The following is a 57671-nucleotide window of genomic DNA, read 5'->3' on the forward strand; positions in this document are numbered from 1 at the left end:
CGCGAACGTCTCTGTTCACGATCCACCGCGGTATTTACGTTTGGCTGGTCGCTGGCCTTGAAGATTAAGAAATCCATTCAACACCTTTCCGTAACCAGGCCAATGTTTCGGCTTCAGGAGAATTTTCTTTTGGTTCAAAATTATACTCCCAATTGGCTTGTGGAGGCAAACTCATCAGAATGGATTCGGTGCGGCCATTCGTTTCCAATCCGAATTTTGTTCCCCGGTCCCATACCAGATTAAATTCCACATAACGGCCACGACGCAAATACTGCCATTGCTTTTGTTCCTCCGTATATGTTTCATTGCGGTGCCTTTTCATAAAAGAAGTATAAACAGGAGCGAAACTTTCACCTATTTCCTTCACAAATTCAAATAACTGGTTTTTGGATAAATTCTGCCCGTTCCCAGTTTCATCCGGTTTCAGGTAATCGAAAAATATACCGCCGATGCCACGCGTTTCATTGCGGTGAGGAATATAAAAGTACTCATCTGCCCAGGTTTTGAAGTTGGGATAAAATTCTGAATGGTGTATATCACAGGCCGTTTTCAGGTGTTTGTGAAAAAGCTTTGCGTCTTCTTCATCCACATAATGCGGTGTAAGATCGATACCACCACCAAACCAGCAGGTTCCGTTGCTTAATTCAAAATAGCGCACATTCATGTGAACAATCGGAACGTGCGGATTAAACGGATGCATGACAAGAGAAACGCCTGTTGCCCTGAACTGAAAATCATCCGTATCATTCAGGTTCATTTGTGCCCGCAAGCGCGGATGAACTTCACCACGAACGCTCGAAAAATTAACACCGCCTTTTTCAATAACACTTCCGTTTTGTATTAACCTCGTCCTGCCACCACCGCCGGAATGATGTTCCCATACATCTTCCTTAAATATGCCTGTTCCGTCTTCCTCTTCAATAGCCCGGCAAATGTTATCCTGTAACGTTTTGAAAAATGCTTCAATGTCTTCAGCCTTCATTTTCTGTTTCTGATTGTGCCGGGCAAAAATACGATAAATCTTAAACCGGAAAGATTGTAAAATGAAAACTGAGGGAATACAGCATATTTATGAACTTTAATCTGACTGACCACTTTTTTATTAATGTAATCTTCAATAAATAGTTTGTCTGATTGTTAAACTGTTATGCTTTGAAACATACATGGTTCTTAAATAAAATATTTTCTTTGCGAACTTTTCGGACGTTAAGTTTGTCTCAATTGAGCAACAAAACTTTACCAAAATAAAGTGTCAGCTGCAAACAAAAATGGGGGTGACTGGTATTGACAGCGGGCTGAAAGTCTGTGTGTAAGCATGTCGGGAGTTGAGAGTACCTCCCGGAAATAATATTCTCAAACAATAACTGGCGAATATAACTACGCCATGGCTGCTTAATCCGGAGGATTAAACAAATGCCATCATCTCTCCAACCTACGTGCTGATGGTTGGGTTCCGGGGTGTCGCAAATCAGCGCTGGTTGAAATAGTGGTACGGAAATTCAACGAGACACCAGTATCTAAGGCTTTGACGCGGGTCCGCCGTGTACCTTGTCAGGCTCGAAAATCTAAACAAGGATAAGCATGTAGAAGGCGCAGGGTTTCCCTGTTCTGGACCAGGGTTCGAATCCCTGCATCTCCACGAAGGAGCTCATTTTAAAAAATGGGCTCTTTTTTTTATGCACAGGGTTTCCCTGTTCCGGACCAGGCGGGGCGGCCCGTGCCGTTCGAATCCCCGTCATCTCCACAAAACACCATTTCTAACAATGCGAACAGTGTTTTTCTTGTTTTCGGGACAATCTCCGGGACAACGGATACTTTTAATTTAATATACAGAATAAAAACGAAGAGTGTAACTAATTGATTTTTAAGGTTTTGACTTAAATGCAAATCAACATTTGCATCACAAAAAAATGAATTGACCCATCGTGGAATCTGGAACGAAGTCGCCGTTCTGGCAAAATGCTGAAAACCCGGCTGGGGCGGCGACATTGCAGTAATAGGATTATGTTTACCTTTGATGACAAGTCCATTTGTTATATACTGGATACACATTGCTGCTATTACCAGGAAAAATAAAAGGTAAACAATGTAAAAAACAGTAGAATTGATCATGCGGATATTTCTAACCCCGATGATCAGGTTGGATTGGAAGACGCCACATTCGAATAGTATTATGTTTCTGCAAAAAATTAAATCGGGAGAGTCCGGCGTTATGCTTTATGGCATCACGCCTCCAAAAGTTGGCACTGCAACTGAGCGTGTTTCTGAAATTGCCCAAAAAACATTGCTCCGGGTCTCAACACTGGACATTGATGGGCTTGTCGTGTACGATGTCCAGGATGAATCGGCCCGTACCAAAGAGGAGAGGCCGTTTCCATTCATCAATGCGATGGACCCCTTTATATTTGCGTCGGATTACCTGTCTGGTTTAAATGTGCCCAAGATCATATATCGTCCGGCTGGTAAATTTTCAACCGAAGAACTATCCGAATGGTTGGAAAAACTTCATGAGAGCGACTTCTATCCCGTTTTTGTTGGTATCCCGGCACCTGACTTCCCTGTAAAAACGAGTCTCGAACAGGCTTACAAAATCTGGGAAAAACACCAGAATACATCTGTGATAGGGGCAGTGACAATACCAGAACGGCACGAGGTGTTGCAGGATGAGGATGTCAGAATATTAAATAAGATGACGAGTGGCGTGTCGTACTTCATTTCCCAATGTGTTTTTAACAGCGATTATGCGAGGCGCGTGATAGAAGATTTGGCTGTAAGCTGTAGTAATAAACAAATAGCTCCTCCCACGATCATTTTTACAATTACGGCCTGCGGGTCTTCCACGACTTTAAATTTTATGGAATGGTTGGGAATTCATGTTCCTGATCAGGTAAAAGAAGAATTACTAGCGGCTGAGAATATGCTGGATAAGTCGGTGAGTATTTGTTTGGACATTGCTTCACAGCTTACAGAATGCTGTATTGAGAAGGGCATTCCATTCGGATTCAATATTGAAAGTGTGGCGATTAGAAAAGCTGAGATTGAAGCGTCGATAAACATGGCACAGGCGATCAGTCAGATGCTTACAGAGAAAGGTGTGAGAAAATCAATAATCGGAGAGAATGTAGAAATATTACCAATTCTCAGAAATCCAGCCAGTTTTTAATAATTGTTGCTTTTTCCCGGCTGACAATAATTTCCACTTCAGGATTTTTTCTCAGCTCAATTTTAAGCTTTCCGTTGAAATAATTGTGAATATGCTTAATGGAGTCTATGTGTATGATAAACTGGCGGTTCACGCGGAAAAACAATTTCGGGTCAAGCTGTTGTTCCAGTTCCTCCAGGGTTTGCGGTAATACTTCTTCAGTACCATTGGAAAGTTTCGCTTTTGTTATTTTCAATTCCGAATACAGGTATTCGATATCACTGACAAGCACGGTTTTGTAAACATCCCGAAACGGCAGAAGAAAGCGGCTGCGGTATTCTTTTTTATTGATCTGGCTTAAAATGCTTTCGATGGAAATGATCTGGTTTTTCTGTATCCTTTCTTCCGCCATGCGGAATGAATATTCGAGTTCGTCCTGCTCCACAGGTTTCAATAAATAATCGATGCTGTTCACTTTAAAGGCACGAACGGCATATTCGTCATAGGCGGTTGTGAAAATGACCGGGCAGGCTGGTTTTACTTTTTCAAAAATTTCAAAACTCAATCCGTCAGGCAATCGTACATCCATCATGATCAGGTCGGGTGCGCTATTGGCCAGCAGCCAGTCGATACTTTCCGAAACACTTTCAACAACGCCCAAAATATTTGCATCAGGCTTTACTGCCGCAATCAGCCTTTTCAGCCTGTCAGCATTCGGTTTTTCATCTTCAATGATCAGGATGTTTTTTATCATGATTTTATCAGCGGAATTGATACTGTGAAGAAGAGATCGTTGTTGGTAATCCTGGGCGTTCGGTCGGTTAGTAACAAATACCGCTGAACAATATTTTGAAGTCCAAGCCCCGGAGAATGCTCCTTTTTATGCAGGGGAATAATTGAATTTGAGACAATGAGATCCGAATTTTCTCCACTTCGGACCATTATTTGCAGCGGGTTGGATTTTAGAAATTGATTGTGCTTCATAGCATTTTCAATAAGCAACTGCAAGGTCATTGGTGGAAGGAGCAGGTTCAAATGAGCCTGGTCTATATTAATGTCAAAAGCGATACCGGTACCTGCGCGGTGTTTCAGAAGGAAAATGTAGGCCTTCAAAAATTTCATTTCCTGTTCGAGGGTAATCAGGTCTTTTTTAGAATTTAACAGCAAATACCTGTACACTTTGGAAAAATTTTCAGAATACTGATAACCAAGCTGCTGATCTTCCAGAATAAGTTCGGAAAGTACGCTGAGGTTGTTGAAAACAAAATGAGGGTCGAGCTGTAATTTTAATGCTTCAAGTTCCGCTTCGGTGGCTGCTTGTTTATGTTGTGCGGATTTTAATTTATGCTCTGTTGCTTCCAAAGCCGCGTTTTTCCAGTTCAGAATAAGGTAATCGCCCGTGTTTATAGCGCTGATAGTGAGGGCAATAAAGATACTTACCGTTAGCCATTGCCAGTACCAGAGATTTTCCTTGTTGTCGCCAAAAATTTCCGTACACTTTTCTTCCAGCAAATACATCACGATTAACTGACTGAAAATCAGCAAAACCACACTCCCAACATTGATTGACGTTTCCACTACCAACCGGCGGAGCGGCGTTTCTATCCATGGAAGTTTTTGATTTAATTGCTCATGAATCGAAATGCTCGAAACTGCTATTAACGTACAGGAAATCAAAGACAAACCCCACTCTGTGAGAATATCTGTTACAGGTCTGGCAAAATAATGAATCCACCAAACGTCGTATGGATTGAGCATGTACGTAAACACGTAAAACATAACAAATGAGAAACAAGCCAGGATGATCAGCTTGCTTTTTCTTGTTATGAATCGATTACGTGATTTTTCCATATTGGGTGGTGTCGTGCTGGCTCTCGGCAAAGTTAAGTCTTAATTACAGAACAGAATTCTGAACCAAAACTAGAAAGTAACAAGCGTACAGTGTCACAAAGATTTACTGAAACGTCGAAATGAGAGACTGAGTCGCGGACAATTGGATACCAAAACGTACTGGCGCCGCAAGGTCAATTTAGCATGAAGGCTTTTCCTACCTTATTTTAACCACAACTTTACCTTACGCGCGACCAATCTCGACACACGCAAGTACCTCTCTGGTCTGTGCGAATGGGAAGGCTTTGTCCACAACAGGTATGAGCACATCGTGGACCGGATTTGAATGGTTGGATCAGGTACAAAAAAAGACCAGTAATTCCGGTCTTTTTCATTCATATATGTTTTTGCGGTCTCCAATATCCAGCACGTCTACCAAAAGTATTTCGCCATCAATTTCATAAATGATCCGGTAATTACCGGCACGCTTGCGAAAGGTCTGATCGTAGGTTTTCATCTTTTTTACGTCCCCGGCATAGGGATCAACTGCGAGTCCTTCCAATGCATTTGCCACAAGCTTGTAATCTCGTACCGGTAGTTTTTTGATAAACTTCTGAACCTTGGCGGTAAGCGTTACCTTATACCTCATTTACCAATTTCGTGTTTTTTATCCAATTCAGCTTTCAGATCATCCCAGCTATATCGTTCGCCGGTATCGGTTTGCTTTGCTTCCTCGTATGCGATGATATCCAGCAAGTCTTCTACAAGTTCTGATTTTGTAGAGCCATCAATCACCACTCGTTTTACACGGCCTTTGGTTGTATATTCTGTTTTTATTCCCGGCAGGTTCATGTTTTCGGTGTTTATTGGTAGTAGTAAAATTAACACAAATAAATGTAAAATGATTACCGATACTCTGGAAGTAAAAACTTCATCAGCAATATAATGCAAAGACTCGTTTCAAGAAGTTTGTACAATACCATTCAACAGGTATTTTTCGCACAAAAACACTCCTTACCCACTCTCACAATACATACTGATTCAGTTTGAGACGTACTCCGTTTCAGTCGCCAAAAACTACGGTTCAGTAAAAAAATCGGTCAAATCGCATCTTTGCGGAGGTTTATTTGCATAGAATAATATAATCTATGTACAATGTTTAAGCATACTTCTAAGTCAAAACAAATCATTACCGGACTGTGGTTATTATCTGCAACGGCCATATTTACTTCCTATAGTACCCAGGCAGATCATGGCGGTTATGGCGAAACACCACCGCAGGAAACAGATTTTATAACACTGAACAGCGGTAATGCGCCCGTAAAAACTAGTTATCCCGGCGCAATAGAAGGAAGCGTAAATGTTGATGTAAAGGCGCAGGTAAGCGGATATCTTGAAACGATTTATGTAAAAGAAGGTGATTATGTACAAAAAGGACAATCGCTTTTTAAAATCAAAAGTGAGGTATTTAATGAGCAGGTCAACAACAGCGATGCGGGTTTGAAATCGGCTCTGGCGGCTCAGGCGAATGCCGGTCTGGAAGTTGAAAAAATCAAACCGTTGGTGGAAGGGAAAGTGGTATCGGACATGCAGCTTCGTGCCGCACAGGCGAGCTACGATGCGGCGACAGCGCAGGTTGCACAGGCGAAAGCAGCTTTGGGTTCTTCTAAAATCAACGCAGGTTTTGCGCTGATCAAAGCTCCTGTGAGCGGCTACATTGGCCGCATTCCCAATCGCATTGGAAATCTGGTAATGCCATCCGACGAAGCTCCGTTGACTACGCTTTCAGACATCAATACTGTATTTGTGTATTTCTCCATGAGCGAAGCCGATTTTATCACGTTCAAAAAAGCAACCACTGGTAAGGAAGAAACCGTGGAGCTGATCATGGCTGACGGTTCCGCGTATGCACACAAGGGTAAACTGGAAAGCGCAAGTGGGAATATTGATCGCACTACGGGCAGTATGAGTATGAAAGCGGTATTCCCGAATCCTGATAAATTGTTACGCTCAGGTGGTGCCGGAAGAATTGTTATTCATCGGGTGTTGGGCGATGTGTTGAATTTGCCGATGGCTGCCGTGAAAGATATTCAGAACAAATATTTTGTATTCAAACTGGCCGACAGCAACAAGGTGGCGATGACACCGATTGAAATTGCGGGTACATCGGGCGACAATTATCTGGTAAAATCGGGTGTTCAGAATGGTGATAAAATTGCTATAAACCGCATCGATGCACTCAATGAAGGAATGGTGGTAGCTCCCAAAACAGTAACAGCAGACTCGCTTTCCAAGTAATTCAACGACAAAAATTTATCATGTTAAAAAATATAATAGACAAGCCCGTAACCGCTACGGTGATCTCTGTCGTGTTGGTTATTTTGGGTATCATTGGCTTGACCAGGCTGCCCGTAACCCGTTTTCCGGATATTTCGCCGCCTACTGTAATGGTATCCGGAAGTTATCCGGGTGGGAACAGTGAAGCCGTAATCCGCTCGGTGGTGACGCCGCTCGAAGAGCAGATCAATGGTGTGGAGAACATGCAGTACATCAAATCTACTGCGAGTAACGACGGTTCGTTTTCGATTACCGTTATTTTCAAACAGGGCGTAAATCCTGATCAGGCGGCCGTGAACGTACAAAACCGTGTGCAGCAGGCAACGCCGATTTTGCCGCAGGAAGTGATCCAGATGGGATTGACAACTTCCAAGCAGCAGAACAGTATGATCATGATTTTTAACGTATTTACGACCGACAACAGTAAATATGACGAGCTGTTTTTGCAAAATTATACGAACATCAACCTCATTCCGCAGATTAAACGTGTACCCGGTGTTGGTCAGGCGCAGTCGTTTGGTGCAAAGGATTATTCGATGCGTGTCTGGCTCAATCCACAAAAAATGGCGAGTTACGGATTGATCCCCGCCGACGTAAACCAGGCCATTGCCGACCAGAGTCTTGAATCTGCTCCGGGTAAATTGGGGCAGGAATCGCATGCGGCACTGGAATATGTGATGCGTTACAAAGGCAAAAAGAACCAGACTACCGAGTACGAAAACATTGTCGTGAAAAGAAACGGCACGGATCTGGTGCGTTTGAAAGATGTGGCAAGAATTGAATTCGGCTCTTTGAATTACGGTGGAAATACAACCTCAAATGGTAAAAATGCCGTTACGATTGCCATCCTGCAAACGACTGGTTCTAATGCCAATGAGATTGAGATTGGTGTACAGAACGTGTTGAAGAAAGCTTCCAAATCTTTTCCTCCGGGGGTTGAATACACCAGTTTGTTGAGTACCAAAGAACGTCTGGATGAAGCAACGACTCAGGTGAAATCGACTTTGATCGAGGCATTTATCCTTGTATTTATTGTGGTCTTTGTTTTCTTGCAGGATTTCCGCTCTACCATCATCCCGGCCATTGCGGTTCCGGTTGCCATTATTGGTACCTTCTTTTTTCTGCTGGTTTTCGGCTTTACGATCAACGTACTCACACTTTTCGCTTTGGTACTCGCAATTGGTATTGTGGTCGATGATGCGATTGTCGTCGTCGAGGCCGTGCATAGTAAAATGGAAGGTTCGAATATGAGTGGGAGAGAAGCGACGCACAGTGCCATGAGTGAAATTACGGGTGCTGTTGTTTCCATCACGCTTGTTATGGCGGCGGTGTTTATTCCGATTGGTTTCATGACGGGCTCGTCCGGGATTTTCTACAAACAGTTTGCCTATACTCTGGCCATCGCCATTATCATTTCAGCGGTGAATGCCTTAACACTAACACCTGCCTTATGTGCTTTGCTTTTGAAAAATACGCATGCGGAAGGGCACGATGAAAAAACAACTAACGGTTTCGGAAAACGATTTTCTACCGCTTTCAACGCAGGATTTGACAATCTTACAGGAAAATATATCAATGGATTGAAATTCCTGATCGGCAGAAAATGGCTTGCGGCAGGGTTAGTTATCACGATCACTGCCATCGCCGGTTGGCTGATGTTTACCACGCCAAAAAGTTTTGTGCCGATGGAAGATGACAGTTTCATTATTTTCAGCTTGGCCATGCCTCCGGGAACCGCACTGGACCGTACCACAGCAGCGGCCGACAAGGTTGAAAAAATACTGTCGGGCAACGAAGCCGTCCAAACGAGCTCAATTATTACGGGTTTTAATATTCTGTCCAATAGTGCCAGTCCGGCTTATGGAGTTGGTTTTATCAAGCTGAAAGACAAAAAAGACCGGGGGGCTGTGCAGGATATAGATCAAATTCTGGCCGGTATGAGTGCTCAGTTTGCGACCGTAAAAGAAGGAACAATTATGGCGTTCCGCAGTCCGCCGGTGGAAGGTTACGGGATTACCAGCGGTGCCGAAGTGGTGTTGCAGGACAAAACCGGGAAAAGTGCCACAGCTTTGAAAGCGATGTCAGATCAGGTTCTTGGACAAATCATGAAGCAACCCGGTGTACAGTTTGCCTACACCACTTTCCGCACCGATTTTCCTCAATTGGAAATGGAAGTTGATAACGACAAAGCGCAGCAAATGGGTGTGAGTGTGAGCGGAATGATGAACACGATTCAAACCTATTTCGCTGGTGACCAGAGTCTGAACTTTACGCGTTTTGGTAAATTTTATCGGGTAAGTGTAAAAGCTGATGGAGTTTTCAGAATGGATCAGGAAGCATTCAATGAGATTTTTGTAAGAAACGATCAGAATCAGATGGTGCCTGTTAAATCCCTGATCAGGTTACATAAAGTATATGGCCCTGAGTCGGTTGACAGATACAATCTTTTTAATGCCCTGAACATCACCGTTGTAGCACTTCCCGGGGTGAGCAATGGTGATATGATGGCAAATCTGGAAAAGAATGTATTCGAAAAACTGCCTTCGGATTATGGTTACGAATGGACCGGGCTAAGCCTTGAAGAAAAATCTGCTGGTAACCAGACGATGTACATTCTTGCACTTTGTTTGCTATTTGTTTACTTCCTTTTGGCGGCTCAGTTTGAGAGTTATCTGATACCATTTGCGGTGCTGCTTTCAATCCCAACCGGTATCGTCGGATCTTTTGCAGCAACCAAAGCCATCGGTTTTGACAATAACATTTACGTGCAGGTCGGGCTGATCATGCTTGTCGGTCTTTTGGCCAAAAATGCCATTCTGATTGTCGAATTCGCTGTTCAACGCCGCGCTGCCGGACTATCCATCGCAGAATCCGCCATGGAAGGCGCGAAGTCAAGGTTGCGTCCGATTATTATGACATCGCTGGCTTTCATTGTCGGAATGATTCCGCTCATGGTAGCCACTGGTGGTTCAGCATCAGGAAACAGATCTATCAGTACAGGTGCAGCAATGGGTATGTTGAGCGGTGTAATTCTGGGAATATTTGTAATTCCGCTGCTTTATATACTGTTCCAGTATTTGCAAGAGAAAATATCAGGAACAAAAAAAGAGGTTCTTCATCCGGTAATTGAACATCAATGATTTCGATAAATAAAAATATAATTACTGCACTGGTTTTGTCCGCAAGTCTGGTTTCCTGTGTAGTTGGAAAAAAATATACCCGTCCTGAATTGGAGGCACCTGAGGGATTCAGATCCGCTGTTGGCATAACAGCGGATACAGTACAACTCCCGTGGCGGACTTTTTTCAGGGAGCCGCAACTGGTGAGCCTGATTGAAGACGCCCTGGCTAAAAATAACGATGTGGCCATTGCTATGAAAAACATCGAACAACTCGATCTGGCAGTAAAACAAGCCAGACTTGGACTGCTCCCCACGCTGGATTTTACGGTGGGTGCAAACCGCGCATTTTTATCCAAAAACTCCCTGAACGGTTCCCTGAGCGAGCAGTTTGTCGGGACATCCTATATGGATAATTACGATGCTACACTGCAACTTTCCTGGGAAGCAGATATTTGGGGAAAAGTAAAAATGCAGAAGGAAGCGGCCATTGCTAATTATTTTGGACAGAAGGAAAACCTTTCCGCACTCAAAACGAGGATCATCAGTCAGGTAGCGCAGGCATACTACAATCTGATCAGTCTGGATGAGCAGCTGATTATTGCCCAACGTAACATTGCATTGAGCGATAGCACGTTACTTATGATGCGACTGCAATTCACGGCGGGACAGATCACCTCGCTGGCAGTGGACCAGGCGGAAGCGCAAAAGAAAACAGCGGAACTACTTGTGCCGCTGGCATTGCAAAACATAGCAGTGCAGGAAAACGCGCTGAGTATTTTGTGCGGCGCATATCCCGAAAGCATTGCCCGTAATGGCGACTTGGCAGAAGTGATGCCCGAAGCACAATTTGCTGCCGCAGTACCAGCCAACCTGCTCAGCCGCAGACCGGATGTGAAGGCAGCGGAATATATGGTCGTGAGAGCCAATTCGGCAACAGGTCTGGCAAAAGCCGCCATGTATCCTGCTTTCAGTTTGACGCCGCAGATAGGAGCTAATTCGTTCAAGTTTAGCCAATGGTTTGATCTTCCCGGATCGATGGCCAAGACCATTGCCGTGAATCTTACACAACCTGTTTTCAGAAAACGAGCTTTGAGAACGGCCCATGAAACGGCGATTATAGAGCAGGAGAAAGCCGCGATCCAGTTCAAACAAACCCTGATGACGGCAGTTGGCGAAGTGTCCGACGCCATGGCGAGATCCAATGGTGCATCGCAAAGACTTGAACTTGTTCAGCAAAAAACGGCTATGCTCAACAAAGCCACCGACGACGCCCAAAAGCTATACAAAAGCGGCATGGCGACTTATCTTGAAGTAATCACAGCCCAAAACAGCAGACTGCAAAACGACCTGGAAGCCATCAGCATCAAACTCGAAAAGCTGAATGCAGTAACAGACCTATACCGCGCGCTTGGCGGTGGTGTGGAGTAAAAGATAATCAACCTGCTTTGGCAAAAGCGGTACAAAGCAGGTTGATGATTACAAACTTCCCTCTCAGACGCGACTCAGCGTTTCCGAAAAAATCCAGTCATTTTCTTTACACCCCAAACAGTATTTAAGATGATCCAAAACTCAGTACCTCACTATATGGGGAATCTTGCCGCGAGCCTTCCGAAAATTGAATGTGTGAAAGGATTTATAAAAGCCATCTGGAATGAAAACAACCACACCGAAATTTCAAATTTCCTACATGACGATTTCACAGATCATTCCCTGCCATTCACTTCCCTTCAAGGCAAAGCAGGACTGCTGATTTACCTGAAAGAACTGGCAAAAAAAGTTTATCACAATACCGAAATCCTGGAACTGAGCACACTAGACGAATTGGTGATCTGCAAGATCAGGATTGTTACTAAATTACTTGGTGATAAAGGAAATGAGAGCATTCGGCCTGAAATTATTGACGGGTATCGGGATTTTAGAATGAGTGACGGGAAGATTATTGGGCATTGGGAGAATGATTTGAGGGGGGGGTATTAGAGTTAGTCCGATAGCAATGATGCTTGACTGAACTAGGTCTAACGGAGATTGTAATTGATGGTATGTTGCAATATATCTGGCAAACTTATTCCGGTGCGCTGCACCTTTTAAAAATTCTGCATCTGATTTCTACAATTATTATCGGTGCTCTGCACCTCTTGTCCGCGGAACAGGTGCAGAGCACCGCAATATTTGTGTAGAAAAATGTAAAGTACCGATCATAAGGTGCAGCGCACCGTAATACAACTCCGGAGCTTTCACTCAATTTCCAGAAAATCAATAATTTCCATAATGTGACGCTCTGCTATATTCTTAATAATCCTGTTAAAGTGATATTGGTGGATGATTCTTGGGAATATCGCTATTCATCAGCAGGTAATTATTTGACACACCAAAGAGTTTTATTGGAGATAGAATTCGTGTGGATTACCGTCACAGAAGATAATACATCTTGAGTGAGGAGTTTAGAAACTGCGCACAACGAGAGATCTGGGGAGAATACAATTTTATTGGAGTAGAACTAGCGTATCCATGCGCATTGAGCATCCTATATTTTGAAGTTTGGTCTTCATTTGGAATATCAGGTGCAAATCCGTACACTTGTGGTAATGACAAAGTTGCGCCTAATGCAATAATTATGTTCAACCACAAACGACAGGCTCGCCAAAATCAGACAACAGAAATATTGAATGAAGAAATACACGGCAAACTACGCGTACACTAATCCGAATTTTGTAATTCAGAACCTCGTAACAAATCAGAAAGACGCTGACTTGTTGCCAATCTTGTATGTGACAAAAAACATTCTGCAACGTGGATTTCCTACAACTCTTTCAAAGTATCTACAATCTGAATTAGGCGAAATTCATAAACTTGACAATTTTGAAGAACGCTTTTTGTTTGCGACAAACCAAACACCAATTTGGAACGACACAATAAAAGGCGACAAAGGCAACAATTATTATCCAGCAAAATACTTTTTCGAAAGAATTATTCCTAATGAATTTGGAGAATATTCATTTATCCAATCTTTGCTAATTCCCGAAATTCAAATCAATGAAATTATTGGCGAAGAAGATAAAAACTTTATCAACCAACAAGTTGATTTTTATTTACCACAAGCCAAACTTGTGATTGAAATTGACGGACAACAACACAAACTTGATGAAGTTACCCGAGTTTCAGACAGTACAAGAGATAACTTTTTATCAAACAAAGGAATTACAACCATACGAATTGACACAAGGGAATTACAAAATGGTTCTTATGTTTCGAAAGTTGAGAACATTTTAAACCATCTTGAAAGATTTGATAAACTTCTATCCCACTACAAAAATGCTTGTGCGAAAATAGAAGAAAACCAAATGAGCGAAGAAGAAATTAAAACGAAATTATTGCCTACGGCAATAATCCGTTTTCAAGTTTTGCTCATTGAGTTGCTTACACACAAGTATTTGACATTTGATGAAGATTGGAATTTCAACATTTTAGGTCACGAAGGGTTACCCAATTTTTCAGAATTGGCAATTAATGATTTACTCATTTGGATTGATAAACTTTGGCAACTTAAAAACAAACAAGAACTCAAAAAGCCAAATTTCAACATTGCAATTACGAATGACAAAACGAAATTTCAACCAACAACAAAAGCCATAAATATTGACTTTTCGTTATTTAAACGTTACACAGATGAAAATAAAATTAGTGACGATGTGATTTTTGTTCGTACCGATTATTTTGATATTGTAAAAGACAAAAACTATTTCAGAGTTAGTACAACCGAACCAATTAATTACAATATCACGGATGAAGACAAAGCTACTTTGGAGTTTTTCCTTGATAACATTTTCGACAAATCAAAATTTAGAGAAGGACAATTTCCAATAGTTTCAAACGTATTGAACAGAAAAGACACAATTGGACTTTTACCGACAGGTGGTGGAAAATCTTTATGTTATCAACTTCCTTGTTTGCTTCAACCAAGTATCAATTTTGTAGTTTGTCCTATCAAATCTTTGATGGATGACCAAAATGACAATTTGCAAAAAATGTTGATTACGAATGTAAATTATATCAACAGTAATTTAGAAGCCGAGGAAAGAAGAGAAGTTGAAAAAAACTTTGAGCAAGGACGATATTTGTTTGTTTGGATTTCGCCCGAGAAATTTCAAATTCCATCATTTAGAGAAAAGATAAGTGCGATTGTCGCTAATTTTTCAATCGCTTACGCAGTTGTAGACGAAGTTCATTGCCTTTCAGAATGGGGACACGATTTCAGAACTTCGTATTTGAATTTAGCCAAAACCATAGACAAGTTAAGCCCGAAGGACGAAAATGGAGAAGGTAAAATCAAATTTATTGGCTTAACTGCAACGGCTTCTGTTAAAGTTATGACAGATATTAAAATAGAGTTTTCAAGGCAGAAACAGCGATTGGAAGATGAAAATATAAAATCTCTCTTAGATTATAGCCGAAAAGAATTGCAATTTAAGGTCATCAACGATAACGGAAACAAAAGTCAAAAGATAAAAGAACTTCTTGAAGAATTAAAAGACACTGAAAGCTTTACAGAAGATGAAGAAAAAGCAGGTTTGGTGTTCACGCCAAATGTAAATGGTGCTTATGGCTGTTATCAGGTTTCAAATACATTAAATACCATTTATCAAAATAAAGTAAGTTGGTTTTCTGGAGACATTCCTAAACGTGATGTTATAGACCAAAATACAGGGCGAAAAATTGGAACAGAGCCGATAATGGTAAGAGATGAATTCAATAAATTCAAACAAAAAGTTCAAAAGATTTTAAAGAAAATAAATATCAACTTTTAGTCGCTACCAAAGCTTTTGGAATGGGTATTGACAAACAAAACATCCATTATACTTTCCATTACGGTTTACCAAGTTCGGTTGAAGCATTGTATCAAGAAGCAGGAAGAGCTGGACGTTGGGACAAACGAAAATCAGAAAATAAAAATAAGATAGGTAAATGTTACGTTTTGCATTCGCCTGAAACTCACGACCAAGAAAGAGTTAAACGATTATTTGATAAAGACACAACATTTGCCGAAATTAAAAGTATTAGTGATGAAGTCGGATTTGGAGGTAGAGATATTTTCAAACAAGTTTTCTTATTTGTACAAGGGCAAAATGATATTGAAAAAGACTTTGAAATCATTTTGGGTGTAATCACAAACTATTTCCGAGAAAACGCAAAACTTCGGATTTTTTGGAATGATGCTCGCAACAATTTACACATCAATAGCGACACTTTACAAAAAGCAATTTATCGTTTAAGTCTTTTAGGAATTGTTTCCGACTGGACAACGAATTTTATTGACCATTTTGAAGTTCAGTTCAAAACTCTTGATGAAAACCATATTATAAAAAGTGTTTCGGATTACATTACAAAGTATGAGCCGAACACAGATGTGAAAATGGATTTAGAGAAAATTCCTCAAAATTCAATTTTAGAAAAATCAGTTTGGTATTTACTGAATTGGACTTTTGAGAATATTGCTTACGGTCGAAAACAATCTTTAAAAACACTTTCAGATTGGTGTTCGGAGTTTAAAGACAGCGAAATTTTCAAGCAAAGAATTGACAGTTATTTTGTTTTTTCTGAAACAACATTTGTACTTCAACATATTTCGGAAAATCCGAAGGATTACGAACGGTGGTTTGAAGCGTTATTCACAACTGAGGAAATTGAAGAAAATGGTATAAAGAAAAAACTAAAAATACATATTCCCCAAATTGTTGATGTTGAAATTAGAAAAAAAGAGCTGAAAAAACTAAAAGACAGTATCGCCCGATTTTTGGAAAGTTACCGTAATAGTGTCGGACTTAATTTTTTAAGTGGTTTTGTTCGTTTGGCATTGACGGAATATGAAGACAGTGATGGAAGAGAGCGTTTTGAAAGTTCACTGTCGACTATTGAGCAAATTTTCACGAAAGAGGAACAAAGCGGCTTTTTGTATCGCTTGAAAGTTCTCGGAAAACATTTGACCGAAGAACAAAAGATGGAATTGTACCAATCCATATCAAGGTATTACCCTGAAATGTTAGAAGAACTTGCAGAATATTACGATTTAGCATATATGCTCAATGATATTTATTCTCAAAAATTACAGGAACTAAAAAAACTTACTAAGAAATTATATGAGCAACTTGCAAAAATTTAATGAAACTCTTGAAGAGTTCAACCAAGAAGTTGAACAACTTAAAGAGGTTTCAGGTGCTTACAAGAAGTTACAGCAATTAACTGAAACCTATAATGTAATAAGCAAGCAGTTTGACGAAAACAGCAAATCCCTTGATGCAATAAATGTGCTACAAAAGGTACAGCAAGAGAAAATTTCCAATAGTTTAATTGAGATTGGGAACACAAACAATTTCAACAGAACCGAGCTTGCTAAACTTTTTGAAGAGAGAACCGACCAAATCCGGAAGGAGAACAAAGAGTTTTACAAAGATCTTGAAGGTACAATTAGAATTAAACTTGACGAGAATAAATCAAACATTAAACAGCTTATTGAGAACGAGCGAAACCAAATTAAACAGATTTTCGAAAATGAGCTTGCGAAAAACACCAATGAATTAAGACACTTTATTGAGGCTGAAAGTAGAATATTGAAAACTTCTGTTTGGATAATTGGCGGACTAACCTTAATAATAAGCCTTTTAGCAATAGTAAAGTTATGGATGTAAATCCGCCAGCGAGAGCATTACATCATTTACAAATCTCCAACCTACATTCTTGTTCAAATCTTTCGGAATATTAATAATCCCATGTGAAGTTTTGCCCTGATTGTTAGAGCCAGCCAGAATGGGGAACTCCTCAAATTCCATTTTGAACACAATCCTATAATTTTCTCCATCCCAATCCCTCCATAAAACAATCGATTTTGTACTTAACGGATTTATACTTTGAGGCGAAAGGCAGAAGATATTATGAGGAAGACCTATATCAGACAAATGTTTTGAGGGACGATTATGAGATATTAATTTGTCATCCGTGCGACTTTTTTCCGTGGCATGTGTCACACAGGATCATAGTCTGAAGTTTTTGAAACTAGGTCTGTAAACGGCAATTAGTAAGAACTTCACATTAAAAAAACTCTACAATATTGCAACTATATTGGTTACAGCCATCTACATCAGCAAATTACCAGCTGGTTTTTAATTGCTAATTGTTACCGATAACAGCGTACTGTATAATGCACTTCATTTAAAAGATCAAATGCAAATCCGTACTCTTGTGGCAACGGACAACAGTTGTGCTTCAAAAGCTGCAACTCATATTTTGACAGAAACAATCAGAGAGGAGCTTTCAGAAAAAGCAATAAAGGTGATTGCCGTGTACATGGGTTATGTGAATACTCAAATGGTGCCGGAAGAAACAAAAACACAAAAATCGGAACCGACTGACATTGTAAGAGAAATCTGCAACGGAATTGAAGCCGGAAGCTCCGGTTTAGAAACGTATTTGTCCGGAGCAATTCCTGCTAATTATTCAAAGCCCCTAAATTCGCAAACGAACATTACTTGTCCGATTCCGGACAATTTCACATTAAAAGTTTAGTTCCGGATATCGATTCCGGGCTTAAAAGACTACTGTTAAATCCTGGCATACTATTTGTTATACAGAAATAGATTATATAAATTTTTTATGTTGAATACTGACTTGATCGATGAGACGAAGCGATTTGGGGGAGTTTGAAGAAGTGGTAATGCTGGCGGTTGCTGCTTTACCAGGTAATGCATATACTATAGCCATTGCCGAGGAGCTTGAGCGTGAAACCGGCAATATGGTCACATCGGGTGCCGTGCATGCAGCAATGCAACGCCTTGAGCAAAAAGGGTATCTCCGGTCAGTCTGGGGTGAAGCAACTCCGGAAAGGGGAGGCCGCAGAAAGCGCTTGTACAGTGTAACAGCTTTGGGCGGCCGGATTCTGGAAGAGTCAAGAGCTGTACGTAACAGATTCTGGGACCGGATCCTGCCGGCTATTCGCATGGAATGGAACTGATCAGATAAAAAGCTTCTCCGATGAAATTAAATCAAAAGTTCCCGGATCCGGCATCCGGACAGCCGCCCCGTTATCTGACATCACTGCTCAACCGGCTGATTGCGCCACACCTGCGTGAACAGGTCCTTGGTGACCTTCAGGAACGCTACACCCGCAGGGCATCGGTTCACGGAAAAGACAAAGCTAAAAGACGCTACCTGATAGAAGCATTGGCTTACATGCGGCCGGTCTTCATCAGGAGACAAAAGAACGAATTTCCATCACCGGTTTTTTTAGGCCCCTATATGATAAAAAACTATTTCAAAATCGCGTTTCGAAACCTTGTTAAAAATAAGGGCATTTCAGCCATCAATATCTTCGGGCTTGCACTGGGTATCTTATGCTGTCTTTTTATTTTCCTTTGGGTTCAGGACGAAAAGCGGGTTGATAATTTTCACGACAGGGGACAAGATCTGTTTGCGGTATACGAAACGACCACTTCAAATGGAAAAGTGAATGGGTCCTATTCCACCTCCTTTCTAGTAGCTCCGGGTTCAAGTAATCCTTCTTTTGCGCTGGAAAACATGAATGAGTCAATTCCTGAAGTCGAATATCAGGCTTACTACGCCACGGGTTATGAGCTTCCCTGGGGCCATCCGGAAACATTTCAGGTGGGAGAGAAAAAGGTAAAACTGGATGGTTCGAGAGCGGGAAGGGATTTCTTCAAAATTTTCAGTTATAAGCTTATTGAAGGGACGGCTGAGACAGCGTTGAATGACATTGGAGGCGTGGCTATTTCAAAACGAATGGCGGAGATGTTCTTTGGAAGCCCGGCCAAAGCCATGGGAAAAACGATGCGTTATGAAAGCCGCCTGAATTTTAAAGTTACCGCCGTTTTTGATAATATTCCCCGCAATAGCTCGCTGAGGTTTGATTATTTATTCAATTGGGAAGCGCAAAAGACCAAACTTGAATTTGCTTCAAATGAAATCCGTTCCTATCTGAAACTCTCCCAAAGTGCGGATGTTGCCAAAGTTGAGGGTAAAATCAATAATTATCTGGCGAAACGTCTTGAGAAAAGAAAAGGGGTAGAGCGGCGTGCAGGTCTCATAAAATTTTCGGATCAGTATCTTTATGGCTCTTTTGAAGATGGAAAACCCCAGGGCGGGCGCATTGAATACGTAAGAATTTTTAGTGGTGCAGGCTTTTTTATACTGCTTATTGCCTGTATCAATTTTATGAATTTGTCAACGGCCCGTTCTGTGAAACGGGCGAGGGAGGTGGGTTTACGAAAAGTGGTCGGATCGTCCAGAATGAGTCTTGTGCTGCAATTTTTCGGAGAATCGCTTCTTTTCTCTTTTTTGGCAATGCTTATTTCACTGGTATTTTTAATCTTGCTTCTGTCTGCTTTTAATGATCTTACCGGTAAAGAAATCGGTTTCCCGATTGCCGAACCATCTTTTTGGTTGTTTTTAATCATCCTGCTGCTGTTAACCGGGATTGCAGCTGGAAGTTATCCTGCATTATATCTCTCCTCTCTCAAACCAGTGCGGATTTTAAAAGGTATGGTCCGTTTTACACAGGGCGGATTGTGGTTCAGGCAGGGACTGACGGTTTTTCAGTTTGCGATGTCAATCCTGCTCCTTATTGCCACAATTGTTATTTCCCAGCAAACACGTTTTGTTCAGAATACACATTTGGGATACGACCGGCAGGACCTGATTTATGTCCGCATAGAAGGGAAATTGTCATCAAAAAATAATTATTTGTTATTCAAAAATCGTGTTTCGCAACTTGCCGGCGTGACCATGGTTGACCGGTCCACAGAGGCACCGCATGATATGGGTTTTTCCGTAGCGGATGCAATTGACTGGCAGGGAAAAGAGAAAAATGCATCCGTGTATTTCAGCCCGGCTTCGGTAGGGATGGACTTTGTGAAGCTGATGAACCTGGAAATTGCAGCGGGGCGTGACTTTTCAAAAGACATGGCAACTGATTCAACGGATGCTTTCCTGGTCAACGAGGAGGCCATAAGACAAATGGGCCTGAAAAATCCGATTGGTAAATGGATTTCAGCATGGAAAAAGAAAGGGCATATTATTGGTATCCTCAAAGATTTTCACACGCAATCGCTGCATGAGAAGATCAAGCCGCTGGTTATTGATGTAAAGGAAAATGAATATTTTGGTGTAATTCTTATTCGTACCAAACCTGGAAAGACCAGGGAAGCACTCGCAGGAATCGGTGCTGTCTACAAAGAAATCAACCCTGATTATCCTTTTAGTTATCAGTTTCTTGATCAGGAATTTGATAAACTTTATCGTAGCGAACAACTGATTGCCAAACTTTCGAACCTGCTGGCACCACTCGCAATCCTGATTTCAAGCCTGGGATTACTTGGCCTTGCACTTTTTTCGGCAGAGCAGCGCATCAAGGAAATTGGAATAAGAAAAGTCCTGGGTGCTTCCATTGCAGGCGTAGTAACGCTACTTTCCAGGGATTTTTTAAAACTTGTTGTCATTGCGATTTGTGTGGCCACTCCGGTAGGATGGTACGTAATGAACAGATGGCTTGAAGGCTTTGCCTATAAAATCCATATCGAATGGTGGGTATTTGCAGTATCAGCTGCCCTGGTAATGGCCATTGCCATTTTTACTGTGTCGTTTCAAAGTATCAAAGCGGCTTTGCTGAATCCGGTTAAAAGCCTTCGAAGCGAATAATTGCAAGGTGAGGCAGCTTCTCCGGCATGTCCGGGGAAGCTGCGCAGTTCCAGCTCCATATTTGAAATAATAAATTTTCTAACATATTTATCGTAGCTGTAATGAAAATAAGTCTGAGGAGATAACTCACCTGCAATAGCCTGTTTTCTTCTAAAAGGCAGTAAGTGTTATGGTATAGTTTATATCAAGTTGTTTGCAAAACCTGTACAATTTCATCAGCTGATTGTCTGGATCATTTTAGCCCGTACACTTAAAATGTCCTTAAATTACCAGGCAAAAAGAGCATGCCATTTCATATAATTTTATGCTTAAACTCCTTGAAATTAAAGAAACGTGTTTATTGCATAATTTTTTGGAAAAGATGTATTTATTTCGAATAAAAACTGTGTAAGACTAAAAATACACAAGTATATATTTCATTAATTAAAAATAACCAAATAATTATTCTTGATTCTAGCGGATTAGCATAGATAATTTTTAAACGTATCTACTAAATGCTATATTTAGGAAATATTAATTAATTGCTCATTTTTATGTTGAAACATTATAAAAATCAATCTGATACATTGATTTGGGACGATTTCAGAAATGGGAACCCCAATGCTTTCGAATATATTTATCAGACATATTTTCCCACCCTTTATAACTACGGATTGCACATTTCCAAGGATGAGGACATTGTAAAGGATTGTATCCAGAATCTTTTCGTTGAAATCTGGAAAAGCCACAGTAATCTGAGTGCAACTGATTCTATCAAATATTATCTGATCAAGGCGGTCAGGCGTCATATAAATGCCTCGCTCGCCAGGTCACCGTTTACCGGGCATGGCAATGAAATAGATAATAATTATGAGTATCAAACTGTCCTATCGCCAGAATATGAGATGATTAACGGCGAGCGGGAAACGGAAACGAAGCAAAGAATCCGTGATTCGGTGGATAAGCTTACACCGCGACAACGGGAAGCCATTACCTTAATTTATTTTGAACAATTATCCTACGCCGAAGTATCTTCCATAATGTGCCTGAAAATCCGAACGGTTTACAATACAATTCACGCAGCACTAGAGGTCTTAAAAAAGTTACTTTCCAATTTTCCATCCAATTTATACAGTTGTCTTCTATGGCCAATGAGTATGTTGCAAAATGATTATTTTACAATATAATGTTTCGATTTGGTCTTGTTTGTTAAAATTAAATGAATCTGTTGTGATTTTATAAGATATTAGGATTTTGTTTGGTAAAAAGCCCGGTTTGCTTCCATTGTATATTAAAAGCATATCACTTATGAATAGGGCTAATCAATATCAAGCATTCCTTGCAGAAGATTTTGCCTCAGATCCTGAATTTATCGGATGGGTATTAAATCCTGATGAAGAAAATACGGAACTGTGGCAGTACTGGTTGAGTGCAAATCCGGAAAAGGCGAAAGAAGTGGAAGTGGCCGTTCAGCTGATCAGGTTTGCCATACCTCAGTATTATCATGCAAAGGATGGTGTGCAGCAGCAGATATGGGAAAATATCTTATTGAATGTCAAAACAGTTAATTCAATTAAAGTCAGCCCACTTCACCGGTCAGCACCGTTATGGAAAAACTGGAAGCAATGGGCGGCTGTTCTGACCGGGCTTTTATTTCTGGCCGGAATGGCATATAAAGTTATCGAAAACAGTAAAACAACGAAATATGCAACCGGGCCTACGGAAACAAAAAGGATACAGTTACCTGACGGCTCAGAAGTAATTTTAAATGCAAATTCATTTTTGTCCTACCATAAAATCTGGGACAAGGACAACGAAAGAAATGTAAACCTGAGAGGAGAAGCTTTTTTTCGGTCGTACATCAAAATGATAATCAGCAGTTTCTGGTCCATACCCAGGATGCAGGCAGTGTAAAAGTTGTAGGTACCAAATTCAATGTTCTCAGCCATAAAGAAAAAACACAGGTTGTGCTCAATCAGGGAAAAGTCCTTTTCAACCCTGGCGGTGGTGATGATATTGATATGGAACCGGGAGAATTAGTTGAAGTGGTCCATTTCGGTTTTTTCTCCGGGAACAAGGTTACCAAACGTAAAGTCAATCCTGACGTATATAGTGGATGGGTAGCAGGCCGTTTTGTATTTGACCATACCCCGCTGTCAGAAATTGCCGGGATAATTGAAGGCAACTTTAATTACCAGGTTGAATTTACTTCTGGTGCAATTGCAGGTAGGGTACTGACATTGGATATGCCCCATAGAGACCTGAATCTGCTCTTAAAAACCATCTGTGTAACACACGATCTATCATTAAGCAAAAAAGGAAACATCTTGCTGTTTTCGGAAAATACCGGGAATAATTAACTACTGCTTAGCCTGTATATATAGTATCTAACCTTTTATAACCAAACCTTAATCACTCATGAGGACAAATTTATTGAATTGCCCGGGCATAAGCCCGGGAAGGATGCTTATTGTGTTCATTCTAGGTTTTTTGGTAACGCTTACTGCCGTTGCCCAGACTGGTGAGCGACAGAAATTCTATGCTGCATTAACGGCATCCAAATCAGAAAAAAGGGAAGCGAACCGCGATCAGGGAAAGATGGTAAGTGTAAAACAAGCGTTGAATGAAGTAGAAATAAAGTACAAAATCGTGTTTGGCTACGAATCCGGTTTACTGGAAAACCTTGCGGTTCCATCTGAACAATGGGCACGGGTTACGAGTTTAACCACAGCTATGGAAACGTTGCTTAAACCCTACAACCTTACTTATGGAAAAGTTGAGAAAGGGGTTTATTTTATCAAAAAGAAAACCAGTAAAAAAGAGAAAGAAGAGACGAATCAAATTGAAATGTCTAAACCTTCTGACAGAGATCAATTGAACATGATTAGTCCTGCTGATAATTCTGCTATGAAAAATGAGGTGAAAGGCAGGGTTATTGATGCAAACGGAGAACCCCTTCCAGGCCTGAATATTATTATTAAAGGGTCTGCGTCGGGCACAAGTACCAATGTGGATGGTGTGTATTTCATTGAGGTACCATCCCGGGAAAGCGTTCTGATATTTTCTTTCGTCGGTTTTTTGACACAGGAAATAACCGTTGGCGAAAAGACTGTTATAGATGTTAAACTCCTTACGGATACCAAATTGCTTAGTGAAGTAGTGGTGACTGCATTGGGGGTGAAGCGGGAAGAAAGATCTCTTGGTTATTCGGTTCAGGGAATTAAGCCGGAAGGGATGGACGAAGCAAGAGAAACCAATATTGTTAATTCCCTTACAGGAAAAATTGCGGGCGTCCAGATCACTAACTCCTCGGGAAATATTGGAGGTTCGTCCAGAATAACAATACGAGGAATTAACTCAATCTCCGGTAATAACCAACCATTATTTGTGGTGGATGGAACACCCATTGATAATTCCAACTACAATACCGAACAACAGAATACAGGTAATCCGGGCCGTGATTACGGTAACGCTGCACAGGATATCAATCCGGATGACATTGCCTCCATTTCGATTCTGAAAGGCCCGAGTGCAGCGGCATTGTACGGTTCCAGAGCGGGCAATGGAGTGATTTTGATCACAACGAAAAGCGGCGAAACAGGGAAGGGGATCGGCGTAACTTTTAACTCAACTACCTCTTTCAGCAGGGCAGCTATTCTTCCGGATTTTCAGAACGAATACGGTGGCGGCTTTAAACTCACATTTGATAATTATAAAGGCGTGCCAATAGTAAATACAAATGCCAATAACAGCTGGGGGCCGAAATTCGAAGGCCAGCTGGTGAGGCATTGGTGGAGTATGTACCCGGGTGAGCCAGGTTTTGAAAAAACGGCACCGTGGGTTGCAGCACCCAATAACCTGAAGGACTTTCTGGATACAGGTGTAAACCTTGGTAATAATGTGGCGATTGCCGGCAGTACCGAAAAATCTACGTTCCGGCTTTCCTATACCAATTTGTACCAAACCGGTATTATTCCGAATAGTAAACTCAAAAGACATACATTTAGCTTAAGTGCTGATACGAAACTTACGAGTAAACTGACGGCGACAGTTAAGGCCAATTACATTAAAACAATTGGTTTCGGAAGACCTGCCACAGGAGAATGGCTGGCTGGGTCACCTAACAATGTGCTTACCTACTGGTATACCTGGTCGCAGAGACAAATGGATCCCGCTACCTTAAAAGTTTATAAATCAGAAAGATACCGGCACATGACCTGGAACGTGCGTGGGCCGGAAACCTACATGGTGCAAAGTTTCAACAACAACCCGTATTTTACGCTTTACGAAGAATATAACAACGATAGCAGGGACCGGCTTTATGGTAATGTTTCTCTTTCGTATAACCTTTCAAAAGACCTGAAATTAACAGGCTGGGCCAGAACCGACCTTTACACTGACAGAAGAGAAGACAGGTCAGGACTTGGCGGTTATGAGCCCAATCGCTACGAAGAGGATGTCATACAGTTTCAGGAAAACAATTTTGAATTCCTGGCGCAGTATTCAAAGCAGTTAGGTTCGGATTTTAATATCAATGCCAATTTGGGGACAAACCTGAGGCGCTCTAAATTCAGCCGCAATTTTGGTAGAACAGTAGGAGGCTTAAGTGTACCAAACTTCTTCAATTTAAGTGCTTCAGTCGACCGGCCGATTATTTCAGATGTGACCAGAGAACGTTCTGCAACGGGTATTTATGGAAGTTTTAATATGGGATTCCGAAATATCGTTTATGTAGACGGATCACTGCGCAATGACTGGTCTTCCACTTTGCCTGTTAATAATAACTCCTATTTGTATCCTGCCCTTTCCACAAGTATTGTATTTACTGACCTGCTGCCGGCGTCAACCGTATTGTCTTTTGGTAAACTTCGGGCGGGATGGGCACAGGTAGGAAATGATACAGATCCCTATCGCACCAGCCTGATTTATGAAAGCCAGATAGCGTATGGCAGCTCACCTGCGTATTCCGTTCCTAATACTCTTAACAATCAGTTGCTGAAACCTGAGCGTACCAGCAGTTACGAAATTGGACTCGATCTTCGCTTCTTCAACAAGCGCGCCGGACTGGATGTGACGTTTTATAATAATGTAACTACGGACCAGATTATTCCGCTTTCTATTTCTCCTACAACCAGTTACAAAGCAGCAGTTGTCAATGCGGGGAAACTGAATAACAAAGGGATTGAATTAATGCTAACAGGAACGCCAGTTTCAATTGAAAATGGTTTTGAATGGAATGTTGCACTTAACTGGGCAAAAAACAAAAATAAGGTTATTGAACTGGCAGAAGGACAGGATACCTATGAAATTGGATTTCGTGATGGTGTTTCTGTTGTGGCAAAGGTGGGACAGCCCTACGGAACCCTAATCGGGACTGGGATCAAACGCAATGAAAAAGGGGAGAAAATGATTGACCAGACAGGTTTTTACATCAGAGAACCCGGGCATGTGATGGGATCGGTATTGGCTAGCTTTACAGGCGGACTTACCAATACTTTTTCGTATAAAGGATTTAATCTGAGCACATTGATCGACTTTCAGAAAGGCGGCGATATTTTTACAGAAACAATCCGGAATGGTGTCACCAATGGTCAGTTTAAAGAAACCGTTGGACTGAACGATAGAGGAGAACCCAAGAGAAATCTGGTTGCTAACGGAGGTGGTGTTCGTGGCGAAGGAGTGTTGGCAGATGGTTCAGAAAATACCAAGTATGTTGAAGCGCAAAACTATTTCAAACAATTCGGATCTATTCAGGAGCCTTATGTTTTTGATGCGAGCTATATCAAATTCAGAGAGCTGAGATTAGGTTATGCTTTCCCTAAAAGACTTTATCAGAAATCGCCTTTCACAAGTGTTTCTTTTTCCCTTGTGGCCCGTAACGTAGCATTGCTGTTCAGGAATATGCCCCATCTAGACCCATCTGAACTGGCTTACGGATCAGGTAATATTCAGGGTCTGGAGGGAGCGGCAATACCGGCTCCCAGAACTATGGGTTTTAATATCAAATTCGGCTTATAATAACTAAGAAACCAAAAATGATTTATGAAAAAGAAAATGAGAAACATATATAAGAACTGCATGAAAGTGGTTTTGGCAACTGCTCTGTTACTTTTTAGTTCCTGTGATTTTAACGATATCAATATTGATCCTAATAACCCGGTTTCAGTTCCTACTTCGCATTTAATGACAAGTGCGCAACGTTCGGTGGCGGAATTGATTTTTGGCAACTCTAATGTGATCGGCTTAGCATCTTCGGCTACTACATTTATCCAGCATTGGGCTGGTACACGTGGGGGAGGCAATGATATTTATACAACCGTCGAACTGGATTTCAGTAACTTTTATACCGGTCCGCTTGCTGATCTGAATGAAGTAATCCGTCTGAATTCCAACGAGGCCACAGCCCTGGAAGCTTCACAGTCTGGTGTTAATGGTAACCAGATAGCAATCGCCAGGATATTGAAGGTTTATATCTTCCATAACATAACAGATATATGGGGGGAAGTTCCATACAAAGAATCTTTGCTCGGCAAAACGGTGGCATTGCCAAAATATGATCTGCAGTCGGAAATTTATACTGATTTATTAAAAGAACTCGACGAAGCAACCGCACAGATAAGTGTTGGCGGAGCGGCAATAAAGGGCGACATCATTTATAACGGTAATATGAACAACTGGAAATTATTCGCCCAATCCCTGAAAATGCGGATTGGTATGAGGATGTCCAAAGTAGACCCTGTTGCAGCCCAAAAAGCTGTTTCAGAGGCATTTAAAACCGGGGTGTTTACCAGTAACACACAAAGCGCCCTCTACAAATATCTGTCAGCTACATCCAATATCAACCCTTATTACTATTACTATAACTTTTCTGCCCCCAACATAGCCGTTTCCAATACTTTAATAGATAAACTGAAAGCACTCAGCGATCCGCGGCTGTTTATTTATGCCGACACAGCCAAAGTAGGGGGTAAGGGGTATGTTGGAACCGGTTTCGGGCTGGATATTGCCACAGCCAACCTGGATCGTGACGAAGAAGCTTCATGGCCTAATCCCCAGCATATTCTTCAGCCCACTGTGCCATTCAAAATACTGACCTACACCGAGGTTTTATTTCTGGAAGCCGAGGCAGCGGAAAGGGGATGGATTGATGGTGATGCAAAAGCTTTTTATGATGCCGGTATTATTGCCTCCCTTCAGTATTGGGGAGTAGACCAAAGCGCCATTGCTGCGTATCTGACAGTTCCTCAGGTGGTTTATCAAAAAAATAATCCTTTTAAATCCATTGGTGAGCAAAAATGGCTGAATTTTTATCAGGAAGGTATAGAAGCCTGGTCTGACTGGCGCAGGCTTGGTTATCCGGAACTGAAAGATGCCCCTCAGGCATTTGCAGGCAGGAAATTACCCAGAAGAAGGGGCTATCCTCAAACAGAGATCACACTGAATACAGACAATTACCGGATCGTAATAGCACGCCAGGGACCCGACGAGCTTTCTACGCGGGTATGGTGGGACGTACCATAAAGCGGGACGGTTATAATATCAATAAAAACACCATTTTTTATATTCCTTAATCTTACGTGAACATGATATCCAACGAGTTAGAAAAAGAAACACAGCCTTCCCGTCGTGAATTTTTATCAAAAGCAGGTAAGGGAGGTGTGGCAGCGATTGCATTGGCCGGTTTAATGTCCAGTTCACCTGGTATTATTTCTTCCAAAAGCTTGTCGCACGCCAAACTTAGGCCGGTGAAGCTGCCGGAAGATCCGCTGTTTACTTCTGCCAAAAACCTGGCATCCATGATTCAGTCGAAAAAAATATCTTCCGTTGAATTAACAGAAATGTATTTTAAAAGAATAGAACTGGTTAATCCGCAGATCAACGCTGTGGTCATGCTGTGCAAGGAACGTGCTTTGATGGAAGCTAAAATGGCTGATGATATGCTGGCGAAAGGAAAAAGTAAAGGGCCGCTGCACGGTGTGCCGGTTACGATCAAGGATTCCATTGATACGGCAGGGGTTGTAAGCACGGGCGGGACTATGGGCCGCAAAAATTTTATTCCAGGAGAGGACGCTACCGTCGTTGCGCGTTTACGAAATGCCGGTGCCATTGTAATGGGCAAAACCAACACACCCGAATTTACACTGGCAGGGACAACTGCCAATTTAATATACGGTATGACCAGCAATCCGTACAAGGCCGGTTACACACCAGGTGGCAGCAGCGGTGGTGCGGGATCGATTATTGCATCAGGCGGTTCCCCTATGGATATCGGATCTGACTTTGGAGGAAGTATACGGATGCCAGCGCACTATAACGGGATTGCTGGCTTGAAACCCACTACGGGCAGGGTTCCCAGAACTGGCCACATTGTTGACTATGGAGGCATATTTGATACCTATCAGGTTCTTGGGCCATTGGCACGCTGGGTAGAAGACCTGGCCTATATCCTGCCTATTATTTCAGGCCCGGACCAGATTGATGCGGCCATTCATCCGGTACCGCTGGAAGATCCTTCTAAAGTTGATCTGAAAAAACTTAAATATGCCTGGCACATTGATATTGGCAGTGCAGAAAAATGTACACCGGAGACCATAAAAGCGGTTCAAGGTGTAGCAGATATGTTAAAAGATGGGAAATTCGTAATCACAAATGATGCACCTGTTAAAATTATTCAGGAGGCAGAAAAGGTGCGTTCGGAACTGGGAATGGCCGATGGGCGGGCTTGGGTACGAAGGCTGGTAGAAAGATCCGGGACAAAAACAACGCATCCTTTACTTGGTTTGTCGCCGGGGCCCGCAGGTGTAGCATCGGCAGCCCGGTTTACAGAACTGGTCGAGAACCTGGATGCTTCGCGTAGTAAAATGCTGCAATGGCTTGAAAGCTATGATATTGTAATTTCTCCGGTTATGGCAAGCCCTGCCAAACCCAATCCTGACAATTTTGATCCAAAGCCAAGAGATCCAGCCAGTTACGGATTTGTTGGGATATACAATATGACAGGATGGCCTTCTGCGGTAGTCAGGGCCGGTGTTAGCCCGGAAGGCCTGCCAATCGGCGTTCAGATTATAGGCCGCCCCTGGCAGGAGCATGTGGTACTGGCAGTAGCCAGTTTCATTGAATCTCAAACTGGTGGCTGGCAGCCGCCGCTTGCTTTGAATGAGATCATTACCGGAGGCAAGTAAAATATCAACTGTTTTAAAATATCTTAACCGGGCCCTTTTATGCAAAATATATCAACTCAAATTTATTCACGGAGGAAGCTGTTTTCATTCGGATTTTCAGCCAATGCGCTGTCTGCTTTATCTGAAAATGCTCAGGCTGCTAATCCCCTTTCATCGTTTCTGGTTTCCGGCGATACTACGGATGAGCCAATTTATATGTCGGCTACCAAACTGGCAGAGCTCATCAGGCAGAAGAAAATATCATCGGAAGAATTGGTAACCGCTTATATAAAACGTATTGAACATGTTAATTTTCGTTTGAATGCAGTAGTGATGGAATGCTTTGACCGGGCTCTTGCAGAAGCAAAAGCAGCAGATCAGTCACTTAAAAAAGGGAAATTACTAGGTCCGTTACATGGTGTTCCGATGACGATCAAAGATTCCTTTGAGACAGAAGGAGTGATCAGTACCGGAGGGACCCTGGGCCATATGAACTATATTCCTAAAAATGATGCGACAGTAGTAGCGAGGCTGCGTGCCAGCGGGGCAATTTTGCTTGGAAAAACCAACACACCTGAATTTACATTAGCAGGAGGGGGCCTGAGAGGTGTTACAACAACAGGCAACATTATTTATGGTGTGAGTAAAAACCCGTATGATTTAAATCGCGGGACTTCTGGCAGCAGTGGTGGAGCAGGATCAATCATTGCAGCTGGCGGAACCGCTTTTGATGTAGGTACAGACTGGGGCGGCAGTGTACGTTTGCCAGCCAGTACCAATGGTATCACAGGTATTAAACCTACTTCGGTACGCATTCCAAGAACCGGGCACATTGTAGATTACGGTGGTATTTACGATCTATGGCAGCAGCCGGGGCCGATGGCCCGGCGTGTGGAAGATCTGATTCTCCTGACACCCATTTTGAGCGGCCCGGATTTTAAAGACGCGGCCGTAGTACCTATGCCATGGCTGGATCCGGCTAAGGTCAATGTTGCCAAACTGAAAGTGGCATTTTATCCTAATAATGGCTTGCTTACCACCGCCGTCGAAACGCAGGAAGCCGTAAAACAGGCGGCAAAATGGATGGAAGAGGCAGGGGCTGTCGTAACGGAAGACTTGCCAAAAGAACTGCTTGACGAGCTGGGTGCCATTCGTCGCGAACTGACACAGGGAGATTCCTGGGCATTTTTGAAACGTGCCGGAGATAAAGCAGGTAGCCATGTATTAAGTGCTACCATTGTCGACCGTATAGATAAAGTGAAACCTATCTCTGCCGAAAGATACACTGAACTGCTTGAAATGCAGGATAAAAACCGAAGTAAAATGCTCCAATGGTTTCAAAAATACGATGTTATCCTTTGTCCTACCACAGATACTCCGGCCCCTCTGATTGATGAAGGAGTTAAGGATGCTGTGCCTTCGGCAAGTGCCGGTTATGTCGGAGCTTACAATACTACCGGCTGGCCTTCCACCGTAGTTCGTTGTGGTGGCACTAAAGAAGGTTTGCCGATTGGCGTGCAGGTAGTGGCACATCCATGGCGTGAAGATATATCCTTGGCCGCTGCGCAATATCTGGAAACGCGTTCAGGCGGATGGAAGAAACCCAATATTTGAGCCAGTTGCTTTATGCAACTATACATTTGCTTCACTCCAAAAAAATATACCGGTTTCAATCCATAAAAGGCAGATACCTACAAAACATATCCATATGGCCGACAATCAAAAAGATAATCAAAAAAACACCCGTAGGGGTTTCCTCAGAAAAACAGCTCAGGGGGGATTTGCAGCGCTTGCATTAGGTAGCTTCTCCGCCAGGGCGGATGATTTATCTGGTATTCCAGGTAATAAAAGTGCAGTGGCCCGGCCGGCAATCAAACCGGATTATTTCATCAAGACAGTGCCTGAAAACATGGTAGCCGGTTATTTTGGTGCGGACGTGCCACCAATTGCCAGGGTAAAAGACGGCGCAGTTGTGGAAATTCAGACAGTAGGTGCCGTAGGGATCAGTAAGACAGATCCGGAAAGCTTTTTTAAGAATAATAATTTACCTGTTGATGCACATGCGCTGGAAATCATTAAAATACAAAAGGAAGTAAAACCGGAGCCTTCCGGCATACGCGGCCACATGCTTACGGGACCGATCTATATAGAAGGGGCCGAGCCAGGTGATATGCTGGAAGTGAGGGTTTTAGATCTTTCCATACGCAGCATGTACGGCGTGAACATGGTAAGGCCGGGAGGTGGAGGTATTCCTGATGACATAACCACACCCAATGCATTTATTTACAGGTATGATTCCAGGAAAAAAACAGGCACATTTAAAGAAGGGGTAGAGATACCGTTAAGGCCATTTATGGGTGTAATGGGTGTATCGCCGCCTCCGGAAAAAGGTCGTGTCAGCTCAATTGCACCGGGTAATTTTGGTGGAAACCTGGATATCCGACACCTTACAGTCGGTTCTACTTTATATTTACCTGTAAGCGTTCCCGGTGCTCTTTTTACAACGGGGGACTGCCATACTGCCCAGGGAAATGGAGAGGTAAGCGGCACAGCCATAGAAGGTTCGCTTACGATGATAGCAAAATTTATTGTACATAAAGGTAAAACGATCAAAGTACCAAGAGCTGAAAATGCAACACATTTTATAGCTATTGGCCTGGATCCGGATTTGCGTATTGCAATGAAAAATGCAATCAGGGAAACATGTAATTTTATCAGTACAGAAATAGGAGGTTTCACTTTCAATGAAGCCCTGTCTATTGCCAGTACCGGTGTTGAATTTGAAGTTAGCCAGGTAGTTGACCAGACACTAGGCGTACATGGCATGATTCCGAAATCTATTTTCACCAAGAAAAAATTTGACTACTGGACCTGACAAACCGATTCATCTGCTGTTTAATTTTTTTAAACAGCAGATTCCAGTTTCAAAGTCCGTTTCCCAGCTGCTTTTCTTTTTTTAACCAGAGTCATGAAACAATTAATAACCAGGTGCAGAATTATTGTAGTCTGCCTTCTGCTAAATTCTATATGGGCTAGATCTTCCTTTGCACAGGAACGGCAGGTTAAACCTAAAATCGCCGTTTTTTCTGGCCCGACTGCTACCATTCAAAATAGCCAGCCGCTGGTTACAAGCAATAAGGCACGTAAAAAACATGGTTTGCCTGAATTGAAAGATCCTTCGGGCAGAACATTAACAGACGTTCTGTTTTATCAGAAACTGGCTGCTCCGGCCAGGATTTATGTAGAGATGTTTACGGCGCATCCACTGGAAAATGACGTAAAAGAGCTGTATGGGGAACCAGATGGCTACGTAGATACCAAAGGTAAATTTGATACAAAAAGAAAATCACCCGACGACAGGCCCGTTCTGGAAATCCTGTTACAGCCACAAGATGGTTTGTATCCTTTACCCTACATGGCGCGGCAGATAAATGGGAATGCCTGGGATGCGGAATTTACCGAACCTAATGTACCTTTTGCAAAATCCAGGCAAACTTTTTATCCCAATGCTTTCCGGATTTTTGAAGAAATAGAAAGAAATGGCGGTCGTATAATGGAACTGGCTGACTATGATTTTTACCGTCCGGCTCCGGCTGGCGGTTATACGAAAGGCCTGTCTGAAAGTCAAAGGACCGATATGGGTAAAGGTGCTATTGCCCCGGAAAAATTGGGGGAGGATTTCTTCTCATACGGCCCTTATGGCGCCTCACCACATACAATTGCGTTGGCCAGGGCAACCAATATGGTTCAAAAGACGATGGCAACCGGCGATTATTTGGGTTCCGTCTGGCTTGAAGGAAGTCCGAGTATAGAAACCACTTCTTACTGGATGAACTTACTCATCGATACAAAATCTCCGATGGTATTCAACGCAGCGCAAAGAAAACGTGGCAGTATCAGCGCGGACGGTGATCAGAACATTAAGGATGCCATCACTTACATTACTTCAAAAGTATGGGCTGATGAGAATGGAAACAATAAAGTCGGATCTGTCATGATCCAGGACCAGATGGTATTTTCTACGCGTGAAGTTCAAAAAGGGGATGCTCGCCCGGGAGGTTATGTGGTCACTGGCGGGCACGGCGGCATTGTGGGAACGATGGGATATGGTCCAAAGCTTACTTTTCTTCCTGTAAGAAAACATACTTATCATTCCCAGGTTTCCTTAAAAAAGTTGCCTGGTCAGGTGCCTGGTATTATTAGAAATGGAAAATCTGTCGAAATTACTTCAGTCGCAACAAAGGACGCAGAAGGATATCTTATTCCTGGGTCACTACCAATGGTTACTATTCTAAAAAGCTCCAACTGGCGGTCGGATAACGATGCCAGTAAGGATGCATCGACGGAAATCGATATTCTGGCCCGGCTGAATGATTATATTGATAAGCACCCGCTGGCAGGTTTTGTAGGAGAAGGTTACGCTCCCTATGGTTCGATGACTTCGCCAATGGACGCAGCATTAACAAAAGTTGTTTTGCATGGGTATCCGGTGTTAAAAGTTGCCCGGGGTAATGCTGATGGATTTATGGATACAAATACGAATAACTTATTTATAGAAGGACAAAATACAACAGCAACAAAAGGAATGATGTTACTAATGGCCTGCATTTTAAAATTTGGAGCGCTTCCGCCTGCAAAAGACCCTGATCATCCTACCGGAGAAGAATTAAGGCTGATCAAAGAAAAAATAAACCAGTACCAGGAAATTTTTCATACACATTAATGCTTACAGCGAGATAATTCCTCTGGTTTAAAAATTGTTTTTTGACGGCCTAGAATATGGTTCGAAAACTGCTTTTCAGAAACCCTTTACATATTTTAAGATCTTATAAACCTGGGCTGACTTTTAATGTAGACCATCTTCTGTATTTCATCTATGTTAAGAAAGAGATAGCCAGTGTCTGTACTGGTATCAATAGATTCAGAAACAGATTTCAATTGCCTGACAGTTTTAAGCTGTACACGCCGGATCTTATTTTGTTATATAAAAAGGTTTTTAAGTTTGAAAGGATAAACATATTTGCCGTTTCGTAAATCGTGGTGAAAAAAACCAGGTTACGCCACTATATTCTCCACCATTTCCAGCTTGGTTTTGACAAGTTCGGTAATTTTGAAGGTTGCTTTTGGAAATACTCTCCGAAGGTCAATATCCTGGTTGTAGGTTAGCTCAGCTTTTAGGGAAGCCATGAATATGTTCTTAATTTCGGTCGCCAGGTTCACTTTACAGATCCCATTGGAAATCGCCTGCTTAACCTGCGTATGCGGTACGCCTGAGCTTCCATGTAAAACCAGGGTCGCCGAAGTTTTTCCGGCAATGCTGCGCAGCAGATCAATATCCAGCCTGGGTTCTTCTTTATAAAAGCCGTGTGCAGTGCCGATTGCCACGGCTAGTGCATCAACGCCCGTTTCCTGTACGAAAGCAGCCGCTTCGTCCGGCTGCGTAAATCCCGTGGTATGATGCGACTGGCCCAGTTTCGCCACGTAACCAAGTTCTGCTTCTACATGTGCATCGTACCGTTTGGCGCGCTCGACCACCTCCCTGGTCAGTCTGACATTATGCTCAAAAGGAAGCTCGCTGCCATCGATCATCACCGAATCGAAACCTGCATCCAGGCATCGCTGTACCAGTTCGACGGACCCGCCGTGGTCCAGGTGGATCCAGCCTTCCACACCAAATTCTTCAAGTCCGTTGCGGCCCAGGTTCACGGCCGTTTTAAGTCCCATGTAATCAATCGAGCTTTGGGTAAGTTGCAGAATGACCGGTTGTTTCATTTCCGCGGCGGCCTGCAATACACCATGCAATGTTTCCAGGTCATAATAGTTAGTAGCCAGCAATCCTTTTTTCAGCTGTGTTAATTCGCGCAGTTTTTCTTTCAATTTCATGACAGGCATAGTTCTATTCCCCAGAAGTCTTTTATCTTTTCGCTGATTGTGTTGAAGTTGTAAAATGCACCTGTGCCACCCGCAGCCGTAGTGTTCAGCGCACCCATCAGATTGCCCTCCCGCAGGCAGTCTTCCAGGGAAGCACCAGAAATGTATTTCTGAATGAACCCTGCATTAAAGGAGTCGCCTGCCCCTATAGCATCCACGAAATGCGACACTTCAAAAGCAGGCACCGTTAATTGTTGGTTAGCACAAATACCCATACTGCCATTTCTGCCCATTTTCAGTGCGAGCGTATTCAGGTAGGGACGAATTTTTTCAATGCCGCTGCTGATCGAATCCGTTTTCGTAAGGGCGAGTAATTCCGATTCATTAGGCATAAAGACATCCACATGAGGCAGGCACCTTGCATAGTCGAACGCCCAATTTTCGGCTGGATCCCATTGCAGGTCCAGCGAAGTGGTCATGCCGGCAGCCTGTGCGTTTATGAAAATCTGCTCAATATCATTTAAAAGCCCTTTCTGAAGAAACAGGCTTGATACATGCAGATGCTGGTAAAGAGCGGGTGTCCTGAATGGTATATCGCTGATAGTCAGAGTATTCATTGCACCCTGGTAGGTGACATTAGCCCGATCCTGACCGTAATTCAAAACCAGCGTGCACCCCGTTTTCTGGCCTGTAAGTTTGGTTACATGCCGGCAGCTAACGGACTTTTGTTCCAGTTCGCCAAGAATGAAGTCACCAAAATAATCGTCACCCACTACTCCGCAAAAGGTCGTATCTACACCCATCGCAGCACTATTGGCCGCCATGATGGCCGAAGAGCTGCCCAGGCACATATCCATTTCATCCGCAATCGTCTCCTTTCCCACCTGAGGGAAAGCCTGGATTTTATTCAAAATCAGGTCGACATTCAGCTCACCTACAACCAGTAGTTTAGGGTTTATCATTTTTCTTGATATTTTATTCCTTATAAATATTGACCCCTTGTACAACCCTGCTGATCGATCCTGATACGGACGGGCTATCAGGGTTAATACCCAGGTGCACCGCGCTATAGTAACCGAGCAATTGGCCGACCAGGGTTACCGGGATCATCTGATATTGATTGTGCGGATCAATTTGCAGGTCTATTTTGCTGCTATTTGGTAATACCAGTTCGTTTATGCCCCCGACTTTTAAGGAATGAATTTCCCTGCTATCATTTGCAATGTCTTCGACAAGGTCCCTCTCGTAACGCATAATGTGCGGATTTCGGGAAAACAGGTAGACCATTAAGGTATTTTCATTTACAAAAGCCCTCGGCCCATGCCTGAAACCTAAGAAAGAATCCGACATGCACACCAGCTTTCCATCTGTCAGTTCGAGCAATTTTAGGTGACATTCCCTGGCAATACCCAATAACTCCCCGGAACCCAGGAAGACTACCCGTTCAAAACCTTTCAGGGCCAGTGTTTCAAGCAAAAATTTTTCTTCCAGAATCAAATTTCCCTGTTCCGCAATACGCCGGATTTTTTCTGATTCGTCGTCTATGTAGTCTATGCGGGCTACCAGAAGCGCGCATAACAACATACACGTGAAACTGCTTGTCATCGCCAGGCTCTTATCATTAGTAGCCTCGGGCAAGACAATGCGGTATAGCCTTTTCGGGTCCACTGTTTCCATATTGGCCAGTGCGCCCTCGCTATTGCAGGTGATGATCAAATGATAAACCTCATCACAATAAGTGTCGGCTAATTTTACCGTTTCAACGCTCTCGGGGCTGTTTCCCGAGCGGGCAAAAGAGATCAGAAGTGTTGGGGCCGCTCGGATAAAAATAGATTCCGGCTGGGTGACAATTTCTGTTGTATGTATCGCCTGAACAGGTCTGCGCCATAGTTGCTGCAAAGTCCCCCGGGCTGCCTCACCGATAAACCCCGAAGTGCCTGCGCCTGTCAGCACAACGTTTAGGTTCTCTTTTTCTAAAACAGGCCCGAGAAAACCGGCTATCTCTTTACTTTCTTTTTTAACTAATTGATAAACCTGCTGCCAAAGCGCTGGCTGCGACAGGATTTCACGTTGGGTGTGTGCTTCCACACCGCTTAGTAGCATACTTATTTCATTTTTCTGCATTATTACGGCGGTATTAGAAGAAGGTAATTTTATTCATTTGAAACATAATGTAATATTATTCAAAGTAAACATCATAAAACGAAAGTAAAAAATATTTTTAAACCTTTCTTTTAATTTATTTATTCTTACTTATATATTGCAAGAAAATATTAGCGTATTTTAGCATGTAAGACGCCTTCTTAGGAAATGCAGCTTACAAAACGATCGCTCCTGAACCAACTTTTATGATCTCAACGGAAATGAGGGACCCGGCCCGGGGACTTGTGATAGAAGATTTATGCAAAATCAGAAAAGTAGGCACCCCCCTGCTATCTCCTTCCAGTGAAGACCTTGTATATCACGTTTCAGTGTCCGATCCTATTGAAAATGAGCATCAGGATTTAATTATACTCTTGTCGGCGGACAAAAAACAAGCCGTTTTGGGGCGAGGTGTCGCGCATTCCTGGTCACCCGATGGCACCGAGCTGCTGTACGAAACCGAAAGTGGGGACCTCTATATTTATACACTTAAAACTGCAGCGAGCCGGTTTCTGGCCCGGCGTTATGATTCTTCTTATTTTTTCAATCACCTGGCTGAAAAGAATTGCAGCTGGTCACCTAATGGACAGTATATCGCCTACCTCAGCGCTGACATTTCTGTTGCAGAGCCTGAAAATGAAGAGATCCGGGTGATCGACGACCTGCTCTATAAATCCAAAGGCGGGCGGAGCAGGCCTGTATATGCCGATCATTCTTATACACATGTAATCCTGATACCCTCGGCGGGAGGATTACCGGTAAATATAACCCCGGGCAACTATAATGAGCATTCCATTACCTGGGCACCTGACAGCCGTCAAATTGCCTTCATCAGTAACAGGAACGCCTGTCCGGATGATAACCAGCAAAACGATGTCTGGAAGGTAGATATTCACACACAGTACATTGCCCGTCTTTCGGAACACACCGGTTTGGCCTACCAGCCGACCTGGTCGCCGGATGGTCAGCACATTGCTTTCCTGGCGGTTTCAGGGCATTCTGGCACCAACGACAGCACGGCCGAGGATACGCATATTGCCCTGATATCGCCCAATGGAGAAAACTTCCGGTACCTGACTCAATCTCTCGACAGGCGTATAGAGCACGTGCGCTGGCATCCCTCAGGAAAGTATCTGTACTTTACCGCAGGTGATCATGGCAATACTTCCATTTACCGGATAGGTATTGAAAAGGGAGAGATAGCAATGGTTCAGGGAGGCGCTGGCTGCATTTCTGAGTTTTGTCTTGATGCGCTTGGAGAGGAAATGGTGTTTGTAAGATCTGATACGAACCATCCGGCTGAACTTTTCAAAACAAAAAATCAAGGTGCTGCAACTGAGCAAATCACTCAGGAAAATACAGATTGGCTCGAAACGAAAACGTTGCAAAAAGCAGAAACATTCTGGTTTGACAGCTTTGGTAGTATTCGGGCGCAAGGATGGCTGATGCCGCCTGTCAATTTCGATGAAACAAGGCGATATCCGCTTATCCTTTTAGTTCACGGTGGGCCCCACAATATGTTCGGACAGGATTTTGACGAGCGCATACATTTGCTCTCACAGGCTGGTTATGCGGTATTGTACATGAATCCCAGAGGCAGCCACGGCTACGGCCAGACGTTTTCAAACGGCACCCTTTTGGACTGGGGCGGGGGAGACTATCAGGATTTGATGGCCGGTCTGGACTTTGTACTGAGCGAAAATCCCTGGCTTGACGCAGCGCACCTGGGCGTAACCGGACAAAGCTATGGAGGCTATATGACAAACCGGATCATTACCCAAACGACGCGTTTCAAAGCGGCTGTAACCGATGGCGGGCTTAGCAATCTGGTCAGTTTTGCAGGCACTTCTTTATATCATTCTCTGATGGAATCTGAATTCGGAGGCAGGGCCCATGACCGGTTCGACTTGCTGTGGCAATGCTCGCCACTGCGAAACGTAGCCCAGGTTACTACGCCAACCCTGCTCCTCCATGGTGAAACGGATAATGAGGTACCTTTCTCACAGGCCGAAGAAATGTATATAGCCCTTAAAAAACAGGGTGTAGACACCAGGCTTGTGCAATACAAAGGTGAGGGGCACGGATGGAGGCCTGACCTGAAACCACGCAGCAAAGCGGATCTGAATGAACGCATGATCCAGTGGTTTGACAAATATATAAAAGCCGCGATTCCCTAAAATTCAGGCATTTATTTCAAATCTTACGCAACCACAATTTTACAAAAAGAAGAAATCAAAGATTTCATGAACAGCACCAAAAACCACTGGCCGATATACGTAATTATTCATGTCCTGTTCATAGGCGTATGGGGCGCTGTTATTGAAATTCCTGAAAAAAATGGTTTTCCTCCAACCCTGGGATATGTTGTCTGGGCGCTGACCATGATTCCTGCAGCGATTGCTGCACTGAAAATAAAGAACTGGAAACTGGATTTTAATAAAAAGGCTGTGTTTTGGGGCAGCGCAGTGGGCCTTTTAGGAGCTGGCGGCCAGCTTGTGCTTTTCTTTACACTACGCATTGCGCCAGCCTATTTGGTTTTTCCGATCCTCTCGCTTACCCCGGTCGTAACCATCCTGCTGGCGGTAGTTCTGCTTCATGAAAAAACAAGTAAAAGAGGCTGGATCGGAATCGCCCTGGCCCTTATTTCCATTTTCATGCTCTCTTACCAGCCGACGGGCTCCACCCGGGTAAGTGACTATAACTGGCTGCTTTTGGCCGCCGTGCCGCTCCTTGCCTGGGGTGCCCAGGGGTGTATCATGCGGTTTGCCAACGAGATTATGTCCGCCGAAAGCCTGTATTTCTATATGATGGTTTCATCTTTTGCACTCATTCCTTTTGCATTATATATAACTGATTTTGATCAGCCCATTCAGTGGGGATTCAGCGGGCCATATTTATCTGCAATATTACAGTCACTCAACGCATTTGGCGCGCTATGTCTTGTATACGCATTTCGATATGGAAAAGCAATCATTATTGCGCCTATAACCACTGCTCTTTCACCCGTGCTCACTGTTACATTGTCCCTTGCTTTGTACCAGACCATTCCACACCCCATCATTATTGCTGGAATCATGCTTACTATCATAGCAGCTCTTTTAATGGGACTTGAAGAAGCCAGTAATAGTTAAATCGTGAGAAACACTTAAAAGCTATAAAATCTATAAAATGAAACATAAACAAAATGAAATGAAAATAATTTTATTTCATTTTAATTTTATTTAAGCAAAATTATTTAAATTGGCACCGTATAAGCCTGAGTTGCTTTTACCTCATTGTAATGGTATGAAAAAATCTAATACTGCTTTCTCAAAACAGCTTTTATGAATTTTCGCTTTTCTTATCAATTGTATATTGCGGCATGCTGGATGGCAGGCTTCCTGGTTGTGGCTGGTTATGAGACCGCACATGCCCAGAAATCTGCGATTACCGAAAAGAATGTTGACTTCATTGAATATCCGGATTTTCCGGAAGCGCACTCCACCTGGGGTTCGATTGGCTACAATGCGGCTTCCAATACGGTGCACATCGGAGTTACCAACCACCGCAATAAAATAGGGCTTTACACTTTTGATCCGGTTCAAAACACAATGAAACTGAATGGGTTCATTGGCGATATGGCGCATCTGCGTAATTTTCAATGGCAGGGAAAAATACATTCTAAAATCGTGGCGGCACCCGACGGTTCGATCTATTTCTCCACTGACGGCGGCGAATCTCGGGAGGAATACCTGATGGAACATCCGCACGGTTATGCCGGCGGCTATTTCATGAAGTGGGATCCCAGGACAGGCAGCCTGAAAAACCTTGGATTGGCCATGCCTTTCGAAAGTATAAAGGACGTTGACGTAAATCCGAAAACCGGAATGCTCTACGGAATCACTTACCCGCAAGCCCATTTCATGGTGTACAATCCGGATAAAAACGAAATGCGCGACCTCGGCCGATTGGCAAGTTCGCACGTTCCGCGCGTATTGTTCACCGACTGGTGGGGGAATTGTTATTATGTGGACTGGAGACAGCGCCTGGTGAAGTACGAAGCAGAACGGGACTCTCTGGTATTTGCACGCGAAAGTCTGCCTGCATTTCCCGGCACGCCCGGCTCCAAAATTATCACTGGAATTACAGCCTACGCCAAAGACGAGGCCAAAGGAATTATTTATCTGGTCACTTATGGCGCAAAACTGATCGCCTTTTATCCTGAAAAAAACGGAATGGGCAAGGTTAAAGATCTGGGTGGTGTTATTGAAACGGACAACATGGAAGCCTGGGGACCTTACGTGCCCAACCTGAACATCGGAAAGAACGGCAAGCTGTACTACATCATTGGCGGTCATGATAATTATGTGATAAAAGACAAAACCGTTTTGGTGGAATTCGACCCTGCTACGGGTAAAAAAATCATTTTACAGGAATATCCTACCACCACCATCACCGAGGCCACGGGCTCGGATGTCAGGGACAAAGATGGAAACCTGTATTTCGCCGGCCGGCGTAACCCTTCGGGCGAGGGCGATTTCACTACGCCCTTTCTGATCAAATTCAATCCTGAAAAAGAAATCCGGAAATGAGAAATCTGATGAAGAAAATACTTTTACCAATCCTGCTGCTGACTTGTTCGGCACCACTTTTTGCCCAATACACTTTTTTTACCCCCAAAGAAGCATTTGCAATCGAAGTCTCGCTACCGAACAGCGCAGAAAAACGCCTGCCCATGTATCGCAATGCCATTATGTCCCTGCATGTACAAGGTGACCTGGTGCTCGGCGGGACCTCGGCAAAGGAAGGGTTATCGCCGTATCTGTTCGTTGCAAGTATTTCCGGAAAAAAGCTTTTGACGACAAAGGATTTGCAAGAGGTTGTTCCGGGACAAATGGCCATTGCTACCGGCTTTTCCAAGGGGGCTGGTAATCAGCTTTATGCAGGCACGATGGCCAGGGTCGACAAGAAACAGCAGCCGGGCCACCTGATACAAATCAGCATTGATAATGGCGGGGCAATCGAGGTAAAAGACCTGGGTGTTCCCGTTGCCGGAGAAAGCATTTTCACACTGATTAGTAATCAGGAAGGTACCGAACTCTATGGGGTCAGTTATCCGGGCGGCCGGTTTTTTGCCTACACCATTGCGACCAAAAAGGTACAGATATTTGATGAAGTGGCTCCGAAAGAAAAAGAGCTCAAAAACCTGGAAGAGTATGCAGTGGAGCCGGAGGTTTATCTCTGCAAAGCGCTGATTCAGGATAATGCAGGATTGGTTTATGGCAGTACGGCGGGCAACCGGGTGTTTGCTTTTGATCCGGTAAAAAAGACCTTTCAGTTTCTCGGAACACCTCTGCCGGCCGTCTGGGGGAGAGAAGTATTAGGACAAGTGGAAGCCTGGGCCAAAGCACCCGACGGAAAGTTATACGGCGGAAATGCCGGCGATGGGCAATTATTTGTCCTGGACCCCAAAACCAAAAAGATCAAAAACCTGGGTAAGCCTATGATGATGGCCCGGTTGCAGGCACTGGCTTTTGGGCGTGATGGTAAACTATATGGACTTGCAGGCGGTGCACCGGGTTATTCGCATTTGTTTTCTTATGATGAAAAAGGTGCTGGTTTCGTGGATCTGGGTAATCCTGAATTCACAATGGCAGCTCCCGGGATCGAGCAAGGAATCATGTGGCGGGGCTTTCAACTGAGTACACTGGCTGCCTCTGCAGATGGGAAGTACATGGTCATGGGCGAAAATGAAGCACTAAGCCAGCTCATGATCTTTCCCGTTGAATGAGTAAATGTGCCCCAGATAAATTTCCAGAACTAAACTTGATTATGGTAAGATTTGTGAAAGTAATCCTCTGTTTGATAGCCTTGGCCACATACATCGGTGGTAACAAAACTTATGGTGCCAATCCCTGGCAACTGAGGGCACTGCCTTCGTCGGTCCGGCTGGACCCGGTTACCAACGAAATTATCGAACACCGGTTTAAAGGCGTTCCATCCAATCAGGTTAAAAAAAACAATCTTCTTGATAAAAACTGGATATTCGACGGAAAGCAGGTTTCGCTTCACGGAGCACGTGGGGAATATGTGTCGTTTCAACTGGTACTATCTAATGAATCAGATTCAGAATTGACAGGGATCAGGCTCGACATGTTGCCTTTCAAAAACGGGAACTCTGAACTTGCCATTAAACCCGAGTTATTTCTGGAATGGTCAGTCAATGTACAAAGCACCAGCACAGGTTATCCTAAATCTACACTCGGCAAAGGCTGGTATCCCGACGCGCTGATTCCATTTAAATTCATTCAGACTGACTCAACCCAGGTCCATGGGCGATGGGTGTACCCATTTACGCTGCCCGACTTCAATAACCGGATCACTAACCAGCGTTCGCAGGTTATTTGGGTGGATCAGTTCATTCCAGTGGATTCACAGAAGGCAAAACCCGGAACATACCAGAGTGTGATCACAGCGAAGATTGGCGCCATTACAAAACAAATTCCCGTCAGCCTGACAATATGGGATTTTGAATTGCCCAACGAAAACCTTTTTAAAGCCAGCCTGCAACATGAAGGTTTTTTGAGTGGGATGGATGAAAAGCAGGAGTTATCTGTGTATCAGTTGTTTAAGCGCAATCGTATTTCCCTCATGGATCCGACTTATGATCCTGAAATGCAGTTTAAAAATGGCAAGGTGCAAATACAATGGGGCAAATTCGACCAGCGCCTAAAAAAATACCTGACCGGACAGGCCTTTACCAAAGAACATGGCTACACCGAAGGCCCCGGCTATGGTGAGCCGATCGAAACCTTTGCGCTTCCGTTCGACATCTATGGAAAACATGGTACCGCCGGCTGGCCGGATATCGGCAAACCCGAAGTAGAACGCAATGCCGCCAACCAGGCCATATATGTCAGCAGCATCCGGCAGGTACGTCAGCACTTACTTCCCATGGTGAATCCCGAAAAAACGTTGCTTACCGTTTATCTGAATGGCCTTGACGAATCCTATTTTCCTGAGGCCTGGTCGCGGATGGTGTTTTATGGCAATCTGTTTAAAAAAGAATATCCGGAAGCAAAGTTTCGGGTGGACGGCGGCTATAATAAAGAAGCGATGGATGTGATCGGGAAGTCCATAACCGACTGGGCATCACACACCATCAGCTACAACCTGGACGAAGTAAAGTTATACCAGCAAATGGGTATTAAAGACTGGCTTTACGGGCCAATGTTATACGAACATAAGCTGAACAGCTGGGTGGGAAGTTCGACATTTATCGATTTGCCCCTGATCAATGACCGCGCGATCAGCTGGGCATGCTGGAAATACAAAACCTACTCCTGGATCAGCTGGGGTGTCGGCGCCGGCTGGGAACGGGGCTGGTATGATCCCGAATCCTGGAAAGATTTTTACAAGGAAGCCGCGGAGGCCGATGCAGAATTTACATACCGGACATTTAACGGGAACGGTTCTGTCATTTACAAACCCGGCATGGTGCCTAATGTATCCGAACCCTGTCCGTCCATCCGTCTAAAAACGATGCGTGACGGTGTGCAGGATTATGAATACCTGCGTTTGCTGACAAAGCTCGATGGCAATTCCAAGCGTGCGGATGAACTCGTTAATAAGCTGATCAAAGAGCCATTCGGAGATAAATCCATTGGTAACCTTGATGTATGGGGCTATGATCAGGAACAATGGCACAAAGTGCGTTTGGAACTGGGCGAGCTTGTTTCGAAGGGTAAAATGTGAAAAGTGAGATGTGAGATGTGAAAAGTAAAATGTGAGATGTGAGATGTGTGTGAGATCAATTTATTGTTATTTTAAACTTATCTGCGTGAGTGCACTTTCCGCCTTTTCAATGTTATTGCCAGGTACCAGAGTAGCTCGTTTTGTTCTGACGTTGGTCCTGTCAACGCTGGTATTGTCACCAGCAGTTCAGGCGCAAAAGTCCGGCATTACGGAGAAAGTGCAGGCATTCCAGACTTATCCTTATTCCGACCCGAATCGGGTGCCGGTTATGGCGATTGGTAAAAAAGTTTCGCCATTTTACCCGTACTACGTTTTTGATGGATATACCAACAAAAGCACTTCTAAAAACTGGAAGGTGGTGGAGCTGGAAAATCCTTTTATCAAAGTGCAGATACTACCGGAAGTGGGTGGAAAAGTACTGGGAGCCGTGGAAAAATCGACCGGCGAGGAGTTTGTCTACGTCAACCACGTTATGAAGTTCCGCGCCATCGGAATCCGGGGTCCGTGGACCAGCGGCGGAATTGAGCATAATTTCGGTCTGGATCTGGGCCACGCTCCCTGGGCAGCCGCTCCGGTAGATTATGTGATGCTGAATAATCCGGATGGAAGTGTAACCTGTGTGGTCGGCGGAATTGATCTTGCGTCACGCACGCAGTGGCGGGTCAAAATCGTACTTCCTAAGGATAAAGCTTACTTCGAAACACAAAGCCTTTGGTATAATCCTCTGCCTCTGCACGATTCTTACCTGTCGTGGGAAAATGCGGCATTCAGGGCGTCGGATGATATGCAGTTCTTTTTTCCGGGAACGCACCATGTAGGACACGACGGACTGGCAAGCCCCTGGCCTATTGATCAGCATGGTGTTGATTTGTCCTATTACAAAAATGTCAATTCCGGCGGCGATAAATCTTATCACGTGATGGGTACGCATACGACCTGGTTTGGCGGATACTGGCACAACAAAAACTTCGGCTTCGGTCACTGGGCTCCGTATTCGGATGCTCCTGGTAAGAAATTATGGATCTGGTCTCGTGCAAGGGAAGGTGCTATCTGGGAAGATCTGCTCACGGATAAAGACGGACAATACATTGAAGCTCAGTCGGGTGTAACATTCAATCAGGCGGCTGAAAGGAGCGGATTTCACAGTCCGTTCAACCAAAAGTCTCTGGGGCCGTTTTATTCTGAGACCAAAACCGAATACTGGTTTCCTGTCAAAGCGGCTGGCGGTATGGTCGATGCTTCGCCTTACGGTACGCTCAATGTAGTGGCGACCGGAGACAGTCTTAGAATAATATTTAACCCGATTTCTCCCATTCAGGACACACTGAAAGTGACTGTTGCCGGGCAGACCATTTATCAAATCCCGCTCCAACTTAAACCTATGGAGGTGTATGTCAAAACCATACCTTTTACAAAGTCCCAGACAAATCAAAAACCACTTCGGGTGAGCATTGGTAAAGACCGCCTCGTTTATTCCACGCAGGCAGAAAAGATTTTAGACCGTCCTGTGATTTCCGCAGACAAGCAGGACTTCAATTCAGCAGAACGACTTTTTGAGCTTGGGGAAGATGAAAATGCAATGCGCAATTTCGAGGGAGCCCATTTACGTTACCTGGAATGTCTTAAAAAAGAAACTACCCATAGTGGCGCATTGGTGCGGCTGGCCGAATACCATTATCGTAAAGGTGAGTACGCACAGGGACTGGACTTTGCCAGAAAAGTACTGGCTGAAAACACCTACCATGGCGGCGCTAATTATCTGTATGGTGCCCTTTACCGAAAATTGGGCGACCTGACCAAAGCCGAAGAAGCTTTATCGGTTGCTACCTGGACCATGGAGTACAAATCCGGCGCCTATGCCCAATTAGCTGGCATTGCGTTACAAAAACAGGATTTTGAAAAAGCCGGATACGATGCCCGGAAAGCATTGGACTACAACCGAAATAATCTGGTAGCCAATCAGCTGCTTGGCACTTCGCTTCGAAAACTGAATAAACCGGATCAGGCGGCTGACGTATGGAAAGCTCTCCTGGAAATTGACCCGCTCAGTCACTACGCACATTTCGAACAATATCTGCTCCAACCGACCGACGAAAACCTGGTCATTTTTCAAAGTGCCATTCGTAACGAACTGCCGCAAGAAACCTACCTGGAACTGGCGATGGACTATGTAAATCAGGGACAAAACCTGGAAGCGATGCAGGTGCTGCGACTGGCGCCCGCTTATCCCACGGTGTCCTACTGGCTTGCATTTCTTAGCCAAGATTCTTCCCCTGCGGAAAGTGAAAAACATTTAAAAAACGCGATTGACATGTCTCCCGAACTGGTCTTTCCTTTCCGTCTGGAAAGCATTCCTGTACTTCAATGGGCAGAAAAACAGCAGTCTTCCTGGAAAAACCGTTATTACCTTGGGCTGATCTATTGGCACATTGGTGATCTTGAAAATGCCAGAATACAATACGCATCATGTAAAAACGAGCCTGACTATACTCCATTTTACATTGCAAGAGGTATTCTTTTTCAAAACGACGCAGCCAGCTCGGCTCAGGCACAGCTTGATCTTGTAAAAGCCAATCAGCTTAACCCCAAAGAATGGCGCACCTGGCATTATCTGACGGAATATTTTAACAAGCAAAAAACGCAGGAAAAAGCGCTCGAAAACGCCCGGTCTGCTTACAAACTGTTTTCTGAAAATCCCGTCATTGGAATCGATTATGCCAAATCGCTGCTGGATGCGGGTAAATTTGGAGCCTGCCTGCAAGTGCTGGACAAAATTCAAATCCTGCCGCAGGAGGGAGCCCGGGAAGGACATAACGTGTATATCGTAGCCAACCTGGCACAAGCCCTTATTTTTGCAGAAAACAAAAAATACAACGATGCCTTAAAAGCGCTTGAAAAAGCCCGCTTGTGGCCGGAAAATCTGGGTACGGGCAAACCTCATGAACCCGATACGCGACTGATGGACTACCTGGCAACCTATTGCGAAACGCAGCTTGGCCATGCCGGGAAAGCGCAGCAATATTCGCAGACTATCACCGATTACACCCTCAATGCCAGCAAGGAAAGCAACCGCAATGTGCTCAATAATTATCTTGGGGTGAAGGTAATGAGGGATTCAGGCAAACAGGAATCAGCTTCTAAATTCATTGATACCTGGAAAATGGAACAGGATTCGCTGCGTAACTGGGAAATCACGGAAGGGTCTGGTGCTCCGGATGTACAGTGGGTTATCGGTAAAGCGCAGGATGACCAGGCACGTTCGGAAAAGCTCAAACAGGAATTAACGGTGGATAAAAAGTACAGCCTTACGACCTTGTTTTATAAAATACTTGATCTGGCAGAAACCCGCAAAAGTGGGAATAAATAGTGCATTATGAATTTGATCAGCAGGTTTATCGGTTTTTTAAAAATGAACGGCACCCGGGTTTTGAAACTGCCCGCTTTGCTGGTCTTGACGGCTCTGTTGCAGGTACAGGCTCAGCAGCCGCAGCGAAAGGCAATTATCGAAGACCGGAAACATTACAGTGAAGTGTTCAAAGAGGACCGGCATTTCCGCATGATCATGCCGCCTGATTATTACGAGCATCCTGAGCGGCGGTATCCGGTCATTTACTATTTTCATGGAAACGCAGGAAGGTTTAACGGTCCGGCAGATGGCGAAGTTTCCCGCTCGGGCGAGGCACGCTATTACGATGAATTTAACGGGAATGATGAACGATGCGGTCCTGATTCGCTGGATAATTTCGCAAACTATGTGGAAGGTACAGATGTCATTATCGCCAAATGGGACGGTTATGTGCCGGCACAATATCCGCGCCCTTACGATATTGCGCCTGTAAAAGAAGACAGGCAGTTTGTTGATTACTTTCCGGAATTTGTGCGGTACGTGGATGCCCACTATCGTACCAAGGCTTTTCGGGAAAACCGTGCGGTATCAGGGTTGAGTATGGGCGGATTTATGTCCATGCTGGTTGCTTCCAAATATCCGCACCTGCTATCGAGCGCTTCGTTTTTCTGTCCTTCCGCTTCGTTTACGGTCGGTCCGAAGGCTTTACAGATTTATACGCCATTCAAGGAAATGGGGCGCAATTTTGTTGGCTTGCCAATTCGTATGCACCTGGGAAGCAAGGATTTTTTGCGGCAGCACGACCAGGAGATCGACCGGGCTTATCAAACGCTGGAATTGAACTACGAAAGCTGGTTTTATGGAATTGGCTATTTCAGAGGCTTCCACAATGCGGTCAATATCAAAGGACAATTCGATTTTCACATGAAGTATTTCCGAATGCCACTCGCGAGGCCGGAAAAGTGGCATCATATTGATTTATACCCCAGCTTTTCTGTCTGGAATTACGACGTTAACACCAATCGGAATATTCCGGGATTCACGATACTGAATGATGTACGCCGGGAAGGATTCAGTTTGCAAACCAAAAAGTGGCTGCCAGATGGACCTGCAATTCAGGATCTGTCTGTAAAAATAGAAACCGACAGTATTTACACGCCCAATACCAGTTTTCAGTTGATACGTCTGGATGTACCGACGCGCAAAATATACCGTTCGGATGTACGCAGCGACAAAAAAGGACGAATTCAGTGGCAGGGAACCGGTCAGCAGAGCGACATCGGATTGTACCGGGCTGGCGATCCGGGGCACATTTCCATGGCAACCTATACCCTCGACCGTAAGATGCCGGGCGTTGGCGATATCGTTTCCCTGAGTCCATTATTATTTAACAAAGGCGGGGCCGCCGTCGATTCCATAGGCATTGAGCTCATCGCGCAGGATGAAGAAGTGGAAGTGATGGACCCGGCCACGACCATTGGACAAGTAGCTCAGGGCGCGCTGTATGAAAAGACCGCTTTTCGGATACGGTCACGAAACGCCAGCCTCGACCGTGCGAAGCTGAAATTAGTACTAAGCTATCAGGGTAAAAAAGACCAGTTTCTGCTGGAAGTTCCTTTTTATTCACCCGAAGCAACACTTAAACATTTTACAGTTGCCGACGGTCGTCCGGTGAAGCTGGAAGTGGAAGAAAAAACGCTTGTAGGAGAAGGGAATGGTGACGGGATCGCTAATCCTGGTGAATGGATCAGCATTTTCACGCAGTCGGATCTTGATTCGCTGCATGACTTTGGCCTTCAGCTTTATACCGAAGATCCCTACGTCGCGATGGATAATAGGCGTATGCTTTTCTTTGCCCGCAACGACTGGTCGGGTGCACAGCGGCTGACCTCCCAGATGCAGATCAAACCGGATTGTCCGGATGGGCATGAGATCAAATTTTACGGTGTTTACGAATACCCGAAAAACGGTAACACACGCCGGGACAGCCATGGGGCGCATTCGTTCATTCACGAAACAAAGCGGATTTCTTTTACTGTGAAAGTTAAAAGATAGTTCAGATGGAAAATCAGTTTGCCGGTTCCAGCCGGATATCGATCTATGCCAGCGACACCAATGGCGTTTTGAACAGGGTCTTGCAGCTGTTCGGTAAAAGCCGTTTCGAGGTCAATTACATCGAGGTTTTTAAGACACAGGACGCGGATCTGAAACTGATCGTTGTAGAAGCGCTGTTTCCAAAGGAGATGATGCCGCTGATTCTCAGCCGTATAGAGAAGATCATCGAAGTGCACCGGGCTTTCGCTCATCAGCACGAAGTGGAAAACCCTCCTGATGCCTTAAATCGTTAGTTGTGGTTTTTCAACACCATGTGCCGAATGTTGCTACCTTTGCAGCCTCGTCTGAGCAGCCGGATATTTCAGGCTTAAATACCCTTAAATCAAAAATAAACGAATAAAAAAACTGGTACCATGAAAAAGACAGCGCAGCGTCGTTCGCTTATATTGCAAAAGCTTGATGAGTTGGGCGAAGTAAATGTCAACGATTTAAGTGAAATGCTGGATGTGAGTGAAGTCACCATCCGCAACGATCTGGACAAGCTGGAAAATAGCAATCTGCTGGTAAGGGCTCATGGCGGGGCATTTAAAACCAACAACATCGCCCTGACCGTCACCGAAAAAAGGAAGATCAACCACGATACCAAACGGGCGATAGGCAAAAAGGCGGTGTCGCTGATCAACGAAGAAGACAGCATCATACTCGATTCGGGAACCACTACATTTGAAATATCGAACAATCTCGAAAAATTCAAGAACCTGACCGTGATCAGCAATGCGCTGGACATTGTCAACAACCTGGCCCAGTATGAAAACCTGCAGGTGTATATGCCGGGCGGATATCTGAAAGAATTCTCCATGTCCCTCGTAGGGCCAATGGCAGAGCGAAACTTCAAACAACTGTATTGCAACAAACTTTTTCTGGGAATTGACGGCATCAAGGCCAATACCGGTTTCTTCACCCACTACATGGAAGAAGCCTACCTCAACCAGATCATGATCGACATCGCCGAAGAAGTCATCATCGTCACAGACTCATCCAAATTCAAAAAATCCGGACTAGCCTTCATCTGCGGTTTCGAAAAAATCAATAAAGTGGTGACGGACGATAAGATTGAAGAAGCGGATTTGAAGATGTTAAAGCAGCATAATATTGAGGTGATTATTGCGGAGAGTTAGAGGGGGAAGGGTATTTGAGTGGCATTTTGGAATCGAAGGATTATTTCGGTGCGCTGCACCTTTCAGAAATTGTGAAATTTTTTCTTAGCTACAAATATTGCGGCGCTCTGCGCCTTGGTCGATATTTATCCGGCTAAATGCAATGGTAGTGCTATAATATCATGATCAATTTAATCAATATCAGCATTTTCTAGGTCTAGGTTTACATCTCGATGCTTTTTTCTCCAATTTTCAAAATAGATCAAGTCTGCCCTACCAATAGTGGTGTAAGAAAGCCATTCATGATGAGTTGCCCAAAAGTCCGAAGTTATCGAAGACCCAATACTTTTTAGATATTCTGAAAGACGATTCCAAGCCGTGGTACGTCTGTCAAAAACCATTAAATCTAGAAGTACCTCTGAAAATAATCCTGAATTGATATCATTCCGTTTTTCCTGAAATGTTAACTTCTCAATCACACTATGAACAAACTCCCCCCTCAGAGTATGTGAAATAAATGCAAGCCAATTGAAATGAATTATTCTATCTTGATGCTGATGCAGATTTCGCAAAATTCTTCTTATGACTCTTGCACCCTCATTTATTGAAATTGGAAGGTATGTGGCAGTAACTGTTAAAGCACCGGCTTGAAAAAAAGCATCTGAAAGTAGCTTGATGTACCCATAATTTGGCATAGTTTGGCAAGCAGAAATGAAAACTATTGGCGCACTGATACCATGCTCGATAATTTGATCTCCTGTAAGTCGAACTTTCCTTGGGTCGTCCAAAATTAGGAAACTAGACAATGTTTTCTCGTCAAAGCCACCATGGCAGTCAAATATTAGAAGCAAAGGATCAAATGAGTGAACGGCTTCTTTCACCTCTTCCAGATTATTACAAAACGCACTTGTAAAATTTAGCTCGCCCTTGAGCGCCTCTATTTCTGAAAATGCTTGTTGCATTCCGATATCCTTCTTTGAAGCCGAATGGATTACCAATGTTCTTTCGACAATGTTTGCAGGGATGCTAAAATTCAGTCGTTGATGTTTTATACTTTCATTCATAGAGCTAGTTAAATTAAATTCTGGTATTCTGCATACATCGTGAGTCATAGACAATGGCAAATTTGAAAGTATCAACCACTCAATTGGTAGATCGGTTAACACTACAAGTTGACCGTTACGCTTTAATAGAAGCTCTTTAAATTGGTCATCGATGAGCCTCTCCCTCATAATATTACCTAGTTTCATTATTTTAGCAGCCGCTTTCTGTCTGGTCGAAAAATTTTGCTGAAAGTGCGACAATTCAACATTGATAGACCGTCCAATAACAGGCAGTCTAAAAATTGGCGAATAGGTTAACAAAGCATGCAGATATCCGACTTTATCTAGAACAAGTAATTGTTGAAACATTGAGACGATCGACGACTGAATTATTTGCTTAGGAATTTTGTTAAGCGCTTCGCCCGTTAGTTCGATTGTATAATCGAGTTTCTGCTCACTTTGATATAGCTCGATAAATGCTTTTCTATCTTTTTCACGAATTCTTTTATTCCACTGTTTGTACCTCGGGAAATGATATGGGGCAATTACTACCAAAGGTGAATACACCGTTTCGATTGGAGTTATTGGAGCATTTGCTTTCAGCGCACGGGTTATTTTGTCCAATTGCTGTATCTGCAAAACCTGTATTTTGACTCTTTCTCCCTTAAAAAGATCATTACCATCTGGTTTTATTTGTTCAGGTGGATTATGCCAATGATTGCCTATGATTTGATTAATGAGTAAGTAATTATTTTCGGCAATATATCCTCGGTGTAATGGATTGACTATATTAGCATCAAAAGAGTTTGACACCTCAAATTCTAGTTTAAGACCTAGTTGAGAACCTATTTCGCCACCTTTTTCAACCAAATCTTTGATGAAATCCTGAACACTGCCTAGAATCTTACAGGAATTGTATAGTTTCAATTTGTCCGTACTCAAGTCACCTATAAAAAACACATAAGAAAGAGTTGTATTGTTTATAAAATCTGAGGCAAACTGATGATTGGTTATTGAAGTATCTACTATGAATACGTTTATGATACTGCTACTGAATATGGCAAAATAACTAGACAAAGCCTTATATCTTTCCTCCTCCTCAAGTTCGACAAGCACTAGTGGGTTAATTGTAAAAAACAGTATACCGCTAGCCCCACGATATCCTTGATAAAACTCATAGAATCGCTCTGTGTTGCTTAATTGCAAAATATCTTTAGGGACTAGACGGAGGAACTGGAAGGCAGTTTCAAAAAACTGACTAAATTTAACGTCTTCGGTCTCAGTAAAAAGCGTGTACTGTATCTGGCTTGGAGAGTTTGAAATTTTCATTGTCAGCGATTTGGGTGATGATGCGAATGGTTTCATAAAATAAATCTAGCTTAAAGACGAATACGTAATTATTAACTCGTTTAATCAATATGCACTAACCTCAATTAACTTTATGCCCAAAACTTCCTTGAACCGCACAATCGTTGCAATGGTAAAATTGGTAGTTCCTATCAACTAGAAATTATACAGTCTAAGACATTCATCTGCAATTCTGCCAATTCTTTTTATCATTCCAAATTTTCGCACTGGACTATATTATGACTGGGAATATCCTTCAACACTTCAGGCATTTTCATTTTTGAACTCTATTTATGAATAATGTCAATTTTCTTGTGGCGGAAGCATGAACCTTGCTCGAAAGTAAATCATGTACGGTCACCTGCGATCATAAAGATACTAAGGCCGACCGTTGCGAAATATAACGTCACATTCCTTCCTAGTGTCTTAAATTTCAAACTTTCCTCCCAAGAATTTTCGTTTCCTTACTTTTTTCTTTTTAATTGCACTAGCATTAGAAAACCTGTTGTGCCAATGAAGTGACACAACAGGATCCCATGCTAGTTGCCAACCTGTTCCGCTCGCTATTCCTAAACCACCTTTAAAATCTCTTCCTTCATGCCAATTTTCCAGAATATCCCCAAAACCAATGCTCCTTTTAAAGTCACTGCCGAAAGTTCAAACCCTTACGAGTTGGCTTTACAAAATTTCATACTGATAGCCAGGATCATATTTTTGGTTTGCCTCTTTTTTCTCGATATATCTACGACAAATGCGCAAGTCAATGGTTCACAACTAAGAACCACCAGCAATGGCGACCCCAGCTCCGGCTTACTCCCACTTCCGCAAAAGATGGAACTCACCGAAAAGAAATTCCCAATAACCAAAAACTGGAAAATTGTAACAGATCCAGCCCTCGCTAAAGAACAGCCAACCATAAGCCTACAAGAAGGCTTAAAAGAAGCCGGCCTTACCCTTTCCATTGCAACCCAAAATGCTTATGGCAGTTCTCCCGCCATTCGGCTGGTGGTTGAAAAAGGATCTGTCAGCATCGAAGCCAGCGTTGATACAAACAGAACAGCAATTGAACGTCAGGCATATAGGCTGAGTTTGAAGTCTGGGCATGTTACGATCACAGCCAATGCTTCACAGGGTTTGTATTATGGTGTGCAGACTTTTTTGCAGCTATACCGGTCTCATGCGCAGCTTCCGGAAGGTGAAATTACGGATTGGCCTAATGTGGAAGTCCGGATGATTTACTGGGATGATGCGCACCATCTGGAGAAACTGAGCGCTTTGAAAAGAATTATCCGGCAGGCTTCAACCTATAAGATCAATGCGTTTTCGATCAAACTGGAAGGGCATTTTAATTATAAATCGGCTCCCGCCATTGTGGAACCCTATGCCTTGTCTCCCGCTGAATACCAGGAGCTTGCTGATTTCGCAAAGGCGCATTACGTTGATCTGGTGCCCTTTCTCGATGCTCCGGCGCACGTTTCCTTTATCCTGAAACATCCTGAATACCGCAAGCTGCGGCTGATTGATGACATTAATTATCAGTTTTCGGTTACCAATCCCGGCACTTATAAATTGCTAGACGCGATGTTCAGTGAACTGATCAATGCGAGCAAGGGCAGCAAGTACATTATCCTTTCGAATGACGAAGCCTATTACACAGGTAAAGCGCCTTCTGAAAAACCAATGGCGGACAGTCTCGGTGGAAATGGCCGGTTGTTGGCGTGGTTTGTCAAAAAATTGGCCGACAGATTGCACGAACAAGGCCGCACTGTGCTGTTCTGGGGTGAATTTCCGTTGAGAAAAGAGGATATAACCTCGCTGCCGTCGCACATGGTCAATGGTGTTTACAATAATGCCATCGCCGCAGATTACAAAAACCACGGGATCAGGCAGTTTGTTTATACGGCCACACAGGGCGCAGAGCCTATTTTTCCTAATTATTACCCGTTGCATACCCAGACCGCCGTGATGGCAGACGGAAGCGATCGCTCGTCGGGCAGGGTAGCGGATATGATGAGGGAAATCAATACAGCTTTTTCTGAAAATCTTTCATCCTTCACGGGCGTGGTGATTGCCGGCTGGGCTGATGCAGGGCTCCATCCTGAAACATTCTGGCTCGGATATGCAACGGGCACCGCGGCAGGATGGAACAGCAAAAACCTGACACCCGCGGATGCTTCGGCACGGTTCATGAATGCCTTTTACGGGCCGACTCAAAAGGATATGGATAGCGTTTACCGCGTCCTGAGCGAGCAGGCAGAGTTTCATACGGAGAGCTGGGACTGGATTCCATCAACGTGGCGGCCGATGATCAAGGGAAACTCGGACAGTCTTTTTGCTCACCCGGAAAGAGACCAGACGTTGCCGCTCTTACCAGTGCCAGATCCGGGTACGCTTGCCATTTCCAACAAAAATTACCCGGTGAATGCCGAACGATTTGCAACCGCACAGGCGATGCTGCCGCAGAACGAATACGCACTGCAACTTCTCCGGGAAAACAAATTGCGTGCAGGATCGCAGTTTTATAACCTGGAAGTACTGGAATCGGTTGCGGCAATTTGCGGACAGAATTTGCGCATGCTGGTTGCTCTAAACAAAGCCACAGATCTGCTGCAAAAAGCCTCGACAGCGGCGAGTCCGGCACAAGCAATTAAGCAACTGGACGCTGCTATGGAGTTAGTTAATAAGCTGAAACAGCAGCGCGACAG

General features: G+C 43.6%; 41 protein-coding genes and 1 other RNA gene (1 of these 42 running past the window's edge). 31 read left to right on the top strand and 11 right to left on the bottom strand.

Going from position 1 to position 57671, the window contains the following annotated elements:
- Nucleotides 1-64 precede the first annotated feature (64 nt).
- Nucleotides 65-982: an oxygen-dependent coproporphyrinogen oxidase gene (hemF, locus tag KZC02_RS23905; RefSeq protein ID WP_221390970.1), complete on the bottom strand. Its 918-nt coding sequence runs from the start codon at nucleotides 980-982 to the stop codon at nucleotides 65-67.
- 288 nt (nucleotides 983-1270) lie between these two features.
- Between hemF and ssrA the strand changes: the two genes are divergently transcribed.
- Nucleotides 1271-1642, top strand: a transfer-messenger RNA (tmRNA) gene (gene ssrA / locus KZC02_RS23910).
- 32 nt (nucleotides 1643-1674) lie between these two features.
- Here ssrA and KZC02_RS23915 read toward each other — a convergent pair.
- A complete protein-coding gene (locus KZC02_RS23915; protein ID WP_221390971.1) occupies nucleotides 1675-2112 on the bottom strand; it encodes a hypothetical protein in 438 nt (145 codons plus the stop codon).
- Between the two features lie 61 nt (nucleotides 2113-2173).
- Here KZC02_RS23915 and KZC02_RS23920 point away from each other — a divergent pair, with 61 nt between their 5' ends.
- On the top strand, nucleotides 2174-3163 hold the full coding sequence (locus tag KZC02_RS23920; RefSeq protein WP_221390972.1) for a methylenetetrahydrofolate reductase: 990 nt from the start codon (nucleotides 2174-2176) through the stop codon (nucleotides 3161-3163).
- Here the strand turns inward: KZC02_RS23920 and KZC02_RS23925 are convergent.
- The 4 genes from KZC02_RS23925 to KZC02_RS23940 all read right to left on the bottom strand — a co-directional run bounded on the left by KZC02_RS23925 (nucleotide 3141) and on the right by KZC02_RS23940 (nucleotide 5824).
- The gene (locus KZC02_RS23925) at nucleotides 3141-3896 is read right to left on the bottom strand and encodes a LytTR family DNA-binding domain-containing protein (protein ID WP_221390973.1); all 756 of its coding nucleotides are present in this window, start codon (nucleotides 3894-3896) and stop codon (nucleotides 3141-3143) included. The two genes, KZC02_RS23920 and KZC02_RS23925, sit on opposite strands and share 23 nt — an antisense overlap.
- Nucleotides 3893-4993 carry a sensor histidine kinase gene (locus KZC02_RS23930; protein WP_221390974.1) on the bottom strand — a complete coding sequence of 367 codons (1101 nt, stop codon included), beginning with the start codon at nucleotides 4991-4993 and terminating at the stop codon, nucleotides 3893-3895. The genes KZC02_RS23925 and KZC02_RS23930 overlap by 4 nt, the downstream gene beginning before the upstream one ends.
- A gap of 370 nt (nucleotides 4994-5363) precedes the next feature.
- A complete protein-coding gene (locus KZC02_RS23935; RefSeq protein WP_221390975.1) occupies nucleotides 5364-5621 on the bottom strand; it encodes a type II toxin-antitoxin system RelE/ParE family toxin in 258 nt (85 codons plus the stop codon).
- Nucleotides 5618-5824, bottom strand: a complete 207-nt coding sequence (locus tag KZC02_RS23940) for a hypothetical protein (protein WP_221390976.1) — start codon at nucleotides 5822-5824, stop codon at nucleotides 5618-5620. The genes KZC02_RS23935 and KZC02_RS23940 overlap by 4 nt, the downstream gene beginning before the upstream one ends.
- 303 nt (nucleotides 5825-6127) lie before the next feature.
- Between KZC02_RS23940 and KZC02_RS23945 the strand changes: the two genes are divergently transcribed.
- From KZC02_RS23945 to KZC02_RS23975, 7 genes are all read left to right on the top strand, one after another.
- Nucleotides 6128-7270 carry an efflux RND transporter periplasmic adaptor subunit gene (locus KZC02_RS23945; RefSeq protein WP_221390977.1) on the top strand — a complete coding sequence of 381 codons (1143 nt, stop codon included), beginning with the start codon at nucleotides 6128-6130 and terminating at the stop codon, nucleotides 7268-7270.
- Between the two features lie 20 nt (nucleotides 7271-7290).
- Complete coding sequence (locus KZC02_RS23950) at nucleotides 7291-10449, top strand: efflux RND transporter permease subunit (protein WP_221390978.1); 3159 nt, start codon at nucleotides 7291-7293, stop codon at nucleotides 10447-10449.
- The gene (locus KZC02_RS23955) at nucleotides 10446-11858 is read left to right on the top strand and encodes an efflux transporter outer membrane subunit (protein WP_229253765.1); all 1413 of its coding nucleotides are present in this window, start codon (nucleotides 10446-10448) and stop codon (nucleotides 11856-11858) included. Before KZC02_RS23950 ends, KZC02_RS23955 begins: the two co-directional genes overlap by 4 nt.
- 129 nt (nucleotides 11859-11987) lie before the next feature.
- A complete protein-coding gene (locus KZC02_RS23960) occupies nucleotides 11988-12407 on the top strand; it encodes a nuclear transport factor 2 family protein (RefSeq protein WP_221390979.1) in 420 nt (139 codons plus the stop codon).
- A 689-nt stretch (nucleotides 12408-13096) separates the two neighbouring features.
- A complete protein-coding gene (locus KZC02_RS23965) occupies nucleotides 13097-15235 on the top strand; it encodes a DEAD/DEAH box helicase (protein ID WP_221390980.1) in 2139 nt (712 codons plus the stop codon).
- Nucleotides 15184-16587: a helicase-related protein gene (locus KZC02_RS23970; protein WP_221395174.1), complete on the top strand. Its 1404-nt coding sequence runs from the start codon at nucleotides 15184-15186 to the stop codon at nucleotides 16585-16587. The genes KZC02_RS23965 and KZC02_RS23970 overlap by 52 nt, the downstream gene beginning before the upstream one ends.
- A complete protein-coding gene (locus KZC02_RS23975; protein WP_221390981.1) occupies nucleotides 16565-17113 on the top strand; it encodes a hypothetical protein in 549 nt (182 codons plus the stop codon). The genes KZC02_RS23970 and KZC02_RS23975 overlap by 23 nt, the downstream gene beginning before the upstream one ends.
- Here KZC02_RS23975 and KZC02_RS23980 read toward each other — a convergent pair.
- Nucleotides 17102-17380: a hypothetical protein gene (locus tag KZC02_RS23980; RefSeq protein WP_221390982.1), complete on the bottom strand. Its 279-nt coding sequence runs from the start codon at nucleotides 17378-17380 to the stop codon at nucleotides 17102-17104. The genes KZC02_RS23975 and KZC02_RS23980 overlap by 12 nt on opposite strands.
- A 265-nt stretch (nucleotides 17381-17645) precedes the next feature.
- Between KZC02_RS23980 and KZC02_RS23985 the strand changes: the two genes are divergently transcribed.
- The 12 genes from KZC02_RS23985 to KZC02_RS24040 all read left to right on the top strand — a co-directional run bounded on the left by KZC02_RS23985 (nucleotide 17646) and on the right by KZC02_RS24040 (nucleotide 34994).
- On the top strand, nucleotides 17646-17987 hold the full coding sequence (locus tag KZC02_RS23985; RefSeq protein WP_221390983.1) for an SDR family NAD(P)-dependent oxidoreductase: 342 nt from the start codon (nucleotides 17646-17648) through the stop codon (nucleotides 17985-17987).
- Nucleotides 17988-18096: 109 nt separating this feature from the next.
- Nucleotides 18097-18432, top strand: coding sequence for a PadR family transcriptional regulator (locus KZC02_RS23990; protein ID WP_221390984.1), 336 nt, complete (start codon nucleotides 18097-18099; stop codon nucleotides 18430-18432).
- Nucleotides 18433-18452: 20 nt separating this feature from the next.
- Complete coding sequence (locus tag KZC02_RS23995) at nucleotides 18453-21131, top strand: ABC transporter permease (protein WP_221390985.1); 2679 nt, start codon at nucleotides 18453-18455, stop codon at nucleotides 21129-21131.
- Between the two features lie 533 nt (nucleotides 21132-21664).
- The gene (locus KZC02_RS24000) at nucleotides 21665-22297 is read left to right on the top strand and encodes an RNA polymerase sigma factor (RefSeq protein WP_221390986.1); all 633 of its coding nucleotides are present in this window, start codon (nucleotides 21665-21667) and stop codon (nucleotides 22295-22297) included.
- A 121-nt stretch (nucleotides 22298-22418) separates the two neighbouring features.
- Nucleotides 22419-23024 carry a FecR domain-containing protein gene (locus KZC02_RS24005; protein ID WP_221390987.1) on the top strand — a complete coding sequence of 202 codons (606 nt, stop codon included), beginning with the start codon at nucleotides 22419-22421 and terminating at the stop codon, nucleotides 23022-23024.
- Between the two features lie 53 nt (nucleotides 23025-23077).
- Complete coding sequence (locus KZC02_RS24010; protein ID WP_221390988.1) at nucleotides 23078-23470, top strand: DUF4974 domain-containing protein; 393 nt, start codon at nucleotides 23078-23080, stop codon at nucleotides 23468-23470.
- A gap of 58 nt (nucleotides 23471-23528) precedes the next feature.
- Nucleotides 23529-27128 carry a SusC/RagA family TonB-linked outer membrane protein gene (locus KZC02_RS24015; protein WP_221390989.1) on the top strand — a complete coding sequence of 1200 codons (3600 nt, stop codon included), beginning with the start codon at nucleotides 23529-23531 and terminating at the stop codon, nucleotides 27126-27128.
- Nucleotides 27129-27152: 24 nt separating this feature from the next.
- Nucleotides 27153-28631, top strand: coding sequence for a SusD/RagB family nutrient-binding outer membrane lipoprotein (locus KZC02_RS24020; RefSeq protein WP_221390990.1), 1479 nt, complete (start codon nucleotides 27153-27155; stop codon nucleotides 28629-28631).
- A 62-nt stretch (nucleotides 28632-28693) separates the two neighbouring features.
- Nucleotides 28694-30292, top strand: a complete 1599-nt coding sequence (locus tag KZC02_RS24025; protein ID WP_221390991.1) for an amidase — start codon at nucleotides 28694-28696, stop codon at nucleotides 30290-30292.
- 39 nt (nucleotides 30293-30331) lie between these two features.
- Nucleotides 30332-31885, top strand: a complete 1554-nt coding sequence (locus KZC02_RS24030; RefSeq protein WP_221390992.1) for an amidase — start codon at nucleotides 30332-30334, stop codon at nucleotides 31883-31885.
- Nucleotides 31886-31979: 94 nt separating this feature from the next.
- Nucleotides 31980-33146 (top strand): acetamidase/formamidase family protein, encoded by a 1167-nt coding sequence (locus KZC02_RS24035; RefSeq protein ID WP_221390993.1) that lies wholly within the window; start codon nucleotides 31980-31982, stop codon nucleotides 33144-33146.
- A 93-nt stretch (nucleotides 33147-33239) separates the two neighbouring features.
- Entirely contained in the window at nucleotides 33240-34994 is a 1755-nt protein-coding gene (locus KZC02_RS24040; protein ID WP_221390994.1) for an asparaginase domain-containing protein, read from the top strand.
- 332 nt (nucleotides 34995-35326) lie between these two features.
- Here KZC02_RS24040 and KZC02_RS24045 read toward each other — a convergent pair whose 3' ends face one another.
- The 3 genes from KZC02_RS24045 to KZC02_RS24055 are packed head-to-tail and all read right to left on the bottom strand — an operon-like array spanning nucleotide 35327 to nucleotide 38266.
- A complete protein-coding gene (locus KZC02_RS24045; RefSeq protein WP_221390995.1) occupies nucleotides 35327-36154 on the bottom strand; it encodes a class II fructose-bisphosphate aldolase in 828 nt (275 codons plus the stop codon).
- Complete coding sequence (locus KZC02_RS24050; protein ID WP_221390996.1) at nucleotides 36151-37104, bottom strand: carbohydrate kinase family protein; 954 nt, start codon at nucleotides 37102-37104, stop codon at nucleotides 36151-36153. Before KZC02_RS24050 ends, KZC02_RS24045 begins: the two co-directional genes overlap by 4 nt.
- A 13-nt stretch (nucleotides 37105-37117) precedes the next feature.
- A complete protein-coding gene (locus tag KZC02_RS24055) occupies nucleotides 37118-38266 on the bottom strand; it encodes an SIS domain-containing protein (RefSeq protein ID WP_221390997.1) in 1149 nt (382 codons plus the stop codon).
- Nucleotides 38267-38490: 224 nt separating this feature from the next.
- On the opposite strand from KZC02_RS24055, the gene KZC02_RS24060 reads away from it, so the two are divergent.
- The 9 genes from KZC02_RS24060 (at nucleotide 38491) to agaR (ending at nucleotide 52597) form a co-directional block, all read left to right on the top strand.
- Nucleotides 38491-40461, top strand: a complete 1971-nt coding sequence (locus KZC02_RS24060) for a S9 family peptidase (protein ID WP_221390998.1) — start codon at nucleotides 38491-38493, stop codon at nucleotides 40459-40461.
- A 66-nt stretch (nucleotides 40462-40527) separates the two neighbouring features.
- Nucleotides 40528-41415 carry a DMT family transporter gene (locus KZC02_RS24065; RefSeq protein WP_221390999.1) on the top strand — a complete coding sequence of 296 codons (888 nt, stop codon included), beginning with the start codon at nucleotides 40528-40530 and terminating at the stop codon, nucleotides 41413-41415.
- A gap of 192 nt (nucleotides 41416-41607) precedes the next feature.
- Entirely contained in the window at nucleotides 41608-42855 is a 1248-nt protein-coding gene (locus KZC02_RS24070) for a hypothetical protein (protein ID WP_221391000.1), read from the top strand.
- Between the two features lie 8 nt (nucleotides 42856-42863).
- A complete protein-coding gene (locus KZC02_RS24075) occupies nucleotides 42864-44054 on the top strand; it encodes a hypothetical protein (protein ID WP_229253766.1) in 1191 nt (396 codons plus the stop codon).
- Between the two features lie 80 nt (nucleotides 44055-44134).
- Nucleotides 44135-46018: a glycoside hydrolase domain-containing protein gene (locus tag KZC02_RS24080; RefSeq protein WP_229253767.1), complete on the top strand. Its 1884-nt coding sequence runs from the start codon at nucleotides 44135-44137 to the stop codon at nucleotides 46016-46018.
- Between the two features lie 85 nt (nucleotides 46019-46103).
- Nucleotides 46104-49385, top strand: coding sequence for a DUF5107 domain-containing protein (locus KZC02_RS24085; RefSeq protein WP_221391003.1), 3282 nt, complete (start codon nucleotides 46104-46106; stop codon nucleotides 49383-49385).
- 6 nt (nucleotides 49386-49391) lie between these two features.
- Nucleotides 49392-51419 carry an esterase family protein gene (locus KZC02_RS24090; RefSeq protein WP_221391004.1) on the top strand — a complete coding sequence of 676 codons (2028 nt, stop codon included), beginning with the start codon at nucleotides 49392-49394 and terminating at the stop codon, nucleotides 51417-51419.
- Between the two features lie 5 nt (nucleotides 51420-51424).
- Nucleotides 51425-51712 (top strand): ACT domain-containing protein, encoded by a 288-nt coding sequence (locus KZC02_RS24095; protein ID WP_221391005.1) that lies wholly within the window; start codon nucleotides 51425-51427, stop codon nucleotides 51710-51712.
- A 120-nt stretch (nucleotides 51713-51832) separates the two neighbouring features.
- A complete protein-coding gene (gene agaR / locus KZC02_RS24100) occupies nucleotides 51833-52597 on the top strand; it encodes a transcriptional repressor AgaR (protein WP_221391006.1) in 765 nt (254 codons plus the stop codon).
- Nucleotides 52598-52767: 170 nt separating this feature from the next.
- Here agaR and KZC02_RS24105 read toward each other — a convergent pair whose 3' ends face one another.
- Nucleotides 52768-54948, bottom strand: coding sequence for a CHAT domain-containing protein (locus KZC02_RS24105; protein WP_221391007.1), 2181 nt, complete (start codon nucleotides 54946-54948; stop codon nucleotides 52768-52770).
- Between the two features lie 615 nt (nucleotides 54949-55563).
- On the opposite strand from KZC02_RS24105, the gene KZC02_RS24110 reads away from it, so the two are divergent.
- Nucleotides 55564-57671, top strand: partial view of a glycoside hydrolase family 20 zincin-like fold domain-containing protein gene (locus KZC02_RS24110; protein WP_229253768.1) — the 5' portion only. 268 nt of this gene lie beyond the right edge of the window; the window shows 2108 of its 2376 coding nt (coding positions 1-2108); the start codon lies at nucleotides 55564-55566; its stop codon lies off the right edge, out of view.

This window comes from Dyadobacter sp. NIV53, from assembly GCF_019711195.1.
Lineage (GTDB): Bacteria > Bacteroidota > Bacteroidia > Cytophagales > Spirosomataceae > Dyadobacter.

Bases quoted from the DNA above. Each gene is read 5' to 3' on its own strand.
- hemF (WP_221390970.1), bottom strand. From the start codon at position 982: ATGAAGGCTGAAGACATTGAAGCATTTTTCAAAACGTTACAGGATAAC.
- KZC02_RS23915 (WP_221390971.1), bottom strand. From the start codon at position 2,112: ATGATCAATTCTACTGTTTTTTACATTGTTTACCTTTTATTTTTCCTG.
- KZC02_RS23920 (WP_221390972.1), top strand. From the start codon at position 2,174: ATGTTTCTGCAAAAAATTAAATCGGGAGAGTCCGGCGTTATGCTTTAT.
- KZC02_RS23925 (WP_221390973.1), bottom strand. From the start codon at position 3,896: ATGATAAAAAACATCCTGATCATTGAAGATGAAAAACCGAATGCTGAC.
- KZC02_RS23930 (WP_221390974.1), bottom strand. From the start codon at position 4,993: ATGGAAAAATCACGTAATCGATTCATAACAAGAAAAAGCAAGCTGATC.
- KZC02_RS23935 (WP_221390975.1), bottom strand. From the start codon at position 5,621: ATGAGGTATAAGGTAACGCTTACCGCCAAGGTTCAGAAGTTTATCAAA.
- KZC02_RS23940 (WP_221390976.1), bottom strand. From the start codon at position 5,824: ATGAACCTGCCGGGAATAAAAACAGAATATACAACCAAAGGCCGTGTA.
- KZC02_RS23945 (WP_221390977.1), top strand. From the start codon at position 6,128: ATGTTTAAGCATACTTCTAAGTCAAAACAAATCATTACCGGACTGTGG.
- KZC02_RS23950 (WP_221390978.1), top strand. From the start codon at position 7,291: ATGTTAAAAAATATAATAGACAAGCCCGTAACCGCTACGGTGATCTCT.
- KZC02_RS23955 (WP_229253765.1), top strand. From the start codon at position 10,446: ATGATTTCGATAAATAAAAATATAATTACTGCACTGGTTTTGTCCGCA.
- KZC02_RS23960 (WP_221390979.1), top strand. From the start codon at position 11,988: ATGATCCAAAACTCAGTACCTCACTATATGGGGAATCTTGCCGCGAGC.
- KZC02_RS23965 (WP_221390980.1), top strand. From the start codon at position 13,097: ATGAAGAAATACACGGCAAACTACGCGTACACTAATCCGAATTTTGTA.
- KZC02_RS23975 (WP_221390981.1), top strand. From the start codon at position 16,565: ATGAGCAACTTGCAAAAATTTAATGAAACTCTTGAAGAGTTCAACCAA.
- KZC02_RS23985 (WP_221390983.1), top strand. From the start codon at position 17,646: ATGCAAATCCGTACTCTTGTGGCAACGGACAACAGTTGTGCTTCAAAA.
- KZC02_RS23990 (WP_221390984.1), top strand. From the start codon at position 18,097: ATGAGACGAAGCGATTTGGGGGAGTTTGAAGAAGTGGTAATGCTGGCG.
- KZC02_RS23995 (WP_221390985.1), top strand. From the start codon at position 18,453: ATGAAATTAAATCAAAAGTTCCCGGATCCGGCATCCGGACAGCCGCCC.
- KZC02_RS24000 (WP_221390986.1), top strand. From the start codon at position 21,665: ATGTTGAAACATTATAAAAATCAATCTGATACATTGATTTGGGACGAT.
- KZC02_RS24005 (WP_221390987.1), top strand. From the start codon at position 22,419: ATGAATAGGGCTAATCAATATCAAGCATTCCTTGCAGAAGATTTTGCC.
- KZC02_RS24015 (WP_221390989.1), top strand. From the start codon at position 23,529: ATGAGGACAAATTTATTGAATTGCCCGGGCATAAGCCCGGGAAGGATG.
- KZC02_RS24020 (WP_221390990.1), top strand. From the start codon at position 27,153: ATGAAAAAGAAAATGAGAAACATATATAAGAACTGCATGAAAGTGGTT.
- KZC02_RS24025 (WP_221390991.1), top strand. From the start codon at position 28,694: ATGATATCCAACGAGTTAGAAAAAGAAACACAGCCTTCCCGTCGTGAA.
- KZC02_RS24030 (WP_221390992.1), top strand. From the start codon at position 30,332: ATGCAAAATATATCAACTCAAATTTATTCACGGAGGAAGCTGTTTTCA.
- KZC02_RS24035 (WP_221390993.1), top strand. From the start codon at position 31,980: ATGGCCGACAATCAAAAAGATAATCAAAAAAACACCCGTAGGGGTTTC.
- KZC02_RS24040 (WP_221390994.1), top strand. From the start codon at position 33,240: ATGAAACAATTAATAACCAGGTGCAGAATTATTGTAGTCTGCCTTCTG.
- KZC02_RS24045 (WP_221390995.1), bottom strand. From the start codon at position 36,154: ATGAAATTGAAAGAAAAACTGCGCGAATTAACACAGCTGAAAAAAGGA.
- KZC02_RS24050 (WP_221390996.1), bottom strand. From the start codon at position 37,104: ATGATAAACCCTAAACTACTGGTTGTAGGTGAGCTGAATGTCGACCTG.
- KZC02_RS24055 (WP_221390997.1), bottom strand. From the start codon at position 38,266: ATGCAGAAAAATGAAATAAGTATGCTACTAAGCGGTGTGGAAGCACAC.
- KZC02_RS24060 (WP_221390998.1), top strand. From the start codon at position 38,491: ATGATCTCAACGGAAATGAGGGACCCGGCCCGGGGACTTGTGATAGAA.
- KZC02_RS24065 (WP_221390999.1), top strand. From the start codon at position 40,528: ATGAACAGCACCAAAAACCACTGGCCGATATACGTAATTATTCATGTC.
- KZC02_RS24070 (WP_221391000.1), top strand. From the start codon at position 41,608: ATGAATTTTCGCTTTTCTTATCAATTGTATATTGCGGCATGCTGGATG.
- KZC02_RS24075 (WP_229253766.1), top strand. From the start codon at position 42,864: ATGAAGAAAATACTTTTACCAATCCTGCTGCTGACTTGTTCGGCACCA.
- KZC02_RS24090 (WP_221391004.1), top strand. From the start codon at position 49,392: ATGAATTTGATCAGCAGGTTTATCGGTTTTTTAAAAATGAACGGCACC.
- KZC02_RS24095 (WP_221391005.1), top strand. From the start codon at position 51,425: ATGGAAAATCAGTTTGCCGGTTCCAGCCGGATATCGATCTATGCCAGC.
- agaR (WP_221391006.1), top strand. From the start codon at position 51,833: ATGAAAAAGACAGCGCAGCGTCGTTCGCTTATATTGCAAAAGCTTGAT.
- KZC02_RS24105 (WP_221391007.1), bottom strand. From the start codon at position 54,948: ATGAAAATTTCAAACTCTCCAAGCCAGATACAGTACACGCTTTTTACT.